Consider the following 57671-nt stretch of genomic DNA (forward strand, 5'->3'; position numbering starts at 1 on the left):
GCCCAAGTCGTCAAAGTACAGCAAATGTTGGATGAATTAGGGGAAAGAGTAAGCCATGTTGTCATTATGGGAATCGGAGAGCCGTTTGACAATTATGACGCAATGCTTTCATTTTTGAAAATCATCAATGACGAAAAAGGATTAAATATTGGCGCCCGCCACATAACGGTTTCCACAAGCGGCATCATTCCGAAAATTTATCAGTTCGCTGATGAAAATTTGCAGATCAATTTTGCTATTTCATTACATGCGCCCAATACGGAGCTGCGGACAAAACTCATGCCTATTAACAAAGCATATAAGCTCCCCGATTTGATGGAAGCAGTGAAATACTATATCGAGAAAACCGGCCGGCGCGTTTCTTTCGAATATGGCCTTTTCGGCGGTGTAAATGACCAAGTGGAGCATGCGCTTGAGCTGGCAAATCTCATAAAAGGATTAAAATGCCATGTCAACTTAATTCCCGTCAACTATGTGCCGGAGAGAAACTATGTTCGCACGAGCAGAAATCAAATTTTCAGGTTTGAACGGACGCTGAAACAGCAGGGAATCCTTGTGACGATTCGCAGAGAACACGGACATGATATCGATGCGGCATGCGGACAATTAAGGGCGAAAGAGCGGAAAATGGAGACGAGGTGAACCAATGAAAACGGCGGTTATTACGGATAAAGGGAAAGTGAGAACCCATAATGAGGATGCTGTTGGTGTGTTTTCAAATGAACACGGCCAGCTGCTAGCTGTCGTTGCCGATGGGATGGGCGGTCATCAGGCAGGCGATGTTGCCAGCAAAATGACGATTGAATATTTTGAACAAGGCTGGAAGCGATCGGAGCGGGTTAATACTCCAGAACAGGCTGAAAACTGGCTGCTGGAAAATATCCAGAAGGTGAATAACATCCTTTTAACGTATGCCACTGAACATATTGATTGCAAAGGAATGGGAACGACAATTGTGGCAGCCATCTGTACGGAAAACTTCGCAACCGTTGCCCATATTGGTGACAGCAGGTGTTATTTGTTGAATAGTGCTGGCTTCACTCAAATAACAGATGATCACTCATTGGTGAACGAGCTGGTTAAATCAGGGCAAATATCGAAAGAAGATGCGAAAGAACATCCGCGAAAAAATATTTTATTGAAAGCTCTTGGAACAGAGCAGTCAGTTTATCCTGACATGAAAACGATTGATTTGGAAGAAAACGATTATTTGCTCCTTTGTTCTGATGGTCTTTCTAATAAAGTGCAAGATGACCAAATGGCAGCGGTTTTAACCTCCAAGCAATCACTTCAAGAAAAAGCAGAACAGTTGATTCGCCTTGCCAATGAAAACGGCGGTGATGACAACATTTCCTTAATCCTTTGCCACCATGTAAATGTTAAAGAGAGGGATCAAACATGCTGATTGGCAAAAGGATTAGCGGAAGGTATAAAATTCTTGAAGTAATTGGCGGAGGAGGAATGGCAAACGTCTACTTAGCAAGGGACATCATATTAGAAAGAGATGTTGCCATCAAGATTTTAAGATTAGATTTTGCCAACAATGATGAATTCATTCGCAGATTCAGAAGGGAAGCCCAATCGGCGACCAGCCTTGATCATCCTAATATAGTCAGTATTTATGATGTTGGGGAAGAGGACGATATTTACTATATCGTCATGGAGTATGTAAAAGGACAAACATTAAAGCAATACATACAACAAAACGCGCCGTTAGACCCAAGAGAAGCATTAAAAATTATGGAACAGATTGTTTCGGCGATTGCCCACGCCCATGATAATCAGATTGTTCACCGTGATATAAAACCGCATAATATATTAATTGATAATGTCGGAAACATTAAAGTGACCGATTTCGGCATCGCGATGGCGCTGACATCGACAACGATCACACATACGAATTCCGTTTTGGGTTCTGTCCATTATTTATCGCCGGAGCAGGCGAGAGGACAAATAGCTACGAAAAAGTCTGATATTTATTCTCTCGGTATTGTATTATACGAAATGTTGACAGGCAGGCTTCCTTTCGACGGGGAATCCGCTGTTTCCATTGCTTTGAAGCACTTGCAGGCTGAAGCGCCGTCAGCGAAAAGGTGGAATCCCGACATCCCGCAAAGCGTCGAAAATATTATTCTTAAAGCGATGGCCAAAGACCCGATGCATCGCTATTCTTCCGCAGAAGAAATGGCGGAGGATATCAGGACGGCCTTCGATGCGGATCGCTTAAATGAACAAAAATTTACCATTCCAAACGATGAAGAAAAAACGATCACTCACCCGATCCTGTTTGATGACATAAAGGATGCGAGCGATGAAACGATCATTCATCACCCGAATGATCGACCGCATGGCCAAGACAATCATCAAGTTCAAGACGAAAAAGAAAACAAGCCTAAACGAAAAAAACGCAAATGGTGGAAAATTTTATTGATTGCTGCCGTTGTTTTCATCGTTGCGATCATGTCGGCGTTGTTTGTTTTGCCGAAATTCTTTCTGCCGAAAGATATCGAAATTCCGGATGTTTCAGGCAAAAAATATGAAGAAGCTGTCCAACTGCTGTTGGAAGAAGGTTTGAAAGTCAATGACCCGATTTTGCTTGAAAACGATGAAGTCGAAGAAGGATATGTCATCCGCACTGAACCGGAAGCAGGAAGCATAGTGAAGGAAGGTTCCGCCGTTACCATTTATGAAAGCTTAGGAAAAGAGAAGGAGACGCTTGATAATTACATCGGCCAAGATATCGAACGCGTTCGAAACCTGCTGGAAACAAAAGGATTTACCAACATTACGGTGTTGGAAGAATACAGTGATGAAGAAGAAGGTACGATCATCGATCAATCACCAGAAGAAGGTGCGGAGCTGGTGCCTGATGAAGATGAAATTACGTTGACAGTAAGCAAAGGGCCAAGAAAAATTTCCCTTGCCGATCTAACGGGATATAGTGAAGAAGCCGTCAAAGCCTACGTGAATGAACAAAATTTATCCTTAACAACAAAGCAGGAACATTCAGATACAGTTCCTGAAGGCCAAGTCATCTCTCAATCTCCAAAAGCTGGGGAAGAAGTGCTTCCTGGGGAGAAAATAGAAGTTGTGTTTTCACTGGGGCCTGAAGAAAAACCGAACAAAACGGTTGTCAAGGAAGTGGACATTCCTTTTGATCCGGCCGTTTATGGAGAAGAAGCAGAGGCGAGCATTTATATTAACGATGCTAACCATTCCATAGATAAACCGTTTGAGACCTTTAAAATATCAGCGCCGACGACTAGAAAAATTGAACTTGAGATCAAGCCGGACCAATCCGCTTATTATCAGGTGTTTTTGAATAACCAACTATTGAAAACAGAAACGGTTTCATATCCAGAAGATTGATCCATAAAAGGAGGTCATGTATGCCAAAAGGCAAAATTGTAAAAGCATTAAGCGGTTTTTATTATGTGTATGCCGATCACAAACTTTATCAATGCAGAGGAAGGGGAGTTTTTCGAAAACAAAAAATTTCCCCTCTTGTTGGCGATCATGTTGTGTTTCAGGCGGAAAATGAAAAAGAAGGCTATATACTTGAAATCTTAGAGCGGCATAATGAACTGATCCGCCCTCCGATCGCCAACGTTGATCAAGGAATATTGGTTTTTTCAGCTGTTCAGCCTGATATCAGCACAAAACTTTTGGATCGCTTTTTAGTGCTTATGGAATCAAATGGAATTCAGCCGGTCATTTGTATCACAAAAATGGATCTTGTAAACAGTGAAACGTTAAAAAACGAAATTGATTCTTTTGCCAATGACTATAAAAATATCGGATATCCAGTCTATTTAATGACGACTAAACAACCGGAAACAATAAGAGCCATTATTCCTTTACTCAAAGGGAAAATTTCTGTCATCGCCGGCCAATCAGGGGTGGGGAAATCTTCGCTTCTGAATTGTCTTGACGAAAACTTGAAACTAAAGACAGGCGCTATTTCCGATCATTTAGGAAGAGGGAAGCATACAACCCGGCATGTCGAGCTGCTTTTTATCGGCGATGGCCTTGTTGCGGATACACCGGGATTCAGTTCGCTCGAATTAGCAGATTTGCAAGCGGATGAATTGTCTGATTGCTTCCCGGAAATCAAAGCGATAAGCGCAAATTGCAAATTTCGAGGATGTTTGCATCAAAAGGAACCAAAATGCGCTGTCAAATTGGCGGTTGATGATGGTGAAATCAGGCCATACCGTTATGAGCATTATCTTCACTTTCTTGAAGAAATAAAAGAGAGAAAGACGAGGTATTAAACATGATTAAAATAGCACCTTCCATTTTGTCCGCTGATTTTTCGCGATTGGCTGATGAAATTGCCGATGTGGAAGAAGGCGGGGCTGACTACCTTCATGTCGATGTAATGGACGGGCATTTTGTGCCGAACATTACGATTGGCCCTCTTGTTGTTGAATCAATCCGGCCTATTACGAAGCTTCCGCTTGATGTGCATTTAATGATTGAGCAGCCCGATTTATATATTCCGACATTCGCCAAAGCGGGGGCTGATATTTTGTCCGTCCATGTCGAGTCTTGTCCGCATTTGCACAGGACAATCCATCTTATTAAAGATCAAGGGGTGAAAGCGGGGGTTGTCTTAAATCCTCATACGCCTGTTGCGATGATCGAACATGTGATTGAAAATGTCGACCTTGTGTTGTTGATGACGGTCAACCCGGGATTTGGCGGACAATCTTTTATCCCGGCGGTATTGAACAAAATCAAGCAGGTCGCCGATATGGTGAAAGAGAAAGATCTGCAGGTGGAAATTGAAGTGGACGGAGGGATCAATCCTGAGACGGCAACGCTTTGCAAGGAGGCAGGAGCGAACGTCTTAGTAGCCGGATCCGCCATCTATAATGAAAAAGATCGAAAAAAAGCGATCAAAGCAATCAGAGGATAGCCCGGACTGTCCGAAAAGACCCAAGAATGCTGATATATCAATCAACGTTCTTGGGTCTTTGATTTGGAAAAATATGATACCAAAACAGACTTTTAAGGCAGCCTCATTCTTTTTGAAAGCAATCGCGGGCCGGGTACTATTTTTCTTCTATCAAGCATAAAAATATTTGTAACAATAGGATGAATTTTTTGATATGGGGATAGTATCTAAAAAAACAAGGATGAATATGCTGTGTATAGATGAATTTTGATGGGGAGGGCAATATGTATGAGATTTTATACCATTAAGCTTCCAAAGTTTTTAGGCGGCATTATTCGGGCAATGCTCGGTTCATTCAAGAAAGACTAAAAAAGCACCGTTGTTGGTGCTTTTTTGTTATACACGTTCAACTTTTCCAGATTTAAGAGCACGTGCAGAAACATACACACGTTTTGGCTTTCCGTTCACTAAAATTCTCACTTTTTGCAAGTTAGCTCCCCATTTGCGTTTTGACGCATTCATTGCGTGAGAGCGTGAATTGCCAAAGCTTGTTTTTTTACCGGTAATAGCGCATTTAGCCATTGTAAAACCTCCTCACTACAAAGGAATGAGCAATCAATATAAACATACTATAATAATGTACCATAAGACCGGTTAGTATGACAATAGATTTTCTATCACCTTCAAGAATTTGCACTTGACACCATGCAGTTTTCATGCTCTTATAGTGAAGGGAGCCGGGGACTTCTTTCAATCAGCAACATGTTATAGTAAAATGTCCATAACGAACGTATTTAAAGGAGGAACTGTCCATGTCCATCGAATTGAAAACGAAATACGGCCAAATTGATATATCCAACGATGTCGTGGCGCAAGTAGCTGGTGGTGCGGCTGTTGATTGTTATGGAATTGTCGGAATGGCTTCCAAACATCAAATTAAAGATGGGCTTTCAGAAATTTTGCGGCGAGAAAACTTCAGCCGCGGTGTTGTTGTTCGCCAAGAACAAGATTCGATCCATATTGACATGTATATTATTGTCAGTTATGGAACAAAAATTTCTGAAGTTGCCCACAATGTGCAAACAAAAGTGAAATATTCGCTCAATCAAATTTTAGGATTGTCAGTTGATTCCATCAACATATATGTACAAGGAGTGCGAGTTGCGAATCCATAGTTAAGGGGGGAAACATTAGTGGTCATTACAATGCTTGATGGAAAGCGTTTTGCAGAAATGGTAATACAAGGTGCGAACAACCTGTCGAATCATGCAAATGTTGTGGATGCGCTGAACGTTTTTCCAGTTCCCGACGGGGATACAGGAACAAATATGAATTTATCCATTGTCTCAGGTGCAAAAGAAGTCCAAAAGCATGTATCGAGCAATATCGGATTGGTGGCAGGAGCACTGGCTAAAGGATTGTTAATGGGAGCGCGCGGAAATTCGGGCGTAATTTTATCTCAGCTTTTCCGTGGATTCGCCAAAGCGGTTGAAGGAAAAGAAACCATCAATGCCCAAGAATTTGCCGATGCCTTAAAAACAGGTGTTGAAACTGCCTATAAAGCGGTAATGAAACCTGTGGAAGGGACGATTTTAACAGTTGCAAAAGATGCAGCTAAAAAGGGAGTTTCCGCAGCGAAAACAACAGATGATATTAAAGAAATTATGGAAGAGGTTGTAAAAGAAGCAAAAGCATCGTTAAACAGGACACCTGAGCTCCTTCCTGTTTTAAAAGAAGTGGGGGTGGTCGACAGCGGTGGACAAGGCCTTGTTTTCATCTATGAAGGCTTTTTAGCCGAGTTAAAAGGCGAGAAGGTATCTGATTCTCCTCAACAGCCATCGATGGAAGATTTGATCAGTGCCGAACATCATAAAAGCGCTCAGAGCCATATGAGCACCGATGATATTAAATTCGGCTATTGTACAGAATTTATGGTTCGGTTTGAAAAAGGGAAAGAGCCGTTTTCGGAAAAAAAATTCCGGGAAGATTTATCGCGATATGGTGATTCACTCTTAGTCATTGCAGACGATGAACTCGCTAAAGTACATATACATTCTGAACAGCCTGGTGAGGTGCTGACTTACGGACAGAGGTACGGAAGCTTAATCAACATGAAAATTGAAAACATGAGACAGCAGCATCAACAAATCGTCAACAATGAAACAAAAAATTCGCTCATTGGTGAAAAACAACAGAAGGAACCATATGGAATCATTGCGGTGGCAATGGGCTCAGGAATGAAAGATCTTTTCGCTTCCCTCGGTGCACAGATCATCATTGAAGGCGGTCAGACGATGAACCCGAGCACGGAAGATTTTATCCAAGCGATTGATCAATTGCATGCTGAGCATATTATCATCTTGCCGAATAACTCCAATATCATAATGACAGCAAACCAAGCGGCTCAAGTTGCGGCGAAAAATGTCGTCGTTATCCCGACAAAAAGTGTTCCACAAGGGTTATCTGCATTGATGGCCTTTCAACCATCAGGAGAATTGGATGAAAATAAAAGGTTGATGGAAGAGGCGGCAAAACGTGTCAAAACAGGTCAAGTGACCTATGCTGTTAGGGAAACGAACATTGACGGAATAACGCTTGAAAAAGGCGATTTTATGGGCATTTTTGACAAAACGATTGTGGCAAAAGATAAAAGAGCACTTGAAGCCGCTAAAAAGCTGCTTGCAAAAATGATTGGGGAAGATGATGAAATTGTCACCATCCTTCAAGGAGAAGATGTGCCGGACGATGAGGTGAACGAACTTGTTGAGTATATTGAAAATTCATTTGGACATGTTGAAATTGAAACACATAAAGGCAATCAACCATTGTATTCTTACATTTTCTCAGTAGAGTAGAAAAGAGGACGTTTCTTACGCTCCTCTTTTTTATTGCTACGCGGCTACGGTATTTTTTGCTAAACTATTACCGAATGTTTTTGCCATTCTTAAAAGAATGTTTTGGTTGAAAGGAAGCTTCGGAAAATGAAAAGGAACGAATTGTCTCAGCCGGTTTCGGTGATCAAAGGAGTTGGCGAAGAAACGGAGCGCATGCTCAATGAATTAGGGATTTATACCATTTATGATTTACTTTGCTATTTTCCTTATCGATATGAAGATTATCGCTTAAAAGATTTAGCAGAAGTGAAACATAAAGACAAAGTTACCATCGCAGGAAAAGTCCATAGTGAGCCGATCGTAACCTATTATGGAAAAAAACGCTCCCGGCTTTCTTTCCGTCTACTTGTCGGCCGCTATTTAGTAACAGCAGTCTGCTTTAACAGGCCTTATTTCAAAAACCGGCTTGCCATTAACCAAGAGGTGACCGTTTCCGGCACGTGGGATCGAAACCGGCAAACGATAAATATTCAACATTTGCAAATGGGTTTAATCGGTGAAAATCAAGAAGTTGAGCCTGTCTATTCCGTTCGGGGGAAAATGACTGTTTCAGAGTTAAAGCGGATTATTCGAAGAGCCATTCAATCCTATGCAAGGTTTATTCCGGAAAATTTGCCTGAAGCCATCAGATCCCGATATAAATTGGTTTCAAAAGAAGCAGCCATAAAGGGAATGCATCAACCGCACAATGCAGAAGCAGTGAAACAAGCTAGGAGAAGGCTAGTGTACGAAGAGTTTCTTTTGTTTCAATTGAAAATGCAAGGCTTAAGAAAAATTCGCAGACAAGCTGCCAAAGGCATTGCACACACTTTTGATCAAACAAAACTGCAAAAGTTCATCCACGGTCTGCCTTTTCCGTTAACAAATGCCCAAAAGAAAGCTTTATCGGAAATATTAACAGACATGTCCTCTTCCTATAGAATGAACCGGCTTCTTCAAGGAGACGTTGGCTCCGGTAAAACGATAGTGGCAGCAGTCGCCATGTATGCCGCCGTTTTGAGCGGTTATCAAGCAGCCTTGATGGTTCCGACAGAGATTTTGGCCGAGCAGCATGCCAAGACCTTGACAAAACTTTTTGCTGATACACCTGTGCGGGTGGGATTGTTGACAAGCTCCATTAAAGGAAAAAAAAGAAAAGAGCTTTTAACCCGGCTTGAATCTGGTGACATTGACCTCGTTTTAGGAACCCATTCGCTCATCCAAGAAGATGTGAATTTCCGAAGACTTGGGCTCGTTATTACGGACGAGCAGCATCGTTTTGGTGTTGAACAGCGGCGAGTGCTGCGGGAAAAAGGTGAATATCCAGATGTCTTATTTATGACAGCCACCCCAATCCCGCGAACGCTGGCGATCACGGCTTTTGGAGAAATGGATGTATCTGTGATTGATGAAATGCCAGCCGGTAGAAAAAAAGTGGAGACTTATTGGGTCCGCCCACATATGCTTGACAGGATTCTAGCTTTTATTGAAAAAGAAATCGGCAAAGGACATCAAGCATATGTTATTTGTCCATTAATTGAGGAATCCGAAAAGCTCGATGTTGAGAACGCACTTGATGTTCATAGCCAGCTAACGCATTACTACCAAGGGCGGATTAAAATCGGCCTTCTTCACGGACGATTGCAACAAGATGAAAAAGAACGTGTTATGCGGGAATTCAGCGAAAACAAAGTGCAAATTCTTGTTTCAACAACCGTTGTCGAAGTCGGCGTCAATGTGCCGAATGCCACTGTCATGTTGATCTACGATGCGGAAAGATTTGGACTTGCACAGCTCCACCAGCTTAGGGGGCGTGTCGGACGTGGAGAAGCGCAGTCCTATTGTATTTTGCTTGCAGACCCGAAATCAGAAACGGGAAAAGAACGAATGAGAATTATGACAGAAACAAATAATGGCTTCCGTTTGGCGGAAAAGGACCTTGAATTAAGAGGACCGGGGGATTTTTTTGGCAAAAAACAAAGCGGCTTGCCGGAGTTTAAGCTCGCTGACATGGTGCACGATTATCGCGCTTTGGAAACAGCAAGAGCTGATGCGGCAAAGCTTGTCCAATCATCAGCCTTTTGGAACGATCCAGAGTTTGCCCTCCTTCGGGATTATTTAGCGGCAACAGGGGTCCTGAACGGCGAAAAATTAGACTAGGCAAAGAAAATGAATGTTGCAAACAATGGTTTGCAATTATATACTAGTGTTAGTACCTAGTCTTAAATTCGTTCGGATGGTGCAGGATAAATGAGACCAAATAAACAAGAACGGCAACGCTTATTGAAGGAAACAATCGCTGAAACACCGTTTATTACCGATGAAGAACTGGCTGAAAAATTTGGCGTCAGTATTCAGACAATCCGTTTGGATCGGCATGAATTATCCATCCCGGAATTAAGGGAACGAATCAAGCATGTTGCGGAAAGAAAGCTTGAAGATGAAGTCAAGTCCCTTGCTATCGATGAGGTCATCGGCGAGATCATTGATTTGGAACTCGACAAGTCTGCGATCTCTATATTTGATGTCAAAATGGAACACGTGTTCAGCCGCAATCAAATTGCTCGCGGACACCATTTGTTTGCGCAAGCTAATTCGCTGGCGGTTGCTTGCATTGACGATGAACTGGCATTGACGGCCAAAGCCGCCATTCGATTCACGAGACAAGTGAAAGAGGGTGAACGCGTTGTTGCAAAAGCAAAAGTTATCCACATCGACAAGGAAAAAGGCCGGACGCTTGTCGAAGTAAAAAGCTATGTCGGAAATGAACTCGTGTTTTCCGGTGAATTTGATATGTATCGATCAACCAATCAATTGAAAAAGGAAGGTTCAAACAATGAAATTAGCAATTGATGCGATGGGAGGAGACAATGCGCCTCATGCAATTGTTAATGGTGCTTTAAAAGCCGTTGAAACCTTTTCCGACTTGGAAATCGAATTAATCGGCAATGAAGCGCTGATCGCTCCTCTCATAAATGATCAACAGGATCGGATATCGATTCTTCATACAGAAGAGAAAATTGAAGCGGATGATGAACCTGTTCGGGCGGTTCGAAGAAAGAAAAATGCATCAATGGTCATCATGGCTGAGCGGGTGAAGAATCATTTGGCCGATGCTTGCATTTCGGCAGGCAATACAGGTGCGCTCATGGCAGCAGGGCTGCTGATCATCGGCCGCATCCCAGGTATTGAAAGGCCGGCGCTTGCCCCCACGCTTCCCACATTAGACGGAAAAGGATTTGTGATGCTTGATGTCGGTGCAAATGCTGAAGCGAAAAGAGAGCACTTGCAGCAATACGCGATCATGGGGTCTGAATATGCAGAAAAAGTAAGGGGGATTCAAAATCCGCGGATTGGATTGCTAAACGTCGGCACGGAAGAAAAAAAGGGAAATGAATTATACAAACAAACGTTTGACCTTCTATCCCGTTCGCCGATTAACTTTATCGGAAATGTAGAAGCCCGCGATTTGTTGAACGGGGCGGCGGATGTTATCGTAGCGGACGGTTTTTCCGGAAATATCGCTTTAAAAACAATAGAGGGAACGGCTCTTTCTGTGTTTACAATGGTAAAGGAAACACTAACAAGCACGCTGATGGCCAAATTGATCGCAGCTCTTTTAAAGCCGAAGCTAAAAGAACTGAAGAAAAAAATGAATTACGCAGAGTATGGCGGCGCTTGCCTGTTCGGTTTAAGGGCGCCCGTCATAAAGGCTCACGGCTCATCAGATCAGCTGGCGATCTTTCATACTATCAGCCAAGCCCGAGAAATCGTATTGCAAAATGTGATTGCTACAATGGAAGACGCCATTAGGAATGTGAAGGAGGAATAACATTGGGAAAAACTGCTTTTCTTTTTCCGGGACAAGGTTCGCAAGAAGTCGGCATGGGGAAAGATTTGTTTGATCAAGTGCCTATTTCCAAGGAAATTTTTCAAAAAGCAAACGAGCGGCTCGGTATCGATTTAACTTCGATTATCTTCAACGGCCCAAAAGAGGAGCTGACATTGACATATAATGCACAGCCCGCATTGCTTACAACAAGCATTGCTATATTGGAAAAATTAAAGGAGTTTGACATCGCCTGCGATTTTGTGGCAGGGCACAGTTTGGGCGAATACACGGCTTTAGTGGCGGCAAATGTCATGACGTTTGAAGATGCAGTATTTGCCGTTAGAAAACGTGGTGAATTAATGGAAAAAGCGGTTCCGAATGGAAGAGGATCAATGGCGGCTGTTCTTGGGATGGAACAACAAGAATTGGAAAAAGTGACGAGTGAAGTTTCTCAAGCTGGTTTTCTCGTTCAATTGGCAAATTTGAATTGTCCGGGGCAAATCGTCATTTCCGGAACAGTGGAAGGAGTGGAAAAAGCAGGAAATATCGCGAAAGAAAGGGGAGCAAAGCGAATCATTCCGCTTGTGGTCAGCGGTCCTTTTCATTCTGAACTGATGAAGCCGGCAGCTGAAAAACTTTCACAAGTTCTTGATGAAATCCACATAAAGGATGCTTCCATACCTGTGGTGGCAAATGTGACAGCACGACCCGTCCAAAAGGCCGAAGAGATCAAAAGCCTGCTGGTTGAACAACTTTATTCACCTGTAAGATGGGAAGAAAGCGTTATGGCCATGCTGGAAGCAGGCGTAACCACATTTATCGAAATCGGGCCGGGAAAAGTTTTGTCTGGATTAATCAAAAAAATCAACCGCCGTGTAAAAACTTACAATATCTTTGACTTGCCATCGCTTGAGGCTGTCGTCAAAGAATTAAAGGAGGGGGAATAATGCTTTCCGGAAAAGCGGCTTTAGTAACTGGAGCTTCTCGCGGAATCGGCCGTGCCATAGCAATTGATCTTGCCAAAAACGGCGCCGATATTGCCATTAATTTCTCCGGAAATGAGGAGAAAGCGAATGAAGTTGTAAAGGAAATTGAAGCGCTAGGACGAAGAGCTTTCTCCATTCGCGCCAATGTCGCTTCAAGCGATGAAGTGAATGAAATGATAAAAGAAGTGATTGAACGTTTTGGTCGGCTCGATATTCTTGTCAATAACGCCGGAATTACTCGCGATAACTTAATTTTGAGAATGAAGGAATCAGAATGGGATGATGTGATCAACATAAATTTGAAAGGTGTTTTCAACTGTACAAAAGCCGTGGCACGGCAAATGATGAAACAGCGTGCAGGAAGAATTATCAACATCTCTTCGATCGTTGGAATTGCGGGCAACGCTGGGCAAGCTAACTATGTTGCCTCAAAAGCCGGCATCATCGGCTTGACAAAAACGGCTGCAAAGGAGCTGGCAAGCCGAAACATTACAGTCAACGCCATTGCCCCAGGGTTTATTGCAACGGATATGACCGACGAGCTGGATGATCACCTAAAAGAAGAAATGCTGAAACAAATTCCGCTTTCGCGCTTTGGTAAGCCGGAAGATATTGCGAATATCGTTGCATTTTTGGCGTCTGATAAAGCTTCCTATATAACCGGGCAAACGATTTGTGTGGATGGCGGAATGGTAATGCCATAAAAAAACGGCATTCCATCTAGTAATATGTTAACAAATCTTCTATAATACTGGAGGGAGGTGAACTGCTATGGCGGATGTTTTAGAGCGCGTGACAAAAATCATTGTCGATCGCCTCGGTGTCGACGAGTCTGAAGTGAAGCTGGAATCTTCTTTTAAAGATGATCTTGGTGCTGACTCACTTGACGTTGTAGAACTTGTCATGGAATTAGAAGATGAGTTTGGCATGGAAATTTCCGATGAAGAGGCTGAAAAAATCGTCACAGTTGGTGATGCTGTTAATTACATACAAAGCAAATTATAAGAAAGTAAATGTTGAAAAGTCCCGTATTTTTTACGGGGCTTTATCCCTTTTCATTACATTTTTGGTTCTCGCATTGTTTGAGAAGATGGAGGATTTATATGCCAGGCAAAATGAATCATAAAAAATTTGCAAAAACAGCATTGAAGTTCCGCGAGTTTCAGGCTAAAGTCGGCATTTCATTCACGAATGAAAAGCTCTTATACCAAGCTTTTACACATTCATCTTATGTGAATGAGCATCGAAAAAAACCGTTTGAAGACAATGAACGGCTTGAATATTTGGGAGATGCTGTGCTGGAACTGACTGTTTCTGAATATTTGTACAAAAAATACCCGTCGATGACGGAAGGGGATTTAACAAAGCTAAGAGCGGCAATCGTTTGTGAACCTTCGCTTGTCTCTTTTGCAAACGAACTTTCCTTTGGCAGCCTGATCCTTCTTGGAAAAGGGGAGGAAATGACCGGAGGAAGAGGTCGGCCTGCGCTTTTAGCAGACGTGTTCGAAGCTTTTATCGGTGCTTTGTATTTGGATCAGGGCCTTGAAGCAGTGTTTTCGTTTTTAAACAAAGTGGTTTTTCCGAAAATTGATCAAGGTGCTTTTTCTCATGTGATGGATTTTAAAAGCAGGCTGCAAGAGCTGATTCAACGTGACGGAAAAGGTGTGTTGGACTATAAAATATTAGAAGAAAAAGGACCGGCTCATAACCGTGAATTTGTCGCCACTGTTTCTTTAAACGGAGAGGTTATTGGCGAAGGAACGGGCCGGTCAAAAAAGGAAGCCGAACAACATGCTGCCGAACAGGGACTTCAAAAACTAAGCAAAAAAACCCCCTAAAACGGGGGATTTTTTTATTCAATACCCCCGTTTTTTTATTATTGTGTTAAAATATGAAAGACTTTTGAAGGAAAGGGGATCATGATGTTCCTCAAGCGTTTGGATATTATCGGATTTAAATCTTTTGCTGACCGGGTCAGCGTAGATTTTTCAGGGGGAGTCACCGCAGTAGTCGGTCCGAATGGAAGCGGAAAATCTAATATTACGGAAGCCATTCGCTGGGTTCTCGGCGAGCAATCGGCGAAGTCGCTCAGAGGATCCAAAATGGAAGATGTTATTTTTGCGGGAAGCGATACACGAAAAAGTTTAAATATGGCGGAAGTGACATTGACCCTGGATAATGAAGATCATTTTTTGCCAATAGATTACAATGAAGTAAGTGTTACAAGAAGAGTATACCGTTCGGGGGAAAGCGAGTTTTTTATTAACAAACAAGCTTGCCGCCTGAAGGACATTATTGATTTGTTTATGGACTCTGGTCTAGGGAAAGAAGCGTTTTCCATCATTAGCCAAGGAAAAGTCGAAGAAATATTGAGCACAAAAGCAGAAGAAAGGCGGACGATTTTTGAAGAAGCGGCAGGGGTCTTGAAATATAAAACACGAAAAAAGAAGGCGGAGGGGAAGCTGGCGGAAACGGAAGACAATTTAAACCGCGTGCAAGATATTTTATATGAGCTCAATAACCAATTAGAACCTTTGCAATTGCAAGCTTCCATCGCAAAAGATTATTTAGAAAAAAAAGAAGAGCTGAAAAAAATGGAGGTCGCTCTTCTTGCCCATGAAATAGAAGAACTGCACGGAAAATGGGAAACATTGGCCAAGTCAGTTGAACAAAACCGTGATCGTGAAATCGAGCTTTCTTCTACGATACAGAAAAAAGAGGCTTTGTTGGAAGAAATGCGTGATCAAATCAGCGCCTTGGATGAATCCATCAATGACCTCCAACAAGTGCTTCTTCTGGCAAGTGAAGAGCTGGAAAAGTTGGAAGGAAAAAAAGAGGTTTTAAAAGAGAGAAAGAAACATGCTTCACAAAATCAACAACAGCTCAATCAGCAAATCGAAGAGTTGACGGAACAAATTTTTGCTTTAGAGAAAGAAAAAAATACTCTTGAAACGGTATTTCAACAATACGAACGTGAAGTCAGCGAAATAAAAGAACAGTTAAAATCGAAAGAAAAAGCTCTATTAAACTTAAATGAAAATATAGCCGAAGAGCTTGAACGGTTGAAAAGCGATTATTTTGAAAAATTGCATGATCAAGCGGCTGCCCGCAATGAAAGCCATTATATTGATGAACAATTGCAATCGCGCCAGGCAAAAGCCAATCGGCTGGAGGAAGCCAATCAAAAATATCTTGTCGAGAGAGAAGCAATAGCGAATGAAAAATCCCAAATAAGCTCGAGCCTCCTTTCTATTGAAAAACGCCTGAATCATCAGCTTTCGTCGTACCAAAACAGCTTAAAAGTATTGGAAAAAACGAAAAAAGACTATGAAAAAAAGGAATCGCTGCTTTATCAAGCTTATAAGTTTTTGCAGCAGGCAAAATCGAAAAAAGAAGTGCTTGAGTCGATGCAGGAAGATTACTCCGGCTTTTTCCAAGGTGTCCGGGAAGTATTAAAGGCAAGAAATCGCTTGAAAGGCATTCACGGCGCCACGGTCGAACTATTAAAAACAAACCGTCAATATGAAACGGCGATCGAAATCGCTCTTGGAGGCGCAAGCCAATATATTGTCGTGGATGATGAAAAATGCGCGCGCGAGGCGATCGGTTATTTGAAGAAAAATGCATACGGCCGTGCCACATTTTTGCCGTTAACTGTTATAAAAGGACGCACAATTGCTAAGCATCACCTTGACATTGTGGAGCGCCATCCGGCATTTGTCGGGGTTGCTTCAAAACTTGTCAAATATGACAAACAATATGAGTCTATTATCGAAAATCTTTTGGGAAGCGTCGTCGTCGCAAAAGATTTGCAAGGAGCCAACGACTTAGCGAACAAAATCCATTATTCTCTCAGAATCGTTACGCTGGAAGGGGATGTCATCAATCCAGGCGGATCCATGACAGGGGGGGCGCTGCAGCAGAAATCGCCATCCTTTTTAACGAGAAACCGAGAATTAGAATCAATAAAAGAAAATATTGCGGAAATGGAACAAAAAACCGAATCGCTGGAAAATGAAGTAAAAAATTTGAAACAATTGATCGAAGACAAAGAGAAAGAACTAAATGCGCTGCGGGATGAAGGATCAGCGCTGCGAATGGAAGAACAAAAATTAAAGGGTGAACTGAGGGAATTAGAATTGAATGAACGGAATATTAACGAGCATTTAAAAATTTATGATGCTGAAAAAAGCTCCTATTTGGAAGAACGGGAAAAGCTCGATAAAAGAAAGAAGCAGCTATCGGAAACGATTTTGCAAATGGATGAGGAACTGAAACAGCTTGATCGCACCATTAAACAGTTAACAGCAAAGAAGGAAGAACAGGAGGCATCAAAAGAAGATTTAAACAAAGAAATTACAGAATTAAAGGTGATTCTTGCCGGCAAGGAAGAATCATATAAAAACATTAAGGATCAATTGTCCCGCATCGAAAAGGAATATCAATATGCTATAGAAAAAAGAAATGAAGCTGAGAAAGATTTAAAATTACTGCTAAATGAGATCGACCAAGATCAATCTGGCGAAGTCCAATTGGAGGAATTGAAACAAGCCAAACTCGAAGATAAAAATAAAACGATTGAACTCATCACATCCCGGCGAAAACAGCGCGTCCATCTGCAGGAAGAGCTGGAAAGGGAAGAAAAAGAGTGGAAAGAGCTGAAAAGAGCACATAAGCAGATGACAGATATTTTAAAGGACGAAGAGGTGAAATTGAATCGTTTAGATGTCGAACTTGACCAGCGCCTGGATTATTTGCAAAATGAATATAAGCTAACGTTTGAAGCGGCAAAGGACAATTTTCCGCTCAAAACGGACAAAATGGAAGCGAAAAAAAGAGTAAAGCTGATAAAACTTGCGCTTGATGAATTAGGCAATGTCAATTTGGGCGCGATCGATGAGTATGAACGCGTCCGAGAGCGCTATGAGTTTTTATCGGAACAGCGGGAAGATTTACTGGAAGCAAAGGAAACCCTTTTTAAAGTGATTGCGGAAATGGATGAGGAAATGAAAAAACGTTTTTCAGAAATGTTTGCCAAGATCAAATCCGAATTTCATGTTGTATTTCGTGAACTGTTCGGCGGCGGAAAAGCAGATCTTGTGCTGACAGATCCTGATGATTTATTGCGGACGGGAGTCGATATCGTTGCTCAGCCTCCGGGCAAGAAATTGCAGCATTTAAGCCTTTTGTCGGGCGGGGAACGGGCTTTGACGGCCATTGCCTTATTGTTTTCCATTTTAAAAGTGCGCCCTGTTCCATTTTGTGTCCTCGATGAAGTGGAAGCCGCTCTTGATGAAGCAAACGTACACCGGTTTTCTCAATTTTTGAAGCGTTTTAGCGAAAATACTCAATTTATCGTCATTACGCACAGAAAGGGGACGATGGAAGAAGCAGACGTTCTTTACGGTGTAACGATGCAAGAATCAGGAGTGTCGAAAATTGTGTCTGTCCGTTTGGAAGAAACCGAAAAATATATGAAATCTTCGTGAAAGGAAGATCATGGATGAGCTTTTTGAAAAAATTAAAAGAAAAAATCTCGCTGCAAAAAGATTCAGTCACCGCAAAGTTTAAAGAAGGTTTGCAGAAAACGAGAAATTCATTTACCGAAAGCGTCAATGACCTTGTCGCGCGTTATCGCAAGGTAGATGAAGAATTTTTCGAAGAATTGGAAGAAATTTTGATCACGGCTGATGTCGGCGTACAAACGGTGATGGAGCTGATAGATGAATTAAAAATGGAAGTCAAGCGCCGTAATATTCATGACCCTAAAGAAGTGCGCTTGGTGATTTCGGAAAAGCTTGTCGAGATTTACGAAGGGGGCGGCGGCGCGCAAGATTTAAACATTGAAGATGGCCGTTTAAATATCATCCTGTTTGTCGGTGTAAACGGGGTGGGGAAAACAACAACAATCGGCAAGCTGGCCCATAGACTGAAAAAGGAAGGAAAATCCGTTCTGCTTGCGGCAGGTGATACGTTCCGTGCAGGCGCCATCGAACAGCTGGAAGTTTGGGGGGAGCGGGTCGGCGCAGACGTCATTAAACAATCAGCCGGTTCCGATCCGGCGGCAGTGATGTACGATGCTGTACAGGCAGCCCGCGCCCGGAATGTCGATGTGCTTTTATGTGATACGGCCGGACGCTTGCAAAACAAAATGAACTTAATGAAGGAGCTTGAAAAAGTAAAAAAGGTGATCGAAAGAGAAATTCCCGGCGCTCCCCATGAAGTGCTGCTTGTGCTTGATGCGACAACGGGCCAAAATGCAATGAGCCAGGCTAAACAATTTTCCGAAGCAACAAACGTTACTGGAATCGTTTTGACCAAACTGGATGGAACAGCAAAGGGCGGGATCGTCCTTGCCATTCGAAACGAATTAAACATTCCGGTGAAGCTTGTCGGACTGGGCGAAAAACTGGACGACTTGGAGCCATTTGATGCTGAAAAATACGTATACGGCCTTTTTGCCGACTTGGTTGAGGAAGCGTAGGCCGTTAAGAAAAAAACTTGACATGCCAGAGGTTTATCCGCTACACTAACTACATGTAAAGGCAATTCACTTAACAACAGGGAGGGTGGTTTATGCTGCTGGAAAAAACAACGAGAATGAATTATTTGTTTGATTTTTACCAGTCGTTGCTAACCCCGAAACAAAAAAGCTACATGTCTCTTTATTATTTGGACGATTACTCCCTAGGTGAAATTGCTGAAGAATACCAAGTCAGCCGTCAGGCAGTATATGACAATATTAAACGAACGGAAATGATGCTGGAAGAATATGAACAGAAGCTCGGTCTTTTTCAAAAGTTTCAAGAGCGCAATAAGATCATACAGCAATTAAAACAATTTTCTTCCCAATTGGAAATGAAGGAAGAGTTCGACCGTCTTCTTTCCCATCTGGAAAAATTGGATTAGGAGGAAGCCGACATGGCTTTTGAAGGATTAACGAGCCGATTGCAAAGTGCGATGGCAAAAATTCGCGGCAAAGGTAAGGTTACGGAATCCGACGTGAAGGAAATGATGCGGGAAGTCCGTTTAGCCCTTCTGGAAGCAGACGTCAACTTTAAAGTTGTAAAAGATTTCATTAAACGTGTCAGCGAACGGGCGGTTGGCCAAGAAGTGATGAAAAGCTTAACGCCCGGCCAGCAAGTGATCAAAGTTGTAAAAGAAGAACTGACTGACCTGATGGGCGGAGAACAGAGCAAAATTTCTGCAAGCCAGCGTCCGCCGACAGTCATTTTGATGGCCGGTCTTCAAGGCGCCGGAAAAACGACAACGACCGGCAAGCTTGCCAATTACTTGCGAAAAAAACACAATCGAAACCCACTTCTTGTAGCAGCCGATATTTACCGGCCTGCTGCCATTCATCAGTTGGAAACGTTAGGGAAGCAATTGAACATTCCGGTATTTTCCCTTGGCGATAAAGTAAGTCCGGTAGAAATTGCCAAACAGGCGTTAGATCATGCCAAAGCTGAACATTATGATTATGTGCTGATTGATACAGCAGGCCGCCTTCATATTGATGAAGAGCTGATGGATGAACTGAAGCAAGTGAAAGAAGTGGCAAACCCTGATGAAATTTTTCTTGTCGTCGATGCCATGACAGGCCAAGATGCCGTCAACGTCGCGAAAAACTTCCATGATGAACTCGGCATTACCGGCGTCATTTTGACAAAACTTGACGGAGACACTAGAGGCGGTGCAGCTCTTTCCATTCGTGCCGTAACGGGAGCACCGATTAAGTTTGCCGGGATGGGTGAAAAAATGGATGCTTTGGAGCCATTTCATCCTGAACGGATGGCGTCGCGCATTTTAGGGATGGGCGATGTTTTGACGCTGATCGAAAAGGCACAGGAAAGCGTCGATCAAGAGAAAGCAAAAGAGCTTGAAGAAAAAATGCGAACGATGTCTTTTACGTTCGATGATTTTTTAGAACAGCTTGAGCAAGTAAGGAAGATGGGGCCGCTTGACGATCTTCTTTCGATGCTTCCTGGCGCAAATAAAATAAAAGGGCTGAAAAACATTCAAGTGGATGAGAAACAGCTAAGCCGAGTGGAAGCGATCATCCGTTCAATGACAAAAGAGGAAAAAAGAAATCCTGAAATTATCAATGCCAGCAGAAGAAAACGCATTGCCAAAGGAAGCGGGACTTCTGTCCAAGATGTCAACAGGCTTTTAAAACAATTTGCGGAAATGAAAAAAATGATGAAACAAATGACTTCAATGGCAAAAGGAAAACGAAAAGGATTCAAACTTCCTTTTATGTAGAAATCCGTTTCTGTTAAGAAAAAATACTTTACAAACTTTTTTATCCTTGATAATATACTATCTTGGTGAAAATATTTCGGAGGTGCTTAAAACTTATGGCAGTTAAAATTCGTTTAAAACGTATGGGAGCAAAAAAATCCCCTTTTTATCGCATTGTTGTAGCAGATTCCCGTTCTCCGCGCGATGGACGTTTCATCGAAACAATCGGTACGTACAATCCGGTAAGGGAACCTGCTGAAGTAAAAATTGATGAAGAACTGGCTCTGAAATGGCTGCAAAATGGCGCAAAGCCTTCTGACACAGTTCGCAATTTATTTTCGAAACAAGGAATTATGGAAAAATTTCACAACCAAAAATACGGCAAGTAATGTGTGATCGCAATGGAGCAACTAATTTTAACCATTGTCAAAGCCCTTGTCGATCATCCTGATGATGTCGAAGTGAAGGCGGTAAAGAAACAAGAAGGTATTCTATATGCGCTTTCCGTCCATCAAGATGACATCGGCAAAGTGATCGGCAAACAAGGAAGGATTGCCAAAGCGATTAGAACGGTTGTATATGCCGCTGCTTCTAAAAGCAAGGCTGAACGCGTCATGCTTGAAATTGTCGACTGAAAGGTGAGGGGAACACTCCTCGCCTTTTTTCACATATCGTTTAGCCATTCCTATAAGAAAAATGAAAACTTTCGATCAACCAAGAAAAACTCCTCAAAGTTCATTTTGATAAATGGAGGAGAGTTGACCATGCAAATTATTCATTCCGTTGCCGTCAAGCAAATTTTGACGGAAAAAACAAAGGAAAAACTTATCCATCAATGCAAGACGAAAAAAGAAGAGCTGAAGCGGGAATGCGACCAACTTTATTTTCAGCTGAAAAAAGCGGAAAAAACGACGAAAAACCAATCAATTATTTCCCAATATCATAAAGAAATTAATAAACGCAAGGAAAAAATAAAAATGCTGGATTTTCAGCTTCAGCAAATTGATATGCTTCCATTAGGCAGCGAACTGAAGGAACGCGAAGTAAATGCCTTAATTGAAATAAAAGAAGGAGACAGTTGGGAAGAACTGCTGAAGGAAAAAACGATTGTCATCGAAGATGGCATTGTCAAAGAGATTCGAATCAAGTGAAGAATCCTGCCCTAATTTTTTCTGAAAAAATACAAAAGAATGACAAGAGTTTCGCATGAGGTGAAGGTCGTGGATGGAAAATGGTTCAAAGTCGGCAAAATTGTAAACACACATGGAATACATGGTGAAGTTCGGGTGATCTCCACTACGGATTTCCGGGAAAAGCGCTACAAAACCGGCAACCGTTTATATATTTTTTCATCGGACAAGACCGCTTCGCCTATAGAAGTTGTGGTCAAATCACATCGCATCCACAAAAATTTTGACCTTTTGTCCTTTGAAGGATATGATTCCATCAACGCTGTCGAAAAGTTGAAAGGGTCGATGATTAAAATTCCTGAAAGTCAGCTCGGCGATCTGGATGAGGGGGAATTTTATTTTCACGAAATCATCGGTTGTGCGGTCTATACGGAAGATGGAGAGAAAATTGGTGAAATTAAAGAAATTTTAACACCCGGTGCAAATGATGTATGGGTTGTCAAAAGGAAAGGGAAAAAAGATGTCCTCCTCCCTTACATTGAGGAAGTGGTGAAAAAAGTGGATGTAAAAGAAAAACGGGTGGTTATTTTTCCGATGGAAGGGTTATTGGATCTATGAAAATTGATGTGTTGACTTTGTTTCCAGAGATGTTTGCCGGAGTCTTCAATCACTCCATTTTAAAAAAAGCACAAGAAAAAAAGATCGTTTCCATTGACTTGATGAATTTCCGCGAATATTCCGATGACAAGCATCAAACTGTTGATGATTATCCATATGGCGGCGGTGCCGGAATGGTGCTAAAGCCCCAGCCGATTTTTGATTGTGTCGAAGTGTTGAGAAAAGAAAGCAAATCAACGGATCCTTCCGTCATCCTCGTTTGTCCTCAAGGCGAACTTTATACTCAGAAAAAAGCGGAGCAATTGGCGAAAAAAGAGCATTTAATTTTTATTTGCGGCCACTATGAAGGGTACGATGAAAGGATTCGTTCCCTTGCGACTGAGGAAATCTCCATCGGCGATTATGTTTTGACGGGTGGAGAACTCGCCGCAATGGTAATCATCGACAGTGTAGTAAGGCTCCTCCCGGGCGTGCTCGGCAATGAAGAGTCGCACAAACAAGATTCATTTTCAACAGGCCTTCTTGAACATCCGCATTATACACGGCCGCAAAATTTTAGAGGAATGAAGGTGCCTGATGTGCTATTGTCGGGAAACCATGAAAAAATTGCGGAATGGAGAGAAAAAGAATCGCTCAGAAGGACATGGGAAAGACGTCCTGATTTATTGAGAAAATATCCTTTAACAGAAAAACAAAAAAAATGTCTTGAAGCAATAAAAAAAGAACAGTGATGACTTGCAAACGGTGTGTTTCCTATGGTATGATACAGCTTGTGGCTGAGACGACTGTCTCGTCTTGTAAAACGATGTTCCGCTGCAGCCGTTGCATGAGCATCTGTTAGAAGGAGTTGATGGCAATGCAAAAATTAATCGCAGATATTACGAAAGAACAACTTCGCACAGATTTACCTGAATTCAGACCCGGGGATACCGTCCGTGTTCATGTAAAAGTTGTGGAGGGCACCCGCGAACGTATTCAGGTATTTGAAGGTGTTGTGATTAAGCGCCGCGGCGGCGGCATCAGCGAAACCTTTACTGTCCGCAAAGTTTCATACGGTGTAGGGGTTGAGCGCACATTCCCATTGCACACGCCGAAAATTGAGAAAATCGAAGTTGTTCGCCGCGGTAAAGTGCGCCGTGCAAAACTTTACTACTTGCGCAGCCTTCGCGGTAAAGCAGCCCGAATTAAAGAAAGATAAGAAATGGAACGAAAGGAGCTTGTTGGTCATGAGAACAAGCTCCTTTTTTTGCATTTCCCGTTTAAGTTTCTTTTGTTCGGCCGGTGATTGTATTACAATAAAAATACATATTCTAAATGATTGCAAAGGTGTGAAAGGAAATGGCCAGAAAGAAAAATGAACTCATCGAATGGATCAAAACGCTCGTGATCGCTGTTATTTTAGCTGTAGTCATCCGCACGTTTTTCTTTGCGCCCATCGTGGTTGACGGCAAGTCGATGATGCCGACTCTCCATGACCAGAACAGAATGATTGTCAATAAAATAGCTACTCGGATCGGCGACATACACCGCTTTGACATCATTGTGTTTCATGCGACAGAGGATAAAGATTATATTAAAAGGGTAATCGGACTGCCCGGCGATCATATTGAATATAAAAACGACACCCTATATATTAACGGAAAAGCCTATGATGAGCCGTATCTAGATAAATATAAACGAAATTTAGTCGACGGACCGCTTACAGAGCCTTTTAAACTAGAAGACATAATCGGCCAACCGACTGTACCGGAAGGTGAACTGTTTGTCATGGGCGACAACAGGCGTTTCAGCAAGGATTCGAGACATATTGGAACGATTCCGATCGAAGAAGTGATGGGAAAAACATCATTTGTTTTTTGGCCTCTTTCAGATTTTGGGATAGTAAAGTAGGTGATGCAGATTGACGATACAATGGTTTCCCGGCCACATGGCCAAGGCTAAGAGAGAAGTTGTTGAAAAATTAAAATTGATCGATATTGTCTATGAACTCGTCGATGCCCGGATTCCCCAATCGTCGAGAAATCCAATGATCGATGAAATCATCGCCAATAAAAAACGAATCATTCTATTAAATAAAAAGGATATGGCAGATGAAGCGATAACAAATGAATGGATCAGTTTTTTTCAAAGCCGAGGATTAACGGCAATGGCCATTGATTCCAAAAGCGGTTCAGGTTTAAAACAAATCATTGCCATTTCCAAGCAGCTTTTGAAACCTCAATTTGACAAAATGCGGGCAAAAGGGGTGAGGCCGAGAGCAATTCGCGCGCTCATCGTCGGCATTCCGAACGTAGGAAAATCAACGTTGATCAACCGGCTTGCTGGAAGAAATATAGCAAAAACTGGTGATCGCCCGGGCATTACAAAACAGCAAAGCTGGATTAAAGCCGGGAAAGAATTAGAATTACTCGATACTCCAGGAATATTATGGCCCAAATTTGAGGATGAAGAAGTTGGCTATAAACTGGCGGCCACCGGTGCGATCAAAGATGAAATTTTAAACTTGCAGGATGTAGCCGTGTTCGTCCTTCGTTTTTTAATGAAACATTATCCCGAAGAGTTAAAAGTGCGCTACCAATTTGCTGAACTGCCCGAAGAAATCATTGACTTGTTTGACCAAATCGGCCGTCTCCGCGGCTGTTTGCAGGCAGGAGGCGAAATTGATTATGACAAAACGGCGGAAATCATCATTCGCGATGTCCGCACATTGAAGCTCGGGAAGCTTACGTTCGACATTCCAAATGAATAAAGGCACGCATGAAGCGTGTCTCTATTTTTTTTAGAAAATGCCGATATAAGAATTAGGGAGAGTGAAGGAATTGAATTTGACTGCGAAGGAAATTGAAGAAAGGCTAAAAGTCGTTTGCCATAAAGACGACCCTTTTCTTCTTGCCTGCCAGAGAGATGAACGGAAGACGGTTCAAAAACTGGTGGAAAAATGGTTGAAACGATATGAAATGGAACAGCAGGCAAAGCGTCAATTTGACCAAATGAGTCAGTATGAAAGGTCGCTGAGACAAAAAGGATACAGAAACATTGCCGGCATTGATGAAGTAGGCAGAGGACCGTTGGCCGGGCCTGTAGTGGCGGCATGCGTGATTTTGCCTGAAGATTTTTATTTGCCTGGTTTGACGGATTCTAAGAAATTATCAAAACAAAAGCGGGAACAATTTTATGAATACATAATGAGACATGCCGAGGATGTCGGAATTGGCTTTGTTTCAGCAAAGGAAATCGATGAACTGAACATTTTGGAAGCAACAAAAAAAGCGATGTGCCTGGCGATTCAAAATTTAAAACGGACCACACCTGATTATTTGTTAATTGACGCCTTGACAATTCCGGTCAGCCTCCCCCAAATGTCAATTGTAAAAGGTGATGCCAAGAGCATTTCCATTGCCGCAAGTTCATGTGTCGCAAAAGTGGTGCGTGATCGATATATGGTAGAACTGGGAAAACAATATCCTCATTACGGCTTTGAATCACATATGGGCTATGGAACGAACCAGCATTTGGAAGCCATTCGTCTTTTTGGCGCAACCGAACATCATCGAAAAAGCTTTGCGCCTGTCCGAGAGGCATAACAATTTTAAAGGTGACGAAAAATGAATGGAATTGACCATCTTTTTAAAGCAATCGGAATGCCCGCTTTACCTCAGCCTAAGGTGAGAATGTTTCAAGATCAGGAAATTGTAAAAGGAACGGTTTTGAAAATTTTCCCTAATGCAACAGCGCTGCTCTTCATCGGCGGAATGAAGCTTGTAGCTGCTGTCGAAGCAGAAATACGTCCGCTGGAAACTTATTGGTTTCAAACATCATTGACGGACAAAGGGATCATGCTGAAACGGTTGTTCACGGATAGCGGCGAAGGACAAAACGGAAAACGGCTGCTCAGCCATTTCCAGCTTTCTTCCGAAAACATGGCGATTCGTTTGGTTGACACGTTGATTCAAAAAAACATTCCTTTTTCAAAACATCAGCTTGCAGATGCCATTCCGTTGATGAAACAATTTAGGGGGCTGGCGGGAGAGGATAAGCTGCTTCAAGCTTTTTTCATTGCTTTTGCTCAAAGGCTTCCGATGACAAAAGAAGTGATCACATCTTTACTAGCTTTACAGGATGATAAGCAGCTGTTCCAGGAGCTTTTTGATTTATATGATGCTGTAAAACACGGCGAGAATAGACCGGATTTAAAACAATTGAAGAATATGCTCTTTCAATTGACAAACCCCCGCTTCATGGTGCAAATCGAAAACGTAATTAACACGTTGCAAAAAAGCGAGGACTCTTTTTCACAATCGTTAGCGGAAAAGTTGGCATTTTGGCTAAAAGAAAATCCCGCTGTCATCCGGCAATTTTTCTTTGAAAACGAATCGGCCGACACGCCATTTACAAAAGAAGAGCAAAAAACCGTTCAGACGTTAATGGCAAACAGCTACAAAAACCTAGATGCCGCAGAATTGAAACAACTGTTGAAAATGTTTCTGGCCAACCTCGGATTGGCGGCAAGTCAGCAAAATTTGGAACAAGACCAACACAACCTGAAAGCAATGCTGCACAAACACATGCTTGAAGCCGATAAACCGGATGTGAAAGCTATGTTTGAACATCTTTACAATCGGTTAAACGGCCAGTCGTACATGCAGGATCAAAGAGGGCCGATTGATCAACTTTTCATACAAATTCCGTTTCAGTTCGGCGAAGATTGGACGGACGTTACGTTTCAAATCAACGCGAAAAAAGAAAATGAACGGCTTGATGCAAATTTTTGCCGGATCGTTTTTTCATTATATTTAAAAACCATAAAAGAGACAGTGGTCGATGTGTTCATTCAAAACAGGGTGCTGAAAATCACCATTTACAACGATTTATTAAATGAACATGAAATTGAAGCGCATTCAAATGATCTTCAGGAGAAATTGCAGCAATTAAACTATATCCTTTCTGGAGTCTCATTAAAGAAAGGTAAAACAAATGAAAAGGCACAATCCTTAATGGTGCAAAAAACCTATCAAAGGGTGGATATGAAGATATGAAAAAGGTGCCCAAAGCCATTGCCCTTTCCTATAACGAAGAACGCGATGCGGCTCCAAGAGTGACCGCAAAAGGAAAAGGACATGTTGCTGAAAAAATTATTGAGGCTGCAAAAGAAAATGATGTTCCGATTAAAGAAGATCCGTCAATGGTTGAACTGTTGTCTGAAGTGGAACTGAATGAAGAGATTCCGGAAGAGCTTTATGAAGTCGTTGCCGAATTGTTAAGCTACATTTACCGATTGGATCAAAGCGCAAAAAAGCGATCTTAAATGAAAAAACAGTGTTTTTTTGAAGAATGGTAGACAATGGTCAAACAATTTTATACAATGAAAGCGCAGTCTATAAAAGACGGCCTTTCAGGTCGGGAAAGTTTAATTTTTTTACATAAGTTAGGAGGATCGGATATGAATATCCATGAATATCAAGGGAAGGAAATCCTCAGAAAATACGGCGTCTCGGTTCCGAACGGAAAAGTGGCTTTTACTGTCGAAGAGGCGGTTGAAGCGGCAAAAGAGCTCGGAACGGATGTGGTTGTTGTCAAAGCGCAAATTCATGCTGGCGGCCGCGGAAAAGCAGGCGGCGTCAAAGTGGCCAAAAATTTGGATGAAGTGCGCCAATATGCCGGCGAACTATTGGGAAAAACCCTTGTTACGCACCAAACAGGCCCTGAAGGCAAAGAAGTGAAACGCCTTTTAATTGAGGAAGGCTGCGATATTAAAAAGGAATATTACGTAGGATTTGTTGTGGATCGCGCTACATCGCGTGTCGTTTTAATGGCATCTGAAGAAGGCGGTACGGAAATCGAAGAAGTGGCGGCTAAAACACCGGAAAAAATCTTTAAAGAGTATATTGATCCGGCTGTCGGCCTCTTGCCTTTCCAAGCTCGCAGAATTGCGTTTAACATCAACATACCAAAGGAACTTGTCGGCCAAGCTGTGAAATTTATGATGGGGCTCTATCAAGTGTTTGTTGAAAAAGACTGCTCCATTGCGGAAATTAACCCGCTTGTTGTGACAGGCGACGGCAAGGTAATGGCATTGGATGCTAAGCTCAATTTTGACTCAAACGCCCTGTTCCGTCAAAAAGATGTTTTGGAATATCGTGATCTAGATGAAGAAAATCCAAAAGAAATAGAAGCTTCGAAATATGATTTAAGTTACATAGCGCTCGACGGAAACATCGGCTGCATGGTCAACGGTGCAGGTCTGGCCATGGCAACGATGGACATCATCAAGTATTACGGTGGAGAACCTGCAAACTTCCTTGATGTCGGCGGCGGGGCAACGGCTGAAAAAGTGACAGAGGCTTTTAAAATTATTTTGTCAGATGAAAACGTTAAAGGAATTTTCGTCAACATTTTTGGCGGCATCATGAAATGCGACGTTATTGCACAAGGGGTTGTTGAAGCAACCAAACAAGTTGGATTGACGATTCCGCTTGTCGTTCGCCTTGAAGGCACAAATGTTGAACTTGGCAAAAAAATATTAGACGAATCAGGCTTAAATATTACTTCAGCCGAGTCAATGGCTGACGGTGCGCAAAAAATCGTATCATTAGTAAAGTAGAAAGCGAGGGAAAAGCATGAGCGTTTTTATTAATAAAGACACGAAAGTGATCGTACAAGGGATTACGGGATCAACGGCTTTATTTCATACGAAACAAATGTTGGAATACGGTACGAAAATTGTCGGCGGGACGTCACCTGGAAAAGGTGGTCAAGAAGTGGAAGGTGTGCCGGTTTTTAATACGGTAGAAGAAGCAGTAAAAGCAACCGGTGCAAATGCATCCGTTATTTATGTACCGGCTCCTTTTGCAGCCGATGCCATTATGGAAGCGGTGGATGCGGAACTTGACCTCGTCATTTGCATAACAGAACACATTCCTGTTTTAGACATGGTGAAAGTAAAACGATATATGGAAGGAAAGAAAACCCGTTTAATCGGACCAAACTGCCCCGGCGTGATTACTCCGGGAGAATGTAAAATCGGCATAATGCCGGGATACATCCATACGAAAGGGCATGTCGGTGTTGTTTCTCGTTCCGGAACGTTGACTTACGAAGCGGTTCATCAGCTTTCACAAGCGGGAATCGGACAATCAACAGCTGTCGGAATTGGCGGCGATCCCGTCAACGGCACGAACTTTATCGATGTTTTAAAAGCTTTTAATGAAGATCCGGAAACATATGCGGTAATTATGATCGGTGAAATCGGCGGTACGGCTGAAGAGGAAGCAGCTGAATGGGTGAAGGCAAACATGACGAAACCTGTTGTCGGCTTTATCGGCGGACAAACAGCGCCTCCAGGAAAACGCATGGGACATGCAGGCGCAATTATTTCCGGCGGAAAAGGAACAGCTGCGGAAAAAATTAAGAAAATGAATGAATGCGGCATAAAAGTGGCGGAAACGCCGGCGGTGATTGGCGAAACTTTAATTTCTGTCATTAAAGAAAAAGGTTTATACGAAAAATGCAAAACCCACTAAACAATGAAAAGGAGTAGCCTTTTGGCTATTCCTTCTTTCAAAGAAAGAGGTGGTACTGATCGATCCAAGAAATTTATTGATCAACCTTGTTCATTGCCAAAGAGTGACAAACAATAAACTAATGGGGCTTTACAAAAAAGATCCATCTTTCATGAAGTATGTTCACCTTCCTCTTCAAGATTTGGCCTTTCATCTCAACCTTCCTCCAAATGTTCATCAAGAGTTTTTTCGACAGTTTTTGAGCATTTCCGAAACCGATCTCCAACATTATTACCGGCAAAGAAACATCAGCATCATAACCGTTGTCGACCCGCAATATCCTCCTCTTTTAAAGCACATTTCCGATCCACCGGCCGTATTATTTTGTAAGGGCAACCTTCAATTGCTGCAAAACATCCGAAGCTTAAGTGTAGTTGGAACAAGAAATCCCACGGAATACGGCTGTAATTGTATTGACTATTTCATTAGGCCGCTAGCCAGAAAGCAATGGACGATTGTAAGCGGGCTTGCGTTGGGTATTGACGCAATGGCGCATTGGACGGCTATACAAGAAAATACAAAAACAATTGCTGTCATTGCCGGCGGTCTTGATCATCTTTACCCGAAAAAAAATTCGCGACTTGCTGACATCATTTCTGCGGAACATCTGATTCTTTCTGAATATCCCCCTAACCGGAAACCTGAGAAATGGATGTTTCCCTTGCGCAACCGAATCATTAGCGGATTGACGATGGGAACGTTCGTTGCCCAAGCATCAAGAAAGAGCGGATCCCTTATTACTGCCATGCACGCATTAGAGCAAGGCCGCATAGTTTTTTCCCCTCTTGTTCCATTATTTGACGAATCAGTATTTGGAAATATACAATTGTTAAACGATGGAGCTTCGCTTGTCTTTTCCGATGAAGACATCGTTCGAGAAATACGTCCAATGCTTTATCCATTTTTCGATGATGACAAATAGGATTGGATTCATTCCGAAAAAAAGAAAAAGATGATAAATATACTGTTTGACAAAATGCAATGGAATATTTAATATTAGTGAAGATTATTTTAACAAATACGGGAAAATTTTTATCCAATATGGGATGTTGTGAAAGAAAGAGAGAAAACCTCTTAAGGAGGAGCATGAATGTCGGACTATTTGGTCATTGTAGAATCACCTGCAAAAGCAAAAACGATTGAAAAATATTTAGGAAAGAATTATAAAGTAAAAGCTTCCATGGGGCATGTCCGCGATTTGCCGAAAAGCCAAATGGGGGTTGACATTGAGCGGAATTTTGAACCGAAATATATTACCATTCGCGGAAAAGGCTCGGTGTTGAAAGACTTAAAAAGTGCGGCGAAAAAAGCGAAAAAAGTTTTCCTTGCCGCCGACCCCGACAGAGAAGGTGAGGCGATTGCTTGGCATTTGGCGCAAAGCTTAGATATTGATATCCGTTCTGATTGCCGGGTCGTTTTTAATGAAATTACCAAAGATGCCATCAAGGAGTCGTTTAAAACTCCGAGGGCGATCAATATGGATTTAGTCGATGCCCAGCAGGCGCGAAGAATTCTTGATAGGCTTGTCGGCTATAATATCAGCCCGATTTTATGGAAAAAAGTCAAAAAAGGGTTAAGTGCCGGAAGAGTACAATCCGTTGCCGTCCGCTTGATCATTGACCGTGAAAATGAAATAAAAAACTTCAAGCCTGAAGAATATTGGACAATCGATGGCAACTTCCAAAAAGGAACGGAAACGTTTGAGGCGTCGTTTTGGGGAGCAGATGGAAAAAGAAAGGAATTGAAAACGGAACAAGATGTAAAAGAGGTGCTTGAGCGTCTTGAAAGCAACAAATATATGGTCACAAAAGTGACGAAAAAAGAAAGAAAGCGCAATCCGGCTCCGCCGTTTACAACTTCCTCATTGCAGCAGGAAGCTGCAAGAAAACTTAATTTCCGCGCCAAAAAAACGATGATGATCGCCCAGCAGCTTTATGAAGGCATTGATCTTGGAAAAGAGGGAACCGTCGGTTTAATCACCTATATGAGAACAGATTCCATTCGCATTTCCGACACAGCGAAATCAGAAGCTGTTCAATATATTGAGAAAATGTTCGGATCTGACTATTCGCAAGGAAAAGCGATGGCTGCAAAAAAATCGGGAAATATACAAGATGCCCATGAGGCCATCAGGCCGACAAGCGTTTTTCGGGATCCCGAGTCTGTGAAAGAATATCTTTCCAAAGATCAATATAAATTGTATAAGCTGATTTGGGAAAGATTTATTGCCAGTCAAATGTCGCCAGCTATCATGGATACGATGACGGTAGAAATGGAGAATAACGGCATTTTATTTCGGGCGAACGGTTCAAAAATCAAATTTTTTGGATTCATGAAAGTGTATGTGGAAGGTACAGATGATCAAGCGGAAGAGAAAACAAACCGGCTTCTACCTGATTTAAATGAAGGAGATGTTGTCTTTTCAAAAGATTTAAAACCGGAGCAGCATTTTACCCAGCCGCCGCCTAGGTATACAGAGGCAAGGCTCGTCAAAACTCTCGAAGAGCTGGGGATTGGACGTCCTTCTACATACGCTCCCACATTGGATACGATTCAGCGCCGCGGATATGTGGCATTGGAAAACAAGCGGTTTGTTCCGACAGAACTCGGCCAAATTGTACACGAGCTGATGGTGGAGTTTTTCCCAGAAATTTTGGATGTGGAATTTACGGCTAAAATGGAGCATGATTTGGACAATATAGAAGAAGGCAAAGTGAATTGGGTGAAAATTATTGATGAGTTTTACCGCGAATTTTCAAAACGGGTGCATAAAGCTGAAACCGAAATGGAAAAAGTGGAAATCAGAGACGAATTTGCCGGCATAAAGTGTGAGAAATGCGGCAATGAAATGGTTTATAAAATGGGGAAATACGGAAAGTTCTTGGCTTGCTCAAATTTTCCAGAATGCCGCAATACAAAACCGATTTTGAAAGAAATTGGCTTGAAATGTCCAAAATGCGAAAAAGGCAACATCGTTGAAAGAAAGTCAAAAAAACGCCGTGTATTTTACGGCTGCGACCGATACCCGGAATGCGATTTTGTATCCTGGGACAAACCAACGGAAAGGAAATGCCCGAAATGCGGCGAATTGCTGCTTGAAAAACGCCTGAAAAAAGGTGTTCAAGTGCAATGTTCCAAATGCGACTACAAAGAGAATCCGGAGCGTTAGCCAAACATACCATGGTGAGCTGAATCAATGCTCACCTTCTTCATTGTCTCAAACCAATTAAAGGAGGGAACATCATGAACGAAAACACAGTGAACGTCATTGGTGCAGGGCTGGCAGGGAGCGAAGCTGCATGGCAAATAGCCAAAAGAGGAATACAAGTCAGATTGTTCGAAATGCGCCCTAAAAAGCAAACGCCTGCCCACCATACAGATAAATTTGCCGAGCTAGTTTGCTCCAATTCATTAAGAGCCAATTCATTAACGAATGCAGTAGGTGTGTTAAAAGAGGAAATGCGGCTGCTTGATTCGATCATCATCTCTAGTGCTGATCAATGCTCCGTTCCTGCGGGAGGAGCGCTTGCAGTAGATCGCCATGAGTTTGCTGCAAGAGTGACAGAACTAGTGAAAGGGCACCCAAATGTAACCGTTTTTCATGAAGAGGTGACGGAAATACCGGACGGTCCGACAGTGATTGCCACAGGCCCGCTAACATCAAAAGCTTTATCCGAACAATTGAAACAGCTGACCGGAGAAGAATATTTATATTTTTATGATGCGGCTGCTCCGATCATTGAAAAAGAAAGTATCAATATGGAAAAAGTTTATTTAAAGTCCAGATACGACAAAGGCGAAGCGGCCTATTTAAACTGCCCGATGACAGAAGAAGAATTCGATCGGTTTTATGAAGCGCTAGTAAACGCTGAAACCGTACCATTGAAAGAATTTGAAAAAGAAATTTACTTTGAAGGATGCATGCCAATAGAAGTAATGGCGCAGCGGGGAAAACAAACGCTTCTTTTCGGCCCGCTGAAACCAGTCGGTCTGGAGCATCCGCAAACAGGCAAACGGCCTTTTGCCGTTGTCCAGCTTAGACAGGATAATGCAGCCGGGACCCTTTACAATATTGTCGGTTTCCAAACCCATTTAAAATGGGGGGCGCAAAAAGAATTGATCCAGATGATTCCGGGGCTTGAGCGCGCCGAAATTGTCCGTTACGGAGTCATGCATCGCAACACATTCATTAATTCACCTAAACTGTTAAAACCAACATACCAATACGTGGGGCGGGACGATCTCTTTTTCGCCGGGCAAATGACCGGTGTTGAAGGATATGTCGAGTCGGCTGCATCAGGGTTAATCGCCGGCATCAATGCCGCCCGTCTTGTTTTCGGACAAGAACTGATTGAGTTTCCGAGTGAAACAGCGATTGGAAGCATGGCTCATTATATTACAACAGCAGATCCGGCAAATTTCCAGCCGATGAATGCCAATTTTGGTCTTTTTAAACCTTTTGAAACGCCAATCAAAAACAAGCAAGAAAGAAATGAACAATATGCGAAAAGAGCATTGGAAACTATTCAAAAAATTTTGAAAAAAATTTAAAATAGATTGCAAGGGCTGTCTAAAATATGTTACTATTTAGAAGCCCTTGCGAGGTGTTGTGCCAATGGAAATTGTTAAGAATTATTTAAAATTATTCATTGAATATTTACAAATTGAAAAAAATTCTTCACAATATACAATTGTGAATTACATCCATGATATCAATGAATTTCTTTCTTTTATGGAAAAAGAAGGCCTTAACAATCTGGAAAACGTCCAGTATTCTGATATTCGCATTTTCTTAACGGATTTAAATAAAATTTTTTCAAAAAATTCCATTTCCAGAAAAATTTCAAGCCTTCGCACTTTTTACAATTTTTTGCTGAGAGAAAAAATGGTTTCGCATAATCCTTTTTCGGCGGTCGCTTTGCCGAAAAAGGAAAAGACAATCCCCCGCTTTTTATATGAGCAGGAAATGGATGTGCTTTTTTCGATTTCCAATTTGAAAGATCCGCTTGGACAAAGGAATCAGGCGATTCTTGAAATGTTGTATGGGACTGGTATCCGCGTAAGTGAGTTATGTCAAATTCAGCTTCAAGATTTGGATTTTTCGATAGGGACAGTTCTAGTAAATGGGAAAGGGAAAAAGCAGCGGTACGTTCCTTTTGGAAGCTTTGTGAGCCAATCAGTGACATCCTACATACAAGATGGCCGGCAAAAGCTCATGGAAAAGCTGCAAGGGGAGGACAGCCATCCTTACTTGTTTGTCAATCATCGTGGAAAACCTTTAACACCAAGAGGGGTGCGCTATATTTTAAACCAATTATTTGAAGATTCGGCGGTCAAGCTACATCTTCATCCTCACATGCTAAGACATTCATTTGCAACACATTTGTTAAATAGAGGGGCTGATTTGAGAAGCGTGCAAGAGCTGCTCGGTCATTCCCACTTATCGTCAACGCAAATTTATACTCATGTGTCAAAAGAGCAGTTGCGAAACGTTTATTTTGAATATCATCCACGTGCAAAAGAGTAAAGGGAGGCTCTCAATTTGTCACAATTTCATGCCACAACCATTTTTGCGATCCATCATCAGGGAAAATGCGCAATGGCTGGAGACGGACAAGTAACATTTGGCAACCAAGTCGTCATGAAACATACAGCCAGAAAGGTTCGCAAAATATTTAACGGCAACGTTTTGGCGGGATTTGCAGGTTCTGTTGCTGATGCATTTACTCTGTTTGAAAAATTTGAAGGAAGCCTGGAAGAATATAACGGAAATCTTAAAAGGGCAGCTGTTGAAATGGCCAAACAATGGAGAAGTGATAAAGTGTTGAGAAAATTGGAAGCATTAATGATTGTCATGGATAAAGAACAGCTCCTGTTGATTTCCGGTACAGGTGAGATTATAGAACCGGATGATGGAATATTGGCGATTGGATCCGGCGGCAACTATGCTTTGGCCGCAGGAAGAGCGCTAAAAGAATATGCCGGCGAAAGGATGACCGCAAGTGAAATCGCTAAAGCGGCGTTGGAAATAGCAGCGGAAATTTGCGTTTATACAAATAATCGAATAATTGTGGAAGAACTGTAGGAAGGAGGGAAAACATGAAACAACATGCCCTTTCACCAAAACAAATCGTTGAACGTCTCGATCAATATATCGTTGGGCAGCACGAGGCAAAAAAAGCAGTGGCCGTCGCCCTTCGCAATCGCTACCGAAGAAGTTTGTTAAACGATGAACTGCGCGATGAGGTTGTTCCGAAAAACATTTTGATGATTGGACCGACAGGAGTCGGAAAAACAGAAATTGCCCGCAGAATTGCCAAGCTTGTCGGTGCTCCGTTTGTCAAAGTGGAAGCAACGAAATTTACCGAAGTAGGGTACGTCGGCAGGGACGTCGAGTCCATGGTGCGAGATCTCGTTGAAACTTCCGTAAGACTTGTAAAAGAAGAAAAAATGAATGAAGTGAGACAACTGGCGGAGGAAAATGCCAACAAACGGCTCGTCGAAATATTAGCGCCGGGAAAGAAAAAACAATCCGCCTATAAAAATCCGCTGGAAATGTTGTTTGGCAGCCAGCCGTCAACTCCTGCCTCTACTTCTAATGATGAGGGGGAGGAACTGGTGGAAAAAAGACGGAAAATTGCGGAAATGCTGGCAAATGGCGAACTTGAAGATGAATATGTGACAATCGAAATCGAAGAACAGCAGCCGTCGATGTTTGATCTGTTCCAAGGCACCGGTATGGAGCAGATGGGCTTTAATATGCAAGATGCCTTAAACAGCTTGCTTCCAAAAAAGAAGAAAAAAAGAAAGCTTACCGTTAAACAAGCACGCAAAATTTTAACAAATGAAGAGGCGGCCAAACTGATCGATATGGATGAAGTGACACAACAAGCGATTGAACGAGCCGAACAGTCAGGCATCATTTTCATTGATGAGATCGATAAAATTGCCAAAACAGATCGAGGCGGTTCTGGAGCAGATGTTTCCCGTGAAGGAGTTCAGCGGGACATATTGCCGATTGTTGAAGGATCCGCTGTTGTTACGAAATACGGCACTGTGAAAACGGATCACGTTTTATTTATTGCCGCAGGAGCTTTTCATATGGCCAAGCCTTCTGACTTGATCCCGGAACTGCAAGGAAGATTTCCGATTCGGGTGGAATTGAAAAAACTTTCAGCAGACGACTTTGTCCGCATCTTGACAGAACCGGACAATGCGTTATTAAAGCAATATAAGGCATTATTGGAAACAGAAGGTATAAAATTGGAATTTTCTGACGAAGCTATTCGTAAGATTGCCGAAATAGCTTTTCAAGTCAATCAAGATACCGATAATATAGGTGCAAGAAGATTGCACACGATTTTAGAAAAGCTTCTTGAAGATCTTTTGTTTGAAGCGCCGGACATTAACATGGAGCAAATTGTCATTACCCCTCATTACGTGGAAGAAAAATTAAGCAAAATTGCACAAAACAAAAATTTAAGTCAATACATTTTGTAAATGATCAATGTAGGAGGATTATAAAATGGAACTATTAGAAAAAACGAGAAAGATTAATGCAATGCTGCAAAAAGCCGCAGGTAGACCAGTGAATTTTAAAGAAATGGCGGAAACATTAAGTGAAGTAATTGAAGCCAATATTTTCGTTTTAAGCCGAAAAGGAAAAGTGCTTGGATTTGGAATGAACAAACAAATTGAAAATGACCGAATGAAACAAATGTTGGAGGAACGGAGATTCCCAGAAGAATATACAAAAAGTTTATTCAATATAACCGAAACATCTCCAAATTTGGATGTGTACAGTGAATACACTGCTTTCCCTGTCGAAAATCGTGATCTTTTCAAAAATGGTTATACAACGATCGTACCGATCATCGGGGGAGGCGATCGGTTAGGAACTTTAATTTTGGCAAGATTGGCCAACAAGTTTAATGATGATGATCTCATTTTGGCGGAATATGGAGCAACGGTTGTTGGAATGGAAATCTTGCGGGAAAAAGCGGAGGAAATTGAGGGAGAAGCGCGCAGCAAAGCGGTAGTGCAAATGGCGATCAGTTCATTATCATACAGCGAGCTAGAAGCTATTGAACACATTTTTGAAGAGCTGAACGGCACAGAAGGGCTGTTAGTCGCCAGCAAAATTGCCGATCGGGTCGGCATTACTCGCTCCGTAATTGTCAATGCATTGCGCAAACTTGAAAGCGCAGGTGTGATCGAATCGCGGTCTTTGGGAATGAAAGGAACATATATAAAAGTATTGAACAATAAATTTTTAGTGGAATTGGAAAAGCTGAAAAATCATTGATTTATCACTGCTCCGGAAAGTTTCACAAAACTTTTTGGAGCGGTTTTTTTATGCTCATAAGTAGTCCTTTTGATTTATGGATGAAAATTTGGATCGTTTTTTTAAAATTGGGCATATAGAACTAGGAAAAAAATAATCGCAATGTAACACTTTTTTTTACATTTCTAACATAGACTTTCAGGCCATTCTTATTTAAAATGAAAATAGAGATTTAACAAAATTCGACATTTTTACATCAAAATTCTGGACATTTTGATGACATCGCGGAGGGAATTATGAAATTATTTTCGAATACAATTGGTAATTTGGAACTGGGGATTCAGTCATCATTTTTCAAACAGAAGGTGATTGCCAACAATATTGCGAATGTTGATACACCAGGGTATAAAGCGAAAACGGTGGAATTCAAGGATGTGTTGAATGAACAAATAAAAATGGAAGCGTACCGGACAAATCCGCGCCATATTGCTTTTTCAGGGGGCAAAGGAAATGTCTTGATTACGTCGAAAGTGAACAGTTCTTATCATCATAATGGAAATAATGTAGATATTGATCAAGAAATGGCGGAACTTGCCGAAAATCAAATTTTATACAATGCATTAATCGACAGATTAAACGGGAAATTCAACAGTTTAAAAAATGTCATTAAAGGTGGTCGTACATAATGGGCATTTTTCATTCTCTGAACATAAGCGCCTCTGCCTTAACAGCTCAACGAGTTCGGATGGACGTTATCTCCTCAAATATGGCCAACATGGAAACGACGAGGGCTGAATATGTTGATGGCAGATGGCAGCCGTACAGAAGGAAAATGGTTTTGATGCAGGAGGCAAATCCGTCGTTCGCATCCATCTTTCATAAAGCGCTCAACAATCCGGGAAATGGCGTCAAAGTTGCCGCTATCGCAGAGGATGAGACACCGTTTAAAACGGTTTATGATCCAGATCATCCGGATGCGGATGAAAACGGCTATGTGAATTTGCCGAATGTAGATCCTTTGAAAGAAATGGTCGATCTTATCGGGAGCACCCGGTCATATGAAGCGAATGTCACGGTTTTTAACGCATCGAAAAGTATGTTGATGAAAGCATTGGAAATCGGGAAATAAGAGTAGGGGGAATGAAAAATGATCGAAAGCATTTCCATGCCGATGCAAACAGTTCAAACGGAACAGCCAGCCCAGACAAGGGGAAAAAGCGGAGAAAATACCTTTTCACAGCTTTTTAAACAATCGCTCGAATCGCTCAATAAAGCGCAAATAAAGTCCGACCAACTGACAAATGCGCTTGCGACAGGAAAAGATGTCGAACTGCACGATGTGATGGTTACGGCGCAAAAGGCGAGCATTTTGCTTGATGCGGCTATTGAAGTGCGCAACAAGGCGGTTGAGGCTTATCAAGAAATAATGCGCATGCAAGTGTAAAGATGGATTTACTGCAATGGAATGAAATATTATCGGGGGAAAAGAAAGAATGAACCAAAAGATTAGCCAATGGAAAGACAAAATTTTGTCATTTTGGCGCAACCGGACAAAATGGCAAAAAGCCCTCATTATTGGGGGCGCAGCACTTGTTTTACTTACAATCATTTTCTCCTCTGTTTTTCTTTCAAAACCGAAAATGGTTCCATTATATACAAATTTAACATTGGACGAGGCAGGACAAATTAAGGAAACCCTCGATAGCAAAGGGATTCAATCGGAAATTGCCGATAATGGAACAACCATTAAAGTTCCGGAAGAACAGGCGGATTCATTGAAAGTAGAACTTGCTGCTGAAGGTATACCTGAAAGCGGAAATATTGATTATTCGTTTTTCGGGCAAAATATCGGTTTTGGCATGACGGATAATGAATTTGATGTGTTGAAACTGAAAGCGACACAAACAGAGCTTGCCAATCTGATTAAAGAAATTGAAGGCGTTAATGATGCGAAAGTTATGATCAATTTGCCGAAAGATTCCGTATTTGTCGGTGAACCGACAGGGGAAGCTTCAGCATCGATAGTTCTGAACATGAAGCCTGGCTATCAGCTTGACCAATCGAGAGTGAAAGCTCTTTATCATCTCGTTTCTAAAAGTGTTCCCAACTTGCCGGAAGATAATATCGTCATTATGGATCAAAATTTTAACTATTATGATTTGCAGCAAGATGATTCAGTTGGAACATCCGTTGCGTCTCAGCTTGAAATTAAGTCGGAAATTGAGAAAAATATTCAACGCCAAGTACAAAGGCTTTTAGGAACGATGATGGGACCGGACAAAGTGGTTGTAAGTGTAACAGCTGATATTGACTTTACGAAAGAGAAACGCGAAGAAAACTTAGTGGAACCTGTCGATGAAGAAAATAATGAAGGAATTGCCATCAGTGCTGAACGGATTACGGAAACATACACCGGAGACGGAGCCGCGGCAGCCGGTGTTGCCGGAACGGGGGAAACCGATGTTCCGAATACATACCAACAGGCTAACGGGGTTGCGGGAAATGGCGAATATGAGAAAATTGAAGATCGCGTCAATTATGAAGTGAATCGCATTAAACGGGAAATTGTCGAAAGCCCTTATAAAATCAGAGACCTTGGCATTCAAGTCATGGTCGAACCGCCTGACCCACAAGATCCGAACTCTTTGCCGCAGCAAAGCGTTGATGATATACAGCAAATTTTGTCAACGATTGTCAGAACAAGCATCAACGAAGATCCGAATGCAGCACCGTTAACGGATCAGGATATTCAAGATAAAATTGTGGTGTCCGTCCAGCCGTTTGCCGGCAAAATGTCGGCGGATACTGCGGAAACATCTTCTCCTTTCCCACTGTGGGGCTACTTTTTAATAGGTGCCATTATCCTAGCCGCAGCCGCTTTCCTTTTCTTCTTATGGAGAAGACGGAGAGCAGAGGAAGATGATGAGTATGAAGAATATGAAATCGAAGAACCAGATGAAATGGTTTTAGCGGAGAAAAAAGAAGAGACAGAGGAAGAAAAACAACAACAATTGCAACGGAAGCGGCTTGAAGAGCTGGCAAGAGAAAAGCCGGATGAATTTGCAAAGTTATTGCGTTCGTGGCTCTATGAAGACTGAGGGGGAGGGAAATCGATTCAATGAAAAAGTTAAACGGAAGACAGAAAGCAGCTATCCTATTGATTTCCTTGGGCCCGGAAGCTTCTGCTTCAGTTTTTAAGCATCTAACAGAAGAAGAAATTGAAAAATTAACGCTTGAGATTTCGAGCGTCCGCACCATTGACGCAAAGGTGAAGGAAGAGATTATTGAAGAATTCAATCAAATTGCTCTAGCCCAAGATTATATTGCTCGAGGCGGCATACAATATGCAAAACAAATTTTAGAAAACGCATTAGGGGAGGAAAAAGCGAATGAAATTATTAATCGGCTTACTTCCTCCCTTCAAGTCAGACCTTTTGACTTTGCAAGAAAAGCCGAACCAAGCCAAATTTTAAACTTTATACAAAATGAACATCCGCAAACGATTGCTTTAGTTTTATCCTATTTAGATGCAAAGCAGTCAGGCCAAATATTATCGAGCCTCTCGCAAGACGTACAGGCGGATGTAGCCAGAAGAATTGCCATGATGGATCGAACAAGTCCGGATGTCATCAATGAAGTTGAACAAATATTAGAGAAAAAGCTATCTTCCACCGTAACCCAAGATTTTACGGAAACAGGTGGAATTGAAACATTGGTGGAAGTGTTGAATGGCGTCGACCGTTCGACAGAGCGCACCATTTTAGAAGCGCTTGAAGTTCAAGATCCGGAATTGGCGGAAGAAGTGAAGAAGAGAATGTTTGTCTTTGAAGATATCGTCACCCTTGACAACCGTGCTATCCAGCGGGTTATTCGCGATGTTGATAATAATGATCTCATGCTGGCATTAAAAGTAGCATCAGACGAAGTTAAAGAAATTGTCTTTAAAAACATGTCGACAAGAATGGCTGAAACGTTTAAAGAAGAAATGAATTACATGGGTCCTGTCCGGCTTCGCGATGTCGAAGAGGCTCAATCAAGAATTGTCGAAGTGATTAGAAGATTGGAAGATGCCGGTGAAATTATGATTGCCCGCGGACAAGGAGATGAAATCATTGTCTAAGGTAATCAAATCCAATCATACGTTACCGTTGAAAGCGCCGCATAAGTTAACCATTAAATCTGTACAGATTGTTCAGCAAAAGGAAGAAGCGGACGAACAAAACAACCTAGAACCGTCCCAACTTTTGCACAACGCTTATCAAGAAGCAGAAAAAATAATCAACGAAGCAATGGAACAAAAAAAGGAAATACTTTCGCAAATTCAAAAAGAGAAAGAAGCTTGGAATGAAGAAAAACAATCTCTTATGGAAGAAGCTCAAAAAACAGGCTACCAAGACGGATTTCAAAAGGGAAAAGAAGATGGGTATAAACAATATGAAAATGTTGTTAAACAGGCTGAACAATTGATCCATCATTCCAAAAAAGATTATCAGAAAAAACTTGAACAGTCGGAAGAAACGATTATTAAAATAGCGATGAAAGCAGCGGAAAAAATTCTTGCCAAAAAACTTGAGGATGACGATGAATTGTTTTTAGCAATCGTACGAGAAGTGATCCATGAAGTGAAGGAATATCCGGAGGTGAAAATTTATGTTCACCCTGACAAATACGCCTATTTGCTGGATCAAAAAGATGAGTTAAAAGAACTTTTCACAACAAATGTCGAATTATACATTTTCCCTGACCATCATCTTAAACAAAACGGAATTTATGTAGAATCGCCGTTCGGTAAAATTGATGCCAGTGTTGATACACAGTTGGAGCAATTAAAAACAAAACTTCTCAACTTAGTCAGGGAGGACTGATTGTATTTGAAAGCTGTGCAGCTGATTAGCGAAATCGAACGAATCGATTCCTACAAGCGTTACGGAAAAATTAAAAAAGTGGTCGGATTGACAATGGAATCCCGAGGGCCTGAATGTTCCATTGGTGATGTCTGCTATGTTCATTTAGGTAAAAATCAAAAAACGATGGCGGAAGTGGTCGGTTTTAAAGATGAAAACATTTTGTTAATGCCTTTTACGAAAATCAACAACATCGCACCGGGCTCCGTTGTCGAGGCAACAGGATCGCCGCTTAAAATAAAAGCGGGGATCGGTTTGGTCGGAAAAGTGCTGGATGCATTCGGTTGTCCGATGGATGGGACAAGCCTTCCGCAAGGTTTAACGACTGTTCTTTCGGAAAATGAACCTCCAAATCCGTTGACTCGGCCGCCGATTACAGAAAAGTTTGAAGTTGGGGTCAAAGCCATTGACGGGCTGTTAACAATCGGAAACGGACAGCGAATCGGCATTTTTGCCGGAAGCGGAGTTGGGAAAAGCACCCTTCTCGGCATGATCGCCAGAAATTCTGAAGCAGATATCAATGTTATCGCCCTCATAGGTGAAAGAGGAAGGGAAGTCAGAGAATTCATTGAGAGAGATTTAGGTGAAGAAGGACTGCGGCGAACGATCGTCGTATGCGCCACTTCTGATCAACCGGCGCTGATGAGAATAAAAGCAGCTTATTCCGCAACATCGATTGCCGAATATTTTCGGGAAAAAGGCTTTAATGTAATGTTTATGATGGATTCTGTGACAAGAGTTGCAATGGCTCAAAGGGAAATCGGCTTGGCCGTAGGCGAACCGCCGACAACTAAAGGCTATACACCTTCTGTATTTGCAATGTTGCCCAAACTGTTGGAACGAACAGGAAAAAATGATAAAGGATCGATTACTGCAATTTATACGGTTTTGGTGGATGGCGACGATATGAATGAGCCTATTGCCGATACGGTTAGGGGGATTTTAGACGGACACATTATTTTGGATAGAGACTTGGCAAACAAAGGCCACTACCCAGCGATTAATGTACTGAAAAGTGTCAGCCGATTGATGAACCATATCGTTGACCCCAACCATCTTCAAGCGGCAAACAAATTAAAGTCATTGCTTTCAAAGTATAGCGAAAATGAAGATTTAATCAGCATTGGGGCTTACAAGCGAGGATCGTCCCAGGAAATTGACGAAGCAATTGACTTGTATCCTAGAATCACTGATTTCTTAAGGCAACAGATGGAAGAGAAAGTAACGTTTCAACAAACATTGGAACTTCTCTATAAAGTAGGTGAACCATCATGAACTACCATTTTCGCTACCAAAAAATATTGGATGTAAAAGAAAACGAAAAAAAGAAATCGACAAAAGCATATGAAGAATCGGTAGAGCAGTTTACCAAAGTTGCTAATAAACTATACGAATCATTAAAGAAAAAAGAAGAGTTAACAAAGCTTCAGCAAGAAAAACTTACAAAAGGGATTTCTGTTCATGAAATGAAGCATTACCAACAGTTTGTGCAAAATTTGGAAAAAACGATTGAGCATTATCAACAGCTTGTTATTTTTACGAGAAACAATATGAATGAAAAGCATGCCATTTTAATGGAAAAGCATATGGAGGTAAAAAAATACGAAAAAATGAAAGAAAAGGAATATAAACGGTTTCTCGATCAGGAAAAGAAAGCGGAGCGAAACTTAATGGACGAACTCTCAATGAACATGTATTCTTTTCAAAGAAATTAGGTGGAAATCATGAGTAAAAAGGAGAAGAAAGAAAAAAAAGGCAGCGGCGTAAAAACATTGATCATGGCGTTCTTTTCGCTCATCTTTCTTGCCATTTTTGCATTGGTGATTTTAATGGTGCTGGATATTAAGCCGTTTTCTTCTTTAAAAAATATTCCTGTTATTTCTAATTTAACAGGGACAAATAAACAACAAAATGATGCTCTGTCCGTTGAACAAGCTGAACAGGCTGAAAAACAACTGGAGAAAACGATCGAAGAGCAAAATAAAAAAATCAGTGAACTGCAAGGGCAGCTGAAGAGCAAGGACCAAGAAATCCAACAATTGACGCAGCAGTTAAATTCGTTGGAAAACATCCAGCAAAATGCTCAGGCGAACAGCCAAAAATCGGTGGACGTGCCGAAAGTGTATGAACAAATGTCAAGCAAAAAAGCAGCTGAGATCATCACCCAGCTATCAGACGAAGAAGCTGTTGAAATTTTATCTTCTTTAAAAAAGTATGTACTTGCTAGAATATTAGAAAAAATGACGCCGCAGGATGCTGCGAAATATACGAGACTATTGTCGCAACAAACTGAACAGAATGGAAATTCTGCCGATCAACAAACAGCAAACAGCGGTGTGGGAGGCGAATAAATGGACGCTTTTAAAGTGCAATTTTTCCAGACCGAACAGCCATTTGCTTTATCGCGAAGGAAAGAAATCAATACAACCGAAGAAGCGCCGTTTCAGTCCTTGCTGGAACAAATGGTTCAACAACCGGCAGTTGAACAACATCAAGCGGATGGAAAAAAGAAAGATATAGTAAAAGATATAATGCAAGAATTGATCTATCTTTTTGAAAGCATGTTTACAGGCAACAATGAACAGAAGCCAAACATGCCAACAGATCTCAATGAACATATCCGAAACATACAACCTGCTGACAAGCAGCAAACAATCGTTCATGCCGAGCAAGCGGGTTTGAAAGGTTATCCGTTTTTTCACGGATTCCAAAATGAAAAGAAAGATCTTTTCCAAGGAATAGCTGCTTTTTTGATTCAATTGGCGCAATTAGACGATAATCGTTTTTTTCAAATAATCGAAAAAGTTGAAGCGACTTTAAGAAAATATGGAGCGATTGGCGAGCAGATGTTCCAAACCATCCTAAAAGCGGTAGGAGCATCAATGAGGATTGGAAATGAAGCAGCAGATCATCCAATAATGCCAAATGAAACAGATGCTCAAGCATTACCAAAGGAAACCGATCATCGCAAAAATTTTTTTCAGCCGAAAGCAAATGATTTACTTCAGCAAATCCGACAAGCTCAACTTGTCAATCACGCACCAGTGAGACAAGCTGAACAAACAATCAATCAACAGCAGTTAACTGAAAGCTTAGCGGATTTTGCCAAAACGTTTGTCGGCGAAAAACAGATCGGACAGAAATTGGAAAATATGGATCAACACTCTCAACTAAAAAATTCTTTTGTTCTCACCTTATCTTCGTACATAAATAGCGAGCAACTGCCGGTTTCCAATATTGAGGGAGAAGCGTTGTCTTTTGATATGCGGGAGGAATTCATTCAAAAATTAAAAGATGCCATCAAATTGACTCGATTTGCCCAGCTTCCAAACGGGGCGCAAAAATTGACGGTTCGGCTAATACCGGAACATCTTGGAACGATCACTCTTCAGCTCGTAAAAGACGGTGACCAAATGATTGCCAAAATGATCGCTTCCACGCAATCTGCTAAAGATTTGCTGGAACATAACATTCATCAGCTGAAACAAGCACTTCCGAATATCGTGATCCAAATAGATCGTTTTGATATTTTGGACGAAGATCCAACGTTCCCACAAGATAATGGAAGAAATGACCATCCTCGTCAAGACCAAGAAAGACATGACCAAAATGAACAACAGGACGAAGATGAATCATTTATGGAAAAATTAAAAGAATATATTCATTCCCTAGTATAGGAGCGGTGAGGATGAGCGAAATATCTATTGACAGCAATTTGTTTTTAACAAATGCAGCCAACAGCACAAGAGAAGTAAAAAACATATTAGGCAAAGACGATTTTTTAAAATTGTTGATTACGCAGTTGAAATTTCAAGATCCGTTGAATCCAATGGAAGACAAAGAATTTATCTCGCAAATGGCAAACTTTTCTGCGTTGGAACAAATGACGAATTTAAATAAGTCGTTTGAAACATTTCTATCAATAGTGCAAAATGACTCGCTTCTTAAATATTCTGAGTTAATAGGAAAAACCGTTGAATATACAAAAAACGGGCAAACGGTTGAAAGCATCGTCAAAAGCGTCCGCCTCAACGACAGTGAAATTGCGATTGAACTGGAAAATGGGGATGAAATCGACCGTCTTTCAATCTCAAAAGTATCTGATACTGGCGAACAAGAGCCGTCCCAACAAGAGTAAAAAATGATTACCATTATAATTTGAAAGGGAGAGATGACTATGTTGCGTTCCATGTATTCGGGAATCAGCGGAATGAAAAACTTTCAATTGAAATTAGATGTTATCGGAAACAACATTGCCAATGTCAACACATACGGATTTAAAAAAGGCCGTGTCACTTTTAAAGATTTAGTCAGCCAACAAATGGCCGGAGCCAGTGCAGCAGGAAATGGACGAGGGGGCATTAACCCTGCTCAAGTCGGGCTTGGGGCTGCTTTAGGAACGATTGATACTGTCCATACCTCAGGACCAACTCAATCGACAGGGAGAGTTTTAGATGTGGCCATATCTGGAGACGGATTCTTTCCTGTTGCGACGATCACCGATTTATCGAGAGTGAATATTGATTACGCCGGTCAATACGGGGACAACAAAATTCTTGGATCCATTAATAATGCCGTAAACCTTGCTTATACCCGCGCCGGGAACTTTTACTTGGATGCCAATGGCTATATCGTGACAGGTGAAGGGTATTATTTGATCGGCGAAACAGGCGAAAAAACCCCACCAACAGAAGCCGGGATTGATAAAGCAAACGATGCGCTGCAGCAAATTACATCTTTTAATACTCCTTATAAAAATATGTATGAATCTTTGAACGATATTGGCAAAAAAGCCAATGCGTTGATGGAAGCCTACGAGGCCTATAACGAATCAGTCGAGTTATGGGAGAAAAACGGGAAAGAAAATCCATCCTCCTGGTATACAGCAATGCAAAATGCCTATAATGCTCTCGGAGAAGTTTGGGATGAATTCAATAATTCGGTGACGAACGCGTCCGGATTTAACAATATCAGCGGTCAATTTGATACAGCGATCAATCTATTAAATGACTCGATAGAAGAGTTCAATGATACACCACCTTATACTGATATTTTAACTACCATTACAAATGCAATTGGACAGCTGCAAGTTGGAAATGATTATCCAAACGATCCGCAAACTGGCGTTCAATTGGAATCAAGCGTTGATACAGCTACTCTTGATCAAATGTCAAAATTGATCGGAACGATTGAAAGCTACAAAGTTTCACTAAACAATATCGAACAAGCTGTCATCAAATATGAAAATCTTGCTGAAAGTTTAAGAGAACCGCAGTGGACGAATTCTTTAAGCGGTGAACCAGGCCTGATTCAAATTCCGCTGTCGGCAAAAACTTTCAGTATAGGGGCGGACGGTAAAATCACATTTACAGATAGCAACGGACAGTTGAAAGTGGCAGGCCAAATTCGCATCGCTAATTTCCCGAATCCAGAAGGTTTGGAAAAAGTGGGAAGCAATTTGTTTATCGAGACGCAAAACTCTGGATTCTTGGATAAAAACGGAAACGGATTGGAGCTTAATGAGTTATCTGTTCCTGGAGAAGATGGAGCAGGCTCGCTAATTACAAACTCGCTAGAAATGTCAAATGTCGATTTGGCGGAAGAATTTACAGAAATGATTGTCGCCCAGCGGGGATTCCAATCAAATACGAAAATTATTACAACATCTGATGAAATTTTACAAGAACTGCTGGGATTAAAACGGTAAGAAAAGGGGGATACGGCTGGCAGCCTGACAAGTGATTAAACTAACAAAACTAAATGGTGAAACATTTTATCTTAATGCGTTATTGATTGAACGGATTGAATCGTTTCCTGATACGACAATTACGTTAATCTCTGGAAAAAAATATGTTGTAAAAGACGCAGAAGAAGATGTTGTCGGCAAAATCAATGAATTATATTGCCAAATTGGCTTGGGAAAAGCTTTATACCGGGGGACAGAAGAATGAGCAAAAAAATGTTAACTGCTTTTTTAGTCATCATTTCAACAGTAGGCATAGCAGCCTTAACGACTTTTTTTGTACTAGAGCATTTTGGAGATAATCAAGCGGAAGCAGGAAACCGCTCCGTCGATGAAGTGGTCGAATCATCGTTTGATGTTCCGGAAATAACCACCAATTTAAAAAGCAAAAATATTGTCAGACTTTCTTTCAAAATTGAAGCTTCCGATAAAAAAGCGAAAGAAGAATTAGAAAAAAGAGAGTTTCAAATTAAAGATATCATCATCTCTGAATTGTCCAATATGGAAGCCAAGGAACTTGAAGGGCAAAAAGGAATGAGTCAACTGAAAGAAAAGATTAAAACAAAAGTAAATGCACTATTGCAGGAAGGTGAAGTAAAAAACGTGTACACGACTTCCTTTATCCTTCAATAGCGATCGACAAGGGATAAGGAGGTGAAGTCTGTTTATGTCAAACGACATTTTATCGCAAAGCGAAATCGATGCCTTGTTATCCGCGCTGACGACTGGAGAAATGGATGCGGATGAGCTGAAAAAAGAAAGAGAAGAGAGAAAAGTAAAAGTTTATGATTTTAAAAGAGCTTTGCGATTTTCAAAAGATCAAATCAGAAGTTTAACAAGGGTACATGAAAACTTTGCACGGCTTTTAACAACTTATTTCGCCGCTCAATTAAGAACATATGTTCAAATTTCGGTAGCTTCGGTTGATCAGCTTCCTTATGAAGAGTTTATCCGTTCCATACCGAAAATGACGGTGCTGAATGTGTTTGAGTTGGAGCCTTTGCAAGGAAGAATTATCATGGAAGTAAACCCGAACATTGCGTATGCCATGATGGACCGGTTGATGGGCGGCATCGGGGCATCCATTAATAAAATCGAACATTTAACTGAAATCGAAACAAATATCATATCAACAATCTTTGAAAAATCTTTAGATAACTACCGGGAAGCGTGGAGCACGATTGTAGATATTGAACCTGTCATGCATGAATTTGAAGTCAACCCGCAGTTTTTGCAAATGGTTTCACCTAATGAAACGGTCGTCGTCATTTCGCTTAATACAAATGTAGGCGAAGCAAGCGGGATGATCAATTTATGTATTCCGCATGTCGTATTGGAACCGATTATACCGAAACTTTCCGTTCACTACTGGATGCAATCAGAGCGGAAAGAGCCGAAGCCTGGAGAAACGAAGGTAATAACGAATCGGATCAAAATGGCGGAAGTTCCAGTTGTCGCAATACTTGGAACGTCAGAAGTAACCGTTCAGGAATTAATGGAAATGCAAATCGGCGATATGATCCGATTGGATCAATCTGTCAATGAACCATTAATGATAAAAGTGGGGGATGTTCCGAAATTTTATGGACAGCCAGGCAAAAAGAAAAAGAAACTGGCCGTACAAATTTTAGGCCACATCGAAAGAGGTGACGATGCTGATGACTGATAATTTGTTGTCGCAGGAGGAAATTGATTCTTTATTAAAAGGAGAAAATGCCGCTGCCCAATCAGATGATGACAACCAGTTTTTAAATGAAATGGAAAGAGATGCAGTCGGCGAGTTCGGCAATATTTCTTTCGGAAGCTCGGCGACAGCTTTGTCATCTTTGCTCAATCAAAAAGTGGAAATTACAACGCCCAATGTTTCCATCGTCCCGAAGCATGAACTGGCAAATGAGTTTCCAGATCCGTATGTAGCAATTGAAGTCGTCTACACGGAAGGGCTTTCCGGAAGCAGCCTTCTTGTGATTGAGCAAAAAGATGCAGCGATTATTGCCGATTTAATGATTGGCGGCGATGGCTCAAATCCCGATGACTTGGGAGAAATACAGCTGAGTGCTGTGCAAGAGGCAATGAATCAAATGATGGGATCGGCGTCGACGTCAATGTCGACCGTTTTAAATAAGAAAATTGACATTTCTCCGCCCCGTCTCGAATTGTTGAATGTTAAAGAAGGGGAAGGGACGGAAGCACTCCCTGATGAAGAATTGCTGGTGAAAGTGTCTTTTAGGCTGACTATCGGAAATTTGATAGATTCCAGTATTATGCAATTGTTGCCAATTAATTTTGCAAAACAACTTGTTTCCGAATTGATCAATCAAGCAAACCAAACCGATGAACAAAAACAAAATGAACCAGCTTTGGATGAACGTGTCAGAGTGGAATCTGAAGCACCGTCAAATTCGGCAAAAAGCTCCAAAGTGGAAAAAAGTCCATCTGTTGAAGTAAAGCCTGTTGAATTTTCGTCTTTTGATGAAGGGAGAACTCAGGCGTTCGAAGCGAACAATTTGGAAATGCTGCTTGACATCCCTTTGAATGTAACAGTTGAACTAGGGCGTACAAAACGCTCCATTAAACAAATTTTGGAATTGTCAACAGGATCAATTATCGAACTTGATAAATTAGCCGGCGAGCCAGTCGATATTTTTGTTAACAGCAAAAAAGTCGCCAGAGGCGAAGTTGTCGTTATCGATGAAAATTTTGGCGTTCGAGTAACTGACATACTCAGCCAAGCAGATCGTTTATTAAAATTACAATAAATGAAGGAGTGTTGAGAGATGTCAAAAAAGATTTTAGTAGTGGATGATGCTGCATTTATGAGAATGATGATTAAAGACATTTTAACGAAAAACGGCTACGAAGTAGTTGGTGAAGCTGCTGACGGAGCGCAAGCGGTTGAAAAATATAAAGAGCTGCAGCCGAACCTTGTGACAATGGATATTACAATGCCGGAGATGGATGGAATCACCGCTTTAAAAGAAATCAGAAAAATTGATCCGAATGCAAAGGTCGTTATGTGTTCCGCAATGGGGCAGCAAGCGATGGTTATCGATGCCATCCAAGCGGGTGCGAAAGATTTTATTGTGAAACCGTTCCAAGCAGATCGAGTTTTGGAAGCCATCAAAAAAACATTAGGATAGGGAGACCGGCATTGAAAAGATGGACAGTGTATTTGCTCTTTTCGATGATTGTGATCATCTGTTCGATCATTGTTCCGCAATTTTTTTCCGTTCAAGCGGAATCCAGCAATAAAACGGTTGAAGAGTATTTTCAAAAACAAACCGTTGACCAAAAAGAGGCAGGCAGTGCGGACGAAGGAACAGTAGAAGAAACAGAAAAGCAAACTTCCTTTTCTTTCTTTGATTTTTTGAAAATGATCTTTGCACTCGTTTTTGTATTAATGCTTTTATACCTTTTATTGAAACTCTTAAACCGAAAATTCAAACTGCCGCAAGAATCCAAATACTTACAAAATTTAGGCGGCGTATCATTAGGGCAAAACAAGTCTGTACAAATGATCAAAATCGGAAATCGCATACTTATTCTCGGGGTTGGGGAGACCATTGAACTTTTAAGAGAAATTGAAGACGAAGAAGAATACAAGGAGATCATAGATATGCATAAAGAACCCGATTTTCCATCCGTCGAACAACATATGATGCGATTATTCCAAAAAAACGGGAAAAAAACGGATCAGCCGGATAATTCCTTTAAAAATGAACTAGAATCCCTTTTAAAAGAAAGACGTGAACGAATGGTTAGGCTCAAGCAGAAAGGATCAAAAAGATGAGCGAGTTTATCAGCTATTTTAATCAAAATGATCCGGAAAATGTTTCGACAGCCGTGAAGCTTTTGCTCTTGTTTACGGTTTTGTCGATTGCGCCCGGCATTCTCATCCTCATGACTTGTTTTGCCCGCATCATCATTGTTTTATCGTTTGTTCGGACATCACTGGCGACGCAGCAGATGCCGCCGAACCAAGTGTTAATCGGATTAGCCTTGTTTTTAACGTTTTTTATCATGGCGCCGACATTTCAGCAAATTCATAAAGATGCCTTGCAGCCTTTGTTCAATAATGAAATATCACTGGAGGAAGCATACAAAAATGCGGAAAAGCCCTTGAAAGAATTTATGAGTAAACATACGAGGCAAAAAGATTTGGAACTTTTTTTGAATTATGCGAACATGGAGAAACCGAAATCAATCGATGATATCCCGATTGTGGCATTAGTACCCGCTTTTGCAATCAGCGAACTGAAAACAGCTTTTCAAATGGGCTTTATGATCTTCATCCCGTTCTTGATTATCGACATGGTGGTTTCAAGCGTCCTCATGTCGATGGGGATGATGATGCTTCCGCCGGTAATGATTTCGCTTCCTTTTAAAATATTGCTTTTCGTTTTGGTAGACGGTTGGTATTTAGTGGTCAAATCTTTGTTACAAAGTTTTTAAAGATGAGTAGGTGAACCCATGAGTTCTGAAATGGTTCTTTCCATTGCAGAAAAAGCGGTATATACAACGTTAATTATCTGTGGGCCGCTGCTTTTAATCTCTCTCGTTGTCGGATTAATTGTCAGCATTTTTCAGGCAACAACGCAAATCCAAGAGCAAACATTGGCTTTTATCCCGAAAATAGTAGCCGTTTTGGTTGGCTTGATTATTTTCGGCCCATGGATGCTGTCAACAATGTTGTCTTATACACATAACATATTCAGCAATTTAGAGCAGTTTGTCAGATGAACTTAAATAGCATGTTAGAATATTTTCCGTTTTTTCTGCTTGTGTTTGTGCGTATTACGGCGTTTATGGCCACGATACCTTTTTTTTCATATCGAAATATACCGACCCGATTTAAAATCGGAATGTCATTTTTTCTCGCTGTCATTGTTGCAACAACACTGCCAAAAAAACAAGTTGACCTAAATGCCGACCTTTATCCGCTGGTTTTAAAGGAAGTTTTGATCGGGCTGCTTATTGGCCTGATGGCCTATATTATTATGTCGGCTGTGCATATTGCTGGAAGCTTGATCGATTTTCAAATGGGGTTCGCTATTGCCAATGTCATTGATCCGCAAACAGGTGTGCAAACCCCCTTGATCGGACAGCTGTTTTACACTTTTGCTTTGCTATTCATGCTGAGCATCAACGGCCATCATATGCTGATCAATGGGATGTTGTACAGCTTTCAAATCATTCCGGTTGATCAATACTTTATCCCGCTGTCTGACGAGCGATTTGTGATGGAAGTGATCAAGGGGTTTAATCAAATGTTTCTCATTGCTTTTCAAATGGGGCTGCCGATTGTGGCTTCGCTCTTTTTAGTGGATCTTGCATTAGGAATTGTAGCCAGAACCGTTCCGCAAATGAATGTGTTTGTGATCGGTTTTCCGGTCAAAATCGGCGTCAGCTTTTTCATGATTTTGCTTATTTTGGCCGTGTTGTTCATGTCGATCCGAAATTTATTTGAATACATGTTTGAGCTGATGAATTCACTAATGCAATTGCTGGGTGGCGAGCGATGAATGAACTTATTTTAGATTTGCAATATTTTGCCGGAGAAAAAACGGAAAAAGCGACACCTAAAAAACGCCAAGATGTAAGGAAAAAAGGACAGGTTGCCAAAAGTGCGGATTTGAATACGGCGATCACTTTGTTTTTAGCTTTTTTGTCTTTGTGGCTCTTTGGCAAAACAGTGATAGACAATATGTTGAACATGTTTCATATCACCTTCGAAGATTTTTTGCATGTGGAAGTGACAGAACATAATGTCCATTCATTATTGAACAAATATGCTTTTGAAGGTGCGGTGATGGCTGTTCCTTTCATGGCAGCAGCCCTTTTAGCCGGTGTATTCAGCAATTATATTCAAGTGGGATTTCTGTTTACGACAGAGCCCTTGAAGATGAAATTAGAAAAACTAAACCCGATCGAAGGATTTAAGCGTATCTTTTCTATTCGGGCGATTGTGGAATTGTTGAAGTCGGTTTTGAAAGTCATTTTTATTGGAGCGGTGACGTTTCTATTCTTATTTTTTAAGTGGAAGGAGATTCTGCGCCTTCCGCAAATGCCATTGGATGCAGCCCTTGTTTCTATTTCCATGCTGGCTGTACAGACAGGGTTATTCGCTTCTTTAGCTCTTCTGTTTGTCGCTCTATTAGACTACTTCTATCAAAAATGGGAATTTGAAAAAAACATTCGCATGTCGAAACAGGAAGTAAAAGATGAATATAAAAAGATGGAAGGCGATCCGCTAATCAAATCTAGGATTAAACAGAAACAAAGAGAACTTGCTATGAGAAGAATGATGCAGGAAGTTCCCAAGGCGGACGTTGTCATTACCAACCCGACACACTATGCTGTCGCTTTAAAATACGATGAAAATGAACATGACGCACCAGTGGTTGTCGCCAAAGGGACAGATTTTGTCGCTCAAAAAATTAAACAAATCGCCAAAGCGCATGATATTGTCACAGTGGAAAACCGCCAGCTGGCCAGATCATTGTACGAACAAGTCGAAATTGGCGCAATGATTCCTGAGCAATTTTTTCAGGTAGTCGCAGAAATATTGGCTCACGTTTACAGATTGAAACAAAAAGTGTAGGAGGAAATGTTTCATGTCAGCAAGAGATTTATCGGTTTTATTAGCAATCATTTTAGTAGTGGCAATGCTGATCATTCCTTTGCCATCTTGGATGTTAAGCATTTTAATCATCATCAACATATCTCTTGCGTTGCTCGTCCTCCTTACATCAATGAATATTGAACAACCGCTTCAGTTTTCCATCTTTCCTTCGCTGTTGCTCATTTTAACGCTATTTCGTCTCGGACTAAATGTTTCAACAACCCGTTCAATTTTAGCCAACGGGGAAGCGGGAAAGGTAGTGGAAACATTTGGAACATTTGTCGTCGGTGGAAATATTCTCGTTGGTTTTGTCGTTTTCTTAATTTTAGTTATTATCCAATTTGTTGTTATAACGAAAGGTTCTGAAAGGGTTGCGGAAGTAGCAGCGCGTTTTACCCTTGATGCAATGCCTGGAAAACAAATGAGTATTGATGCTGACTTAAATGCTGGCATCATCTCGGAAGACGAAGCAAAAAAGCGGAGAGAAACGATTGCAAGAGAAGCTGACTTTTATGGAGCAATGGACGGAGCAAGCAAATTTGTCAAAGGGGATGCGATTGCAGGCATTATCATCGTGTTAATCAATATCATTTTTGGAATCATCATCGGCATGATGCAGCAAGGCTTTTCCTTTCAAGAAGCGGTTTCCCATTACACACTGTTAACGGTTGGCGACGGATTGGTCAGTCAAATTCCAGCGCTTTTAATTTCGACCGCAACGGGAATTGTCGTCACTAGAGCCGCTTCTGAAGGAAATTTGGGCAAAGATATTACAAGTCAGTTGTTGGCTTTTCCAAAAATGCTTTATATCATTGCGTGCATTCTATTGCTTTTAGGTCTTGTCACTCCGATCGGATTGGTTATCACCGTACCGATTGCATTGATGTTTGCATTGATGGGGTATGCGATGGATCGTGCCAAAAAGCAAATTATCCAGGAACAAGAGCATGTTGAAGAAGAAGTTCAAGTCAATGAAGCAAAAAGCCCTGAGCAAGTGTTGAGTCTGCTGTCATTGGATCCGATCGAATTTGAGTTCGGCTACGGATTGATTCCTCTAGCCGACGCAGGCCAAGGAGGAGATCTTCTTGACCGCATTGTCATGATCAGACGCCAGCTTGCAGTGGAATTGGGGCTTGTGATCCCTGTAGTGCGAATACGCGACAACATTCAATTAAAGCCGAATGAATATAAACTAAAAATTAAGGGAAGCGAAGTAGCGAAAGGGGAAATCATGCTTGATCACTACTTGGCGATGGCTCCTGCGATGGAAGATGACACGATTGAAGGAATCGACACTATTGAACCTTCCTTCGGCCTGCCGGCTAAATGGATTAGCGAGCATTTAAAAGATCAAGCTGAATTAGCTGGCTATACAGTGGTCGATCCGCCCAGCGTCGTTTCAACTCATATTACTGAGACCATTCGGAAACATGCTCACGAATTGCTCGGAAGGCACGAAACAAAGCAGCTTGTTGACCATTTAAAAGAAACATACCCGATCTTAGTCGAGGAGGTTACCCCCAACCCGCTTTCTATCGGTGATATTCAAAAAGTTTTGGCAAAGCTGCTGAAAGAAAGAATTTCGATTCGCAACTTGCCGGTTATATTTGAAACATTAGCTGATTATGGAAAATTTACAACAGATCCGGATATATTAGTTGAGTATGTAAGACAATCGCTCGCCAAACAAATTACAGAGCAATATGTAAAAGAAGGAGAAACATTGAAAGTCATCACGCTGTCGGGAAAAGTCGAAAAAACAATCGCAGACGGAGTGCAGCAAACAGAGAGGGGAAACTATTTATCATTGGATCCCAACGCTTCACAGCAAATCATTGAATCCATTGCCAAAAATGCAGAAGATTTGTCGATGGAAGGTGTTTCGCCTATTTTGCTTTGTTCCCCTTCTGTCAGAATGTACGTCCGTCAGTTGATTGAACGGTACTTGCCGGACATGCCGGTGCTTTCATACAACGAAC

General features: G+C 41.5%; 63 protein-coding genes (2 of these 63 running past the window's edge). 62 read left to right on the forward strand and 1 reads right to left on the reverse strand.

Annotated elements, in window-relative coordinates; translation table 11 throughout:
* The 6 genes from rlmN to spoVM all read left to right on the forward strand — a co-directional run.
* A protein-coding gene (rlmN, locus tag AC0KTX_RS00665; protein WP_474250293.1) for a dual-specificity RNA methyltransferase RlmN crosses the window boundary here: on the forward strand, positions 1-642 show its 3' portion. It extends 453 nt beyond the left edge of the window; the window shows 642 of its 1095 coding nt (coding positions 454-1095); its start codon lies beyond the left edge, outside the window; the stop codon is at positions 640-642.
* A 4-nt stretch (positions 643-646) separates the two neighbouring features.
* Positions 647-1405 carry a Stp1/IreP family PP2C-type Ser/Thr phosphatase gene (locus tag AC0KTX_RS00670; protein ID WP_474250294.1) on the forward strand — a complete coding sequence of 253 codons (759 nt, stop codon included), beginning with the start codon at positions 647-649 and terminating at the stop codon, positions 1403-1405.
* The gene (gene pknB / locus AC0KTX_RS00675; protein ID WP_474250295.1) at positions 1399-3369 is read left to right on the forward strand and encodes a Stk1 family PASTA domain-containing Ser/Thr kinase; all 1971 of its coding nucleotides are present in this window, start codon (positions 1399-1401) and stop codon (positions 3367-3369) included. The genes AC0KTX_RS00670 and pknB overlap by 7 nt, the downstream gene beginning before the upstream one ends.
* Before the next feature lie 20 nt (positions 3370-3389).
* Positions 3390-4274 carry a ribosome small subunit-dependent GTPase A gene (gene rsgA, locus AC0KTX_RS00680; protein WP_474250296.1) on the forward strand — a complete coding sequence of 295 codons (885 nt, stop codon included), beginning with the start codon at positions 3390-3392 and terminating at the stop codon, positions 4272-4274.
* A gap of 2 nt (positions 4275-4276) precedes the next feature.
* Positions 4277-4921: a ribulose-phosphate 3-epimerase gene (rpe, locus tag AC0KTX_RS00685; RefSeq protein ID WP_474250297.1), complete on the forward strand. Its 645-nt coding sequence runs from the start codon at positions 4277-4279 to the stop codon at positions 4919-4921.
* Positions 4922-5188: 267 nt separating this feature from the next.
* Entirely contained in the window at positions 5189-5269 is an 81-nt protein-coding gene (gene spoVM, locus AC0KTX_RS00690) for a stage V sporulation protein SpoVM (protein WP_243290237.1), read from the forward strand.
* A 27-nt stretch (positions 5270-5296) separates the two neighbouring features.
* On the opposite strand, the gene rpmB is transcribed toward spoVM, so the two are convergent.
* Positions 5297-5482: a 50S ribosomal protein L28 gene (gene rpmB, locus AC0KTX_RS00695; RefSeq protein WP_474250298.1), complete on the reverse strand. Its 186-nt coding sequence runs from the start codon at positions 5480-5482 to the stop codon at positions 5297-5299.
* Between the two features lie 230 nt (positions 5483-5712).
* Here rpmB and AC0KTX_RS00700 point away from each other — a divergent pair, with 230 nt between their 5' ends.
* The 56 genes from AC0KTX_RS00700 to flhA all read left to right on the forward strand — a co-directional run.
* Complete coding sequence (locus tag AC0KTX_RS00700; RefSeq protein WP_474250299.1) at positions 5713-6075, forward strand: Asp23/Gls24 family envelope stress response protein; 363 nt, start codon at positions 5713-5715, stop codon at positions 6073-6075.
* Between the two features lie 18 nt (positions 6076-6093).
* Complete coding sequence (locus tag AC0KTX_RS00705; RefSeq protein WP_474250300.1) at positions 6094-7755, forward strand: DAK2 domain-containing protein; 1662 nt, start codon at positions 6094-6096, stop codon at positions 7753-7755.
* 126 nt (positions 7756-7881) lie between these two features.
* Positions 7882-9933: an ATP-dependent DNA helicase RecG gene (gene recG, locus AC0KTX_RS00710; protein WP_474250301.1), complete on the forward strand. Its 2052-nt coding sequence runs from the start codon at positions 7882-7884 to the stop codon at positions 9931-9933.
* Positions 9934-10023: 90 nt separating this feature from the next.
* Positions 10024-10626, forward strand: coding sequence for a transcription factor FapR (gene fapR, locus AC0KTX_RS00715; protein WP_474250302.1), 603 nt, complete (start codon positions 10024-10026; stop codon positions 10624-10626).
* Positions 10610-11605: a phosphate acyltransferase PlsX gene (plsX, locus tag AC0KTX_RS00720; protein ID WP_474250303.1), complete on the forward strand. Its 996-nt coding sequence runs from the start codon at positions 10610-10612 to the stop codon at positions 11603-11605. Before fapR ends, plsX begins: the two co-directional genes overlap by 17 nt.
* Positions 11606-11607: 2 nt before the next feature.
* Entirely contained in the window at positions 11608-12552 is a 945-nt protein-coding gene (fabD, locus tag AC0KTX_RS00725; protein ID WP_474250304.1) for an ACP S-malonyltransferase, read from the forward strand.
* Entirely contained in the window at positions 12552-13295 is a 744-nt protein-coding gene (gene fabG, locus AC0KTX_RS00730; protein ID WP_474250305.1) for a 3-oxoacyl-[acyl-carrier-protein] reductase, read from the forward strand. The genes fabD and fabG overlap by 1 nt, the downstream gene beginning before the upstream one ends.
* 67 nt (positions 13296-13362) lie before the next feature.
* Positions 13363-13596: an acyl carrier protein gene (acpP, locus tag AC0KTX_RS00735; protein WP_474250306.1), complete on the forward strand. Its 234-nt coding sequence runs from the start codon at positions 13363-13365 to the stop codon at positions 13594-13596.
* Positions 13597-13694: 98 nt separating this feature from the next.
* Positions 13695-14429, forward strand: a complete 735-nt coding sequence (rnc, locus tag AC0KTX_RS00740; RefSeq protein ID WP_474250307.1) for a ribonuclease III — start codon at positions 13695-13697, stop codon at positions 14427-14429.
* A gap of 84 nt (positions 14430-14513) precedes the next feature.
* Positions 14514-18080, forward strand: a complete 3567-nt coding sequence (gene smc / locus AC0KTX_RS00745) for a chromosome segregation protein SMC (protein ID WP_474250308.1) — start codon at positions 14514-14516, stop codon at positions 18078-18080.
* A gap of 14 nt (positions 18081-18094) precedes the next feature.
* Positions 18095-19075 carry a signal recognition particle-docking protein FtsY gene (gene ftsY / locus AC0KTX_RS00750; protein WP_474250309.1) on the forward strand — a complete coding sequence of 327 codons (981 nt, stop codon included), beginning with the start codon at positions 18095-18097 and terminating at the stop codon, positions 19073-19075.
* Positions 19076-19167: 92 nt separating this feature from the next.
* Complete coding sequence (locus AC0KTX_RS00755; RefSeq protein WP_474250310.1) at positions 19168-19500, forward strand: putative DNA-binding protein; 333 nt, start codon at positions 19168-19170, stop codon at positions 19498-19500.
* A 12-nt stretch (positions 19501-19512) separates the two neighbouring features.
* Positions 19513-20853: a signal recognition particle protein gene (gene ffh / locus AC0KTX_RS00760; RefSeq protein WP_474250311.1), complete on the forward strand. Its 1341-nt coding sequence runs from the start codon at positions 19513-19515 to the stop codon at positions 20851-20853.
* Positions 20854-20948: 95 nt separating this feature from the next.
* Complete coding sequence (rpsP, locus tag AC0KTX_RS00765; RefSeq protein ID WP_474250312.1) at positions 20949-21221, forward strand: 30S ribosomal protein S16; 273 nt, start codon at positions 20949-20951, stop codon at positions 21219-21221.
* Between the two features lie 12 nt (positions 21222-21233).
* Positions 21234-21467: a KH domain-containing protein gene (locus tag AC0KTX_RS00770; protein ID WP_474250313.1), complete on the forward strand. Its 234-nt coding sequence runs from the start codon at positions 21234-21236 to the stop codon at positions 21465-21467.
* 129 nt (positions 21468-21596) lie between these two features.
* Entirely contained in the window at positions 21597-21983 is a 387-nt protein-coding gene (locus AC0KTX_RS00775) for a YlqD family protein (RefSeq protein WP_474250314.1), read from the forward strand.
* A 69-nt stretch (positions 21984-22052) separates the two neighbouring features.
* Positions 22053-22580 (forward strand): ribosome maturation factor RimM, encoded by a 528-nt coding sequence (gene rimM / locus AC0KTX_RS00780; RefSeq protein ID WP_474250315.1) that lies wholly within the window; start codon positions 22053-22055, stop codon positions 22578-22580.
* A complete protein-coding gene (trmD, locus tag AC0KTX_RS00785) occupies positions 22577-23311 on the forward strand; it encodes a tRNA (guanosine(37)-N1)-methyltransferase TrmD (RefSeq protein ID WP_474250316.1) in 735 nt (244 codons plus the stop codon). Before rimM ends, trmD begins: the two co-directional genes overlap by 4 nt.
* A 125-nt stretch (positions 23312-23436) precedes the next feature.
* Positions 23437-23778 (forward strand): 50S ribosomal protein L19, encoded by a 342-nt coding sequence (rplS, locus tag AC0KTX_RS00790; RefSeq protein WP_474250317.1) that lies wholly within the window; start codon positions 23437-23439, stop codon positions 23776-23778.
* A gap of 140 nt (positions 23779-23918) precedes the next feature.
* Positions 23919-24470, forward strand: a complete 552-nt coding sequence (lepB, locus tag AC0KTX_RS00795) for a signal peptidase I (protein ID WP_474250318.1) — start codon at positions 23919-23921, stop codon at positions 24468-24470.
* A gap of 10 nt (positions 24471-24480) precedes the next feature.
* Positions 24481-25329, forward strand: a complete 849-nt coding sequence (ylqF, locus tag AC0KTX_RS00800; protein ID WP_474250319.1) for a ribosome biogenesis GTPase YlqF — start codon at positions 24481-24483, stop codon at positions 25327-25329.
* A gap of 76 nt (positions 25330-25405) precedes the next feature.
* Positions 25406-26164: a ribonuclease HII gene (locus AC0KTX_RS00805; protein ID WP_474250433.1), complete on the forward strand. Its 759-nt coding sequence runs from the start codon at positions 25406-25408 to the stop codon at positions 26162-26164.
* A gap of 21 nt (positions 26165-26185) precedes the next feature.
* On the forward strand, positions 26186-27616 hold the full coding sequence (locus tag AC0KTX_RS00810) for a hypothetical protein (RefSeq protein ID WP_474250320.1): 1431 nt from the start codon (positions 26186-26188) through the stop codon (positions 27614-27616).
* Positions 27613-27885 carry an EscU/YscU/HrcU family type III secretion system export apparatus switch protein gene (locus AC0KTX_RS00815; RefSeq protein WP_474250321.1) on the forward strand — a complete coding sequence of 91 codons (273 nt, stop codon included), beginning with the start codon at positions 27613-27615 and terminating at the stop codon, positions 27883-27885. The genes AC0KTX_RS00810 and AC0KTX_RS00815 overlap by 4 nt, the downstream gene beginning before the upstream one ends.
* A 135-nt stretch (positions 27886-28020) precedes the next feature.
* On the forward strand, positions 28021-29181 hold the full coding sequence (gene sucC / locus AC0KTX_RS00820; protein WP_474250322.1) for an ADP-forming succinate--CoA ligase subunit beta: 1161 nt from the start codon (positions 28021-28023) through the stop codon (positions 29179-29181).
* Positions 29182-29197: 16 nt separating this feature from the next.
* A complete protein-coding gene (gene sucD, locus AC0KTX_RS00825; protein WP_474250323.1) occupies positions 29198-30100 on the forward strand; it encodes a succinate--CoA ligase subunit alpha in 903 nt (300 codons plus the stop codon).
* Between the two features lie 151 nt (positions 30101-30251).
* A complete protein-coding gene (gene dprA, locus AC0KTX_RS00830; protein ID WP_474250324.1) occupies positions 30252-31061 on the forward strand; it encodes a DNA-processing protein DprA in 810 nt (269 codons plus the stop codon).
* 168 nt (positions 31062-31229) lie between these two features.
* A complete protein-coding gene (topA, locus tag AC0KTX_RS00835; RefSeq protein WP_474250325.1) occupies positions 31230-33308 on the forward strand; it encodes a type I DNA topoisomerase in 2079 nt (692 codons plus the stop codon).
* Between the two features lie 74 nt (positions 33309-33382).
* Positions 33383-34690, forward strand: a complete 1308-nt coding sequence (gene trmFO / locus AC0KTX_RS00840) for an FADH(2)-oxidizing methylenetetrahydrofolate--tRNA-(uracil(54)-C(5))-methyltransferase TrmFO (RefSeq protein WP_474250326.1) — start codon at positions 33383-33385, stop codon at positions 34688-34690.
* 64 nt (positions 34691-34754) lie between these two features.
* Entirely contained in the window at positions 34755-35666 is a 912-nt protein-coding gene (gene xerC, locus AC0KTX_RS00845; protein WP_474250327.1) for a tyrosine recombinase XerC, read from the forward strand.
* Between the two features lie 15 nt (positions 35667-35681).
* Positions 35682-36224: an ATP-dependent protease subunit HslV gene (gene hslV / locus AC0KTX_RS00850; RefSeq protein ID WP_474250328.1), complete on the forward strand. Its 543-nt coding sequence runs from the start codon at positions 35682-35684 to the stop codon at positions 36222-36224.
* Between the two features lie 14 nt (positions 36225-36238).
* Positions 36239-37639 carry an HslU--HslV peptidase ATPase subunit gene (gene hslU / locus AC0KTX_RS00855; protein ID WP_474250329.1) on the forward strand — a complete coding sequence of 467 codons (1401 nt, stop codon included), beginning with the start codon at positions 36239-36241 and terminating at the stop codon, positions 37637-37639.
* A gap of 25 nt (positions 37640-37664) precedes the next feature.
* Positions 37665-38444 carry a GTP-sensing pleiotropic transcriptional regulator CodY gene (gene codY, locus AC0KTX_RS00860; protein ID WP_474250330.1) on the forward strand — a complete coding sequence of 260 codons (780 nt, stop codon included), beginning with the start codon at positions 37665-37667 and terminating at the stop codon, positions 38442-38444.
* Between the two features lie 275 nt (positions 38445-38719).
* The gene (gene flgB, locus AC0KTX_RS00865) at positions 38720-39109 is read left to right on the forward strand and encodes a flagellar basal body rod protein FlgB (RefSeq protein ID WP_474250331.1); all 390 of its coding nucleotides are present in this window, start codon (positions 38720-38722) and stop codon (positions 39107-39109) included.
* Complete coding sequence (gene flgC / locus AC0KTX_RS00870; protein WP_474250332.1) at positions 39109-39552, forward strand: flagellar basal body rod protein FlgC; 444 nt, start codon at positions 39109-39111, stop codon at positions 39550-39552. The genes flgB and flgC overlap by 1 nt, the downstream gene beginning before the upstream one ends.
* A gap of 18 nt (positions 39553-39570) precedes the next feature.
* Positions 39571-39867, forward strand: a complete 297-nt coding sequence (fliE, locus tag AC0KTX_RS00875) for a flagellar hook-basal body complex protein FliE (RefSeq protein WP_474250333.1) — start codon at positions 39571-39573, stop codon at positions 39865-39867.
* Between the two features lie 49 nt (positions 39868-39916).
* Complete coding sequence (gene fliF / locus AC0KTX_RS00880; RefSeq protein ID WP_474250334.1) at positions 39917-41521, forward strand: flagellar basal-body MS-ring/collar protein FliF; 1605 nt, start codon at positions 39917-39919, stop codon at positions 41519-41521.
* Positions 41522-41541: 20 nt separating this feature from the next.
* Entirely contained in the window at positions 41542-42543 is a 1002-nt protein-coding gene (fliG, locus tag AC0KTX_RS00885) for a flagellar motor switch protein FliG (protein WP_474250335.1), read from the forward strand.
* Entirely contained in the window at positions 42536-43288 is a 753-nt protein-coding gene (gene fliH, locus AC0KTX_RS00890) for a flagellar assembly protein FliH (RefSeq protein WP_474250336.1), read from the forward strand. The genes fliG and fliH overlap by 8 nt, the downstream gene beginning before the upstream one ends.
* A 6-nt stretch (positions 43289-43294) precedes the next feature.
* On the forward strand, positions 43295-44602 hold the full coding sequence (fliI, locus tag AC0KTX_RS00895) for a flagellar protein export ATPase FliI (protein ID WP_474250434.1): 1308 nt from the start codon (positions 43295-43297) through the stop codon (positions 44600-44602).
* Positions 44599-45042 carry a flagellar export protein FliJ gene (fliJ, locus tag AC0KTX_RS00900; protein WP_474250337.1) on the forward strand — a complete coding sequence of 148 codons (444 nt, stop codon included), beginning with the start codon at positions 44599-44601 and terminating at the stop codon, positions 45040-45042. The genes fliI and fliJ overlap by 4 nt, the downstream gene beginning before the upstream one ends.
* A 9-nt stretch (positions 45043-45051) precedes the next feature.
* Positions 45052-45678 carry a MotE family protein gene (locus AC0KTX_RS00905; protein ID WP_474250338.1) on the forward strand — a complete coding sequence of 209 codons (627 nt, stop codon included), beginning with the start codon at positions 45052-45054 and terminating at the stop codon, positions 45676-45678.
* On the forward strand, positions 45679-47004 hold the full coding sequence (locus AC0KTX_RS00910) for a flagellar hook-length control protein FliK (protein WP_474250339.1): 1326 nt from the start codon (positions 45679-45681) through the stop codon (positions 47002-47004). It begins immediately after the preceding gene.
* An 11-nt stretch (positions 47005-47015) separates the two neighbouring features.
* Positions 47016-47465: a flagellar hook assembly protein FlgD gene (gene flgD / locus AC0KTX_RS00915; RefSeq protein ID WP_474250340.1), complete on the forward strand. Its 450-nt coding sequence runs from the start codon at positions 47016-47018 to the stop codon at positions 47463-47465.
* Between the two features lie 39 nt (positions 47466-47504).
* Positions 47505-49034 carry a flagellar hook-basal body complex protein gene (locus AC0KTX_RS00920; protein ID WP_474250341.1) on the forward strand — a complete coding sequence of 510 codons (1530 nt, stop codon included), beginning with the start codon at positions 47505-47507 and terminating at the stop codon, positions 49032-49034.
* 31 nt (positions 49035-49065) lie between these two features.
* Positions 49066-49278, forward strand: coding sequence for a flagellar FlbD family protein (locus AC0KTX_RS00925; protein ID WP_474250342.1), 213 nt, complete (start codon positions 49066-49068; stop codon positions 49276-49278).
* Positions 49275-49703, forward strand: coding sequence for a flagellar basal body-associated protein FliL (gene fliL / locus AC0KTX_RS00930; protein ID WP_474250343.1), 429 nt, complete (start codon positions 49275-49277; stop codon positions 49701-49703). The genes AC0KTX_RS00925 and fliL overlap by 4 nt, the downstream gene beginning before the upstream one ends.
* Before the next feature lie 34 nt (positions 49704-49737).
* Entirely contained in the window at positions 49738-50736 is a 999-nt protein-coding gene (gene fliM / locus AC0KTX_RS00935; RefSeq protein WP_474250344.1) for a flagellar motor switch protein FliM, read from the forward strand.
* Positions 50729-51829, forward strand: coding sequence for a flagellar motor switch phosphatase FliY (gene fliY / locus AC0KTX_RS00940; RefSeq protein WP_474250345.1), 1101 nt, complete (start codon positions 50729-50731; stop codon positions 51827-51829). The genes fliM and fliY overlap by 8 nt, the downstream gene beginning before the upstream one ends.
* A gap of 18 nt (positions 51830-51847) precedes the next feature.
* The gene (locus tag AC0KTX_RS00945) at positions 51848-52210 is read left to right on the forward strand and encodes a response regulator (RefSeq protein WP_474250346.1); all 363 of its coding nucleotides are present in this window, start codon (positions 51848-51850) and stop codon (positions 52208-52210) included.
* An 11-nt stretch (positions 52211-52221) separates the two neighbouring features.
* Entirely contained in the window at positions 52222-52860 is a 639-nt protein-coding gene (locus AC0KTX_RS00950) for a flagellar biosynthetic protein FliO (protein WP_474250347.1), read from the forward strand.
* Positions 52857-53522 (forward strand): flagellar type III secretion system pore protein FliP, encoded by a 666-nt coding sequence (gene fliP, locus AC0KTX_RS00955; protein ID WP_474250348.1) that lies wholly within the window; start codon positions 52857-52859, stop codon positions 53520-53522. Before AC0KTX_RS00950 ends, fliP begins: the two co-directional genes overlap by 4 nt.
* A gap of 18 nt (positions 53523-53540) precedes the next feature.
* Complete coding sequence (gene fliQ, locus AC0KTX_RS00960; RefSeq protein WP_474250349.1) at positions 53541-53810, forward strand: flagellar biosynthesis protein FliQ; 270 nt, start codon at positions 53541-53543, stop codon at positions 53808-53810.
* Positions 53807-54592, forward strand: coding sequence for a flagellar biosynthetic protein FliR (gene fliR / locus AC0KTX_RS00965; RefSeq protein ID WP_474250350.1), 786 nt, complete (start codon positions 53807-53809; stop codon positions 54590-54592). The genes fliQ and fliR overlap by 4 nt, the downstream gene beginning before the upstream one ends.
* Positions 54589-55671, forward strand: a complete 1083-nt coding sequence (gene flhB, locus AC0KTX_RS00970) for a flagellar biosynthesis protein FlhB (protein ID WP_474250351.1) — start codon at positions 54589-54591, stop codon at positions 55669-55671. Before fliR ends, flhB begins: the two co-directional genes overlap by 4 nt.
* A 13-nt stretch (positions 55672-55684) precedes the next feature.
* Positions 55685-57671 carry the 5' portion of a flagellar biosynthesis protein FlhA gene (gene flhA / locus AC0KTX_RS00975; RefSeq protein ID WP_474250352.1) on the forward strand. 47 nt of this gene lie beyond the right edge of the window, so 1987 of the gene's 2034 nt are visible here — the first part of the coding sequence; the start codon lies at positions 55685-55687; its stop codon lies off the right edge, out of view.

The sequence above is a fragment of the Aeribacillus sp. JST-2 genome (assembly GCF_056032925.1).

What these genes read in the sequence shown, in the direction of transcription:
- AC0KTX_RS00670 (WP_474250294.1), top strand. Translation starts at nt 647, where the DNA reads ATGAAAACGGCGGTTATTACGGATAAAGGGAAAGTGAGAACCCATAAT.
- pknB (WP_474250295.1), top strand. Translation starts at nt 1,399, where the DNA reads ATGCTGATTGGCAAAAGGATTAGCGGAAGGTATAAAATTCTTGAAGTA.
- rsgA (WP_474250296.1), top strand. Translation starts at nt 3,390, where the DNA reads ATGCCAAAAGGCAAAATTGTAAAAGCATTAAGCGGTTTTTATTATGTG.
- rpe (WP_474250297.1), top strand. Translation starts at nt 4,277, where the DNA reads ATGATTAAAATAGCACCTTCCATTTTGTCCGCTGATTTTTCGCGATTG.
- spoVM (WP_243290237.1), top strand. Translation starts at nt 5,189, where the DNA reads ATGAGATTTTATACCATTAAGCTTCCAAAGTTTTTAGGCGGCATTATT.
- rpmB (WP_474250298.1), bottom strand. Translation starts at nt 5,482, where the DNA reads ATGGCTAAATGCGCTATTACCGGTAAAAAAACAAGCTTTGGCAATTCA.
- AC0KTX_RS00700 (WP_474250299.1), top strand. Translation starts at nt 5,713, where the DNA reads ATGTCCATCGAATTGAAAACGAAATACGGCCAAATTGATATATCCAAC.
- recG (WP_474250301.1), top strand. Translation starts at nt 7,882, where the DNA reads ATGAAAAGGAACGAATTGTCTCAGCCGGTTTCGGTGATCAAAGGAGTT.
- fapR (WP_474250302.1), top strand. Translation starts at nt 10,024, where the DNA reads ATGAGACCAAATAAACAAGAACGGCAACGCTTATTGAAGGAAACAATC.
- plsX (WP_474250303.1), top strand. Translation starts at nt 10,610, where the DNA reads ATGAAATTAGCAATTGATGCGATGGGAGGAGACAATGCGCCTCATGCA.
- fabG (WP_474250305.1), top strand. Translation starts at nt 12,552, where the DNA reads ATGCTTTCCGGAAAAGCGGCTTTAGTAACTGGAGCTTCTCGCGGAATC.
- acpP (WP_474250306.1), top strand. Translation starts at nt 13,363, where the DNA reads ATGGCGGATGTTTTAGAGCGCGTGACAAAAATCATTGTCGATCGCCTC.
- rnc (WP_474250307.1), top strand. Translation starts at nt 13,695, where the DNA reads ATGCCAGGCAAAATGAATCATAAAAAATTTGCAAAAACAGCATTGAAG.
- smc (WP_474250308.1), top strand. Translation starts at nt 14,514, where the DNA reads ATGTTCCTCAAGCGTTTGGATATTATCGGATTTAAATCTTTTGCTGAC.
- ftsY (WP_474250309.1), top strand. Translation starts at nt 18,095, where the DNA reads ATGAGCTTTTTGAAAAAATTAAAAGAAAAAATCTCGCTGCAAAAAGAT.
- AC0KTX_RS00755 (WP_474250310.1), top strand. Translation starts at nt 19,168, where the DNA reads ATGCTGCTGGAAAAAACAACGAGAATGAATTATTTGTTTGATTTTTAC.
- ffh (WP_474250311.1), top strand. Translation starts at nt 19,513, where the DNA reads ATGGCTTTTGAAGGATTAACGAGCCGATTGCAAAGTGCGATGGCAAAA.
- rpsP (WP_474250312.1), top strand. Translation starts at nt 20,949, where the DNA reads ATGGCAGTTAAAATTCGTTTAAAACGTATGGGAGCAAAAAAATCCCCT.
- AC0KTX_RS00770 (WP_474250313.1), top strand. Translation starts at nt 21,234, where the DNA reads ATGGAGCAACTAATTTTAACCATTGTCAAAGCCCTTGTCGATCATCCT.
- AC0KTX_RS00775 (WP_474250314.1), top strand. Translation starts at nt 21,597, where the DNA reads ATGCAAATTATTCATTCCGTTGCCGTCAAGCAAATTTTGACGGAAAAA.
- trmD (WP_474250316.1), top strand. Translation starts at nt 22,577, where the DNA reads ATGAAAATTGATGTGTTGACTTTGTTTCCAGAGATGTTTGCCGGAGTC.
- rplS (WP_474250317.1), top strand. Translation starts at nt 23,437, where the DNA reads ATGCAAAAATTAATCGCAGATATTACGAAAGAACAACTTCGCACAGAT.
- lepB (WP_474250318.1), top strand. Translation starts at nt 23,919, where the DNA reads ATGGCCAGAAAGAAAAATGAACTCATCGAATGGATCAAAACGCTCGTG.
- AC0KTX_RS00810 (WP_474250320.1), top strand. Translation starts at nt 26,186, where the DNA reads ATGAATGGAATTGACCATCTTTTTAAAGCAATCGGAATGCCCGCTTTA.
- AC0KTX_RS00815 (WP_474250321.1), top strand. Translation starts at nt 27,613, where the DNA reads ATGAAAAAGGTGCCCAAAGCCATTGCCCTTTCCTATAACGAAGAACGC.
- sucC (WP_474250322.1), top strand. Translation starts at nt 28,021, where the DNA reads ATGAATATCCATGAATATCAAGGGAAGGAAATCCTCAGAAAATACGGC.
- sucD (WP_474250323.1), top strand. Translation starts at nt 29,198, where the DNA reads ATGAGCGTTTTTATTAATAAAGACACGAAAGTGATCGTACAAGGGATT.
- dprA (WP_474250324.1), top strand. Translation starts at nt 30,252, where the DNA reads ATGAAGTATGTTCACCTTCCTCTTCAAGATTTGGCCTTTCATCTCAAC.
- topA (WP_474250325.1), top strand. Translation starts at nt 31,230, where the DNA reads ATGTCGGACTATTTGGTCATTGTAGAATCACCTGCAAAAGCAAAAACG.
- trmFO (WP_474250326.1), top strand. Translation starts at nt 33,383, where the DNA reads ATGAACGAAAACACAGTGAACGTCATTGGTGCAGGGCTGGCAGGGAGC.
- xerC (WP_474250327.1), top strand. Translation starts at nt 34,755, where the DNA reads ATGGAAATTGTTAAGAATTATTTAAAATTATTCATTGAATATTTACAA.
- hslU (WP_474250329.1), top strand. Translation starts at nt 36,239, where the DNA reads ATGAAACAACATGCCCTTTCACCAAAACAAATCGTTGAACGTCTCGAT.
- codY (WP_474250330.1), top strand. Translation starts at nt 37,665, where the DNA reads ATGGAACTATTAGAAAAAACGAGAAAGATTAATGCAATGCTGCAAAAA.
- flgB (WP_474250331.1), top strand. Translation starts at nt 38,720, where the DNA reads ATGAAATTATTTTCGAATACAATTGGTAATTTGGAACTGGGGATTCAG.
- flgC (WP_474250332.1), top strand. Translation starts at nt 39,109, where the DNA reads ATGGGCATTTTTCATTCTCTGAACATAAGCGCCTCTGCCTTAACAGCT.
- fliE (WP_474250333.1), top strand. Translation starts at nt 39,571, where the DNA reads ATGATCGAAAGCATTTCCATGCCGATGCAAACAGTTCAAACGGAACAG.
- fliF (WP_474250334.1), top strand. Translation starts at nt 39,917, where the DNA reads ATGAACCAAAAGATTAGCCAATGGAAAGACAAAATTTTGTCATTTTGG.
- fliG (WP_474250335.1), top strand. Translation starts at nt 41,542, where the DNA reads ATGAAAAAGTTAAACGGAAGACAGAAAGCAGCTATCCTATTGATTTCC.
- fliJ (WP_474250337.1), top strand. Translation starts at nt 44,599, where the DNA reads ATGAACTACCATTTTCGCTACCAAAAAATATTGGATGTAAAAGAAAAC.
- AC0KTX_RS00905 (WP_474250338.1), top strand. Translation starts at nt 45,052, where the DNA reads ATGAGTAAAAAGGAGAAGAAAGAAAAAAAAGGCAGCGGCGTAAAAACA.
- AC0KTX_RS00910 (WP_474250339.1), top strand. Translation starts at nt 45,679, where the DNA reads ATGGACGCTTTTAAAGTGCAATTTTTCCAGACCGAACAGCCATTTGCT.
- flgD (WP_474250340.1), top strand. Translation starts at nt 47,016, where the DNA reads ATGAGCGAAATATCTATTGACAGCAATTTGTTTTTAACAAATGCAGCC.
- AC0KTX_RS00920 (WP_474250341.1), top strand. Translation starts at nt 47,505, where the DNA reads ATGTTGCGTTCCATGTATTCGGGAATCAGCGGAATGAAAAACTTTCAA.
- fliL (WP_474250343.1), top strand. Translation starts at nt 49,275, where the DNA reads ATGAGCAAAAAAATGTTAACTGCTTTTTTAGTCATCATTTCAACAGTA.
- fliM (WP_474250344.1), top strand. Translation starts at nt 49,738, where the DNA reads ATGTCAAACGACATTTTATCGCAAAGCGAAATCGATGCCTTGTTATCC.
- fliY (WP_474250345.1), top strand. Translation starts at nt 50,729, where the DNA reads ATGACTGATAATTTGTTGTCGCAGGAGGAAATTGATTCTTTATTAAAA.
- AC0KTX_RS00945 (WP_474250346.1), top strand. Translation starts at nt 51,848, where the DNA reads ATGTCAAAAAAGATTTTAGTAGTGGATGATGCTGCATTTATGAGAATG.
- fliP (WP_474250348.1), top strand. Translation starts at nt 52,857, where the DNA reads ATGAGCGAGTTTATCAGCTATTTTAATCAAAATGATCCGGAAAATGTT.
- fliQ (WP_474250349.1), top strand. Translation starts at nt 53,541, where the DNA reads ATGAGTTCTGAAATGGTTCTTTCCATTGCAGAAAAAGCGGTATATACA.
- fliR (WP_474250350.1), top strand. Translation starts at nt 53,807, where the DNA reads ATGAACTTAAATAGCATGTTAGAATATTTTCCGTTTTTTCTGCTTGTG.
- flhB (WP_474250351.1), top strand. Translation starts at nt 54,589, where the DNA reads ATGAATGAACTTATTTTAGATTTGCAATATTTTGCCGGAGAAAAAACG.